A 57,224-nucleotide genomic window follows, 5' to 3' on the forward strand; every position below is an offset into this window, starting at 1 on the left:
TGTTCCTTGGGCGTGAACACGCTGGCCGGCAGGACATTGGTTGCCCAGTTGTGGTGGTCGCCCTTGATCTTCGGCACGAAGCGCGTGCGCTTCTTCGAGGTCAGGATCGAATCGAAAGGCGAGACCTCGGCATAATCAGGCTCGGGATCGGCGTAGGCGGTGGCGAGGCTGTCGGCGTCCTTGTTGGTCACAAGGCTCGCGATCATCTCCGGCACACCGTAATTTTCCTTCTTCGGCTTGAAGATGTGGAAGGCAAGCGCGATGTCGATTTCCTTGCCCGATATCTCCGGCTTTACGAAAGCGGTGCGCTTGTCCTCGAGCATCTCGGAGGAGATCAGGCTCGCCTCGCGGTCGAGAATGGTGCCGGCCGTAAAATCTTTCGGCGGGCGTATCTGCTCGATGGTGACAATGCGGCCTTTCTTGAGGTGGCGGGTAACGCGATCTTCATCCGGCGTCGCGGGTTCGAGCTTTTCGCTCGGTGAGAGCGCAACGAGAACGCCATCGGGCATGACCAAGCCGCGTGTCTTGGCCGTCAACTGTTCGTCCGGCTGGGCAAAGACCAGTTCTTCCTTGTGGATCGAACCGGCTGGCGCATCGACCATGAAGCTGCGCCAGCTCTCACCCTTGTTCAGGTTGGCAGACAGCAGGGACGCGATATCGGCTTCGGCGAGATCGGCCGGCAAGGAAAGCAGCCCGGCAAGAGCGACAAGGGATGGCGCAAGAAATTTCGACGACAAGAAGCCGGAACGCCGGGACGCGGATTTACGCTTCGACACAAGCACGCCACTCCACTCAGAAACAGGAACAAGTGGCACGGATAGTGATGTATTAACCTTGATGATTGGTTAACCCCTGAATTAGCCCGACCAAATATTCCCGCAGCGGCACATTTCGTGCCTTCCCGCCGAACGCAGGCTTCGCCGCGTTCATCCCGAACGCGGACTTGACCCAGCAAAATGGCGAAAATTCGTTCCGCACCCAACCGCTTCCAGATTGAGGTTAACGGCGGAGCCTTATGCGAGGCTTCTTATATAAGCAAAATCCTACCGAGACCCGTATCAGACCGATACATGCGCACCGAGTTCGACCACGCGATTGGCCGGTAGGCGGAAGTAGTCCGAGGGATCGGTGGCAGCGCCCGCAAGTGCGATGAACAGCCGGTCCTGCCAGCCCGGCATGCCGGAATTGGCATCCGCAATCAGCTTGCGGCGACCCAGATAAAACGACGTCGACATGATGTCGAACTTGAGCCCGGCCTTGCGCAGATGCGCGAGTGCTTGCGAGACGTTCTGCGTTTCCATGAAGCCGAAATTGAGCTCGAGCAGTTGGAAGTGCTCCGACATGCGTTCGATCTTGCCCCGCTCCTCGAGCGGAACGCGCGGCCGGTTCTGGGTTCGGATGGTGAGGATGATGTTCTGGCTGTGCAGAACGTGATTGTGCTTGAGATTGTGCAGCAGCGCGGCCGGCGTCGATTTCGGATCCGAGGTCAGGAAGATGGCTGTGCCGGGCACTTCGAGCGGTCCGTGATCGGACTTCTTTTCGATCGACTTCACGAAGGCATCGAGCGGGATATGCATCTTGCGCGACTTCTCGAAGAGAATGCGCGTGCCGCGGCGCCACGTCCACATGATGACGACGAAGCAGGCCGCGATCAGGACGGGAACATAGCCGCCATGATGCAGCTTGGTGAGGTTGGAGCCGAGGAAAATCGACTCGATGAGAAGCAAGGGCGCGACGATGAGCAGCGTGCGCAGCAGGCTCCATTTCCAGAAGAATCGTACGAAGTGATAAAACAGGATGGTCGAGACGACCATGTCGCCGGTTACCGCAATGCCATAGGCAACGGCGAGCGATTCCGAGCTCTTGAACATCAGCACCAGTGCCATGACTCCGAAGAGCAGGATGGTGTTGACGGCGGGCAAATAGATCTGGCCGGTATGCGACTCTGAGGTGAAGTAGATCTCCATACGCGGCAGGAAGCCGAGATGGATGGCCTGGCGGGCGAGCGAGAAGGCACCTGTAATCACTGCCTGGCTTGCGATGATCGTGGCCACCGTGGCGAGGATCACGACCGGCAGCCGAAACGCATCGGGAAACATGAGATAGAATGGATCCGATATCGCCGATGGGTCATGCAGAACAAGCGCCCCCTGCCCGAGATAGTTCAGTACCAGGGAAGGGAATATGAGACCAAACCAGGCGAGCCGGATGGGCGCGCGGCCGAAATGGCCGAGGTCGGCATAGAGCGCCTCTGCGCCAGTGACGGCGAGAAAGACCGAGCCGAGCACGATGAAGCCGACGAAGCCGCTATTGAACAGAAACCAGACGCCGTAATAGGGATTGAATGCGGCCAGAACGCTGAAATCGTCCTGAATATGATAGAGGCCGATGCCGGCGAGGACGAGGAACCAGAAGGCGGTGATCGGGCCGAAGAAGACTGATACCGCGCCTGTGCCGCGGCTCTGAACCGCGAAGAGCAGGACCAGAATAACCACGGCAATCGGCACGACGAATTCATGCATTCCCGGCGCCACGAATTTCAGACCTTCGACGGCCGAGAGAACCGAGAGCGCCGGCGTGATCATGGCATCGCCCAGGAAGAGCGCGGCGCCGATGATGCCGATGACGAAAAGCACGCCGGCGCGCTTTTCGGAAACGCCTTTCAGCACGAGAGACAGAAGCGACAGCGTGCCACCTTCGCCGTCATTGTCGGCCCTGAGCAGAAAGATCACGTATTTGACGGTGACGATGATGGTCAGCGCCCAGAAGAAGAGCGAAATCAGACCGATGATCTCGCCGCGTTCAACGCCGTCATGCGACACCGGTCGGAGCGCTTCGCGGAAGGCATAGAGCGGGCTGGTGCCGATATCGCCATAAACGACGCCAACGGAGCCGAGTGAAAGCGCGAGCAACTTCTTCGTCGACATCGGCCCCGCATGGGAAGCGAACTGTTCTGCCATGTTATGCCGCCTGGCTCACAGCCAGCCTTTCCAACGAAAGAATAGGAATGGAATGATCGCCGAGATCGCCATCAGCGCCAGCGACGATGGATAACCGAACGACCACTCGAGTTCGGGCATGAACTTGAAGTTCATGCCGTAGATTGATGCGACCAAAGTTGGCGGCAGGAGAACCACCGACGCGATCGAGAAAATCTTGATGATGGCGTTCTGTTCCACATTGATCAGGCCAAGCGACGCATCGAGCAGGAAAGTGATATTGCCCGACAGGAAGTTGGCATGCTCAGAGAGAGACTGAATGTCACGCGCGGTCGACTTGACGAGATCCTTGACCTCGCGATCCTGGCGCACCACTTCGACCGCTTGCAGGAAGGTCAGAACGCGCGCCAGAGTAGCCAGGCTGCCGCGTGCCTTGGAGACAAGGCGATGATGCGCACTGATCTCGACGAGCAGCTTTTCGAGATCCTTCGGCACGCGGTGCTCCGATTTTTCGCTGCTATCACCGAAGATTCGGACGAGCAGCGCGTCACCGCGCGTTTCGGCATTCTCGAGAATTTCCGCCGTGCGGTCGGCGATCGTCTCCAGCAGCCTTGCCAGCGTGACCACAGAGGATGTCGCTCCGCCTGTCAGCTTGCAAAGAGCCAAAGCAAACAGCTTGAAGGACTTGGGGTCGTCATAGCGCACGGTGACAAGGCAGGACTGCGTCAGCACGAAAGCCACATCCGTCAGAACCGGCGCCCGGCTATCGGCACGGCAAAGGATCGACGCCGTCAGATAGATCGCGTTCTCATCGGCATGCAGCCGGCTCGACGGCTCTATATCACGCAGATCGTCGCGCGTCGGCACATCGATCCGGGTTAGATGCTCGGCATAGTCTTCTTCATCCCGGGTGGGCTGGTTGAGGTCGAGCCAAACGATATCAGGCGAAAGCGCGACAGGCGGAGTCGCCGGCGACAGGTGCACCGCCTCGCCGTTAGACCGATAGGCGGTCATCATTTAAGTACGGCTCCGGAGGAATAGATCATGCGCCCCGTTCAATACGACCGCTTCCGCATCCAGGAATCTCATGCGCAACGCCTGCCGGCTTAATACCGGCGGTCGCGCGGGTATTGCCCATTCTCACGCGATAATCAAGAAAAGAATCTTGCAGTGCAGCGAGCGCGGGGTGCTTGACTTTCCCGTTGCCCACTCTGCAGCGAAAGCGGTAAATCCGGCGATCGGTCTTACTCGAAGACGATTGCCGGCGCCGCCCGCCCGGCCACCGCGGCTCCCGAAAGCTGCTGCCAGACCTTTTCGGCGATATCGCGATAGATACGGGCATGCGGACCTTCCGGCGCCGACACCGTCACCGGCGTACCCGCATCCGAATTCTCGCGGATCGTCATCGCGAGCGGTACTTCGCCGAGGAATGGCACACCGATCTTCTCGGCTTCCGCCCGCGCGCCGCCATGGCCAAAAATATCATGGCTGATGCCGCAGTTGGGGCAAATGAAATGGCTCATGTTTTCAACGACGCCGAGCAGCGGCACGTCGACCTTCTGGAACATCGCGATACCCTTCCGGGCATCGATGAGTGCCAGATCCTGCGGTGTCGATACGATCACGGCGCCTGACAGCGGCACCTGCTGCGCCATAGTGAGCTGGGCGTCGCCGGTGCCGGGCGGCATGTCCACGACGAGCACGTCGAGATCGCCCCAGGCGACCTCGCGCAGCATCTGCAGCAGCGCCGACTGGATCATCGGGCCACGCCAGATCATCGCCGTGCCCTCGTCGACAAGATAGCCCATCGACATGTTGCGCAGGCCAAAGTTTTCCATCGGCTTGATCAGCTTGCCGTCGATCTGCTGCGGCCGGCCGGAAATGCCCATGAGCCGTGGGATCGAAGGGCCATAGACATCGGCATCGAGGATGCCGATGGAGAGGCCGAGGTCCTTCAGCCCGAGAGCGATGTTAACCGCGGTCGTAGACTTGCCGACGCCGCCCTTGCCCGATGCGACCGCGATGATGTGTTTGACACCTGGGATGCCCGGCTTGCGTGGCGGCGGTGCAGCATGGCTGTGCCCGGCATGGCTATGGCCCTCGTGGCTGTGGCCCGCATGACCATGGCCGCCTGATTGCGGTGGAACCGGTCTGGCCGGCGCCTGTCCGGTGCCGGCACGCTTGTCTGCGGTCAGCGCGGCGAAGGCGCCTTTCATGCCGGGCATGTCCTTGACCACACGCTCAGCGGCCTGGCGCAGCGGCTCCAATTCCTTTGCCCGCTCAGCCGGCACGGTGATCGAGAAATAAGCCTTGCCGTCGGAGATGAAAACATCCGAGACCATGCCGAGATCGACGATATTGCCTTCCATCTCGGGCCCGCGCACGCTCCTGAGGCGCTCGAGCACATCCTTGCTAGTGATATCTGCCATGATTCAAATCCAACTCTTTGCGGGTTAGATAAGCCAGTGGAGCGCGCAAGCCAACGGTCGCGCCTAAAGAATCATGGCTTAGCAAAAGAAAGCGCCGCCTTCCGGGCCCATGGGAGGAGGTATGGGGGCGGAAGGCGGCGGCTCTTATGCGGTCTTTGCGGCCGCGTTTTCGGTCCCCTCTGGACCTGCGAGAATACATGCAGGAAGCGTGCCAGTTTCAATAAAGCCGGGAAATGCCGGGAATCTTGCAACTGCTCGAAGTCAGCATAAACATGGAGAGCGAATTCAGCCCAAAAATTGCACATTGCTCGAAGTTTGAGCAGACATATGGCAATCGGACATGAAACAGAGATGCGGTTCGAAAACCGTTCATCTGAGGTTCAGTACTGCAGCCTATTCTTCACCTTCATCAGGTCAGATAGGAGGTCCAGATGCAGAATGCATTGAGCCCTGTCGAGTACAATATGGTACGGGGCGTCTTCAGATCCCTGGCTCAGGCCGAGTGGTTTGACCGGAATGACGCCAACGAACGCGATTGCGCCAAGATGGTGCTTCTCATCCATTCCAGCGGCATCGGCGATGCCGACCGGCTTCACCAGGTATGCGAGCCTCACGCCCGCAAGCGTTTTTCCCGCTCGCACACATCGTGACATTGCTGCCGACGCAGCGTGAACCGGCCGCCTTTGGCGGCCGGTCTCGTCAGATTGTGTCCAGTCTCGGCGAGCGCTGCTGTCGATATCTCGGCAAGGCTCGCCCAACATTTCCCGAGGCCCGATACGAAAAACCCCGCCCGCTTCCAATGCCTGAAGCGAGCGGGGTCTGGTGCCAGCCGTAACGACTGGCCTTTCAGCGACCGAGGTCGCTTACTCGTCAAAGGCATTATCGCGCCGCACAGACTGGGGCTGTGTCGGCGGGAACAGGGTTTCATGTTTACCAGCCCGAAGCTGAAGCTGCCCTGAATCAAGGCTTCAGCTTGTGTTCATAGTCGTTCCCATCCCGATTAGAGGCCGGGCCCGTGGAAGCTTGGAAATCGCGCCCAAAAGAAACAGTCCGCCGGCGGGCTGCGGGATAGCCGAGGGTAACTGGCGTTATCGACACAGGCCGCGCGTGGCGCATCGAGAGGATTGTCAGCAGCGACAGCCGGTGCGGCTGACTATTTTTGGTGGGAGTATAACTATCACAAGCTGGCTGCCTGGATTTGCGTTAGATTTGCCTCGCAACAGACACACCGAGGTATCCATGAAGCGCTTTCTACTAGCGGCTGCGGCCACATTTTGCATGATAACTGCCGCATCGGCGGCCGAGATGCCGTTTCCGAGTGACGAGCCGGTTGCCGTCGTCGACTGGCCGGACGGCTGGAAGGCGCAGGAAACCGATACCGGCGTTGACGCCTCCTCGCCAGACGATTCGATCTATCTGGCCATCGACGTCAGCGAAACGAAGGATGCTGGCACTGCCGTTACCGAAGCGCTCAAGTATTTCGCCTCGAAGGGCGTTACCGTTGATGCCGCGACGGAAGCTCGTTCCCAGACAAAGCTAAACGGCCTTGACTACGCGACAATCACCTGGGCCGGCAAAGATGCGGATGGCCCGGTCACGATCAGCCTCGGCGTTCTGGTCCTCGGCGACAAGTCGCTGACCTTGAGCTATTGGGGCACTCAGGGTGCCCAGGACTCGCAGGGTGCAGATATCCAGAAGATCATCGGCTCGCTCAAGCCGGCGTCCTGAGGTTTGAAGCATGATCGCGGGACGGGCAATGCCATGACCCGAGCGGGGAAGCTTGCTGCTTGAACATCTTGGCGAGTGGCATGCAGCAAACCTCCTGAACCCTGACGATAGCGCTTGTTGAAGTCGTGGGTGGTGAGGATTCACCACCCACGACCAATTCCTGATCAACGGTATGCGCCAAGCCTTGTTGGAACTGGCGGGAGCGCGAGGCGACTCGCCATCCACATTTCGGGATTTCGAATCCGAAAGGCACGTGCGGATCGCCAGAGATCTAACGGTTATCCTCGCCGCCCTTCAGTCCGCCGACCTGATCTTCATCAGCCGGAAGGACAACAGCGCTGGTGTCGGGCTACGAGATCGAGCTTAGGCTCCCTCCACTCAACACCGCAAATCTTGCGTCCACATCGGCCGCGGTGTGGCCGAAGGGAGGAGCAACATTCCCATATAGTAGACGCCATAGATGAAAGGCAGGATCGATTTGCCGACGCCTATAGTCAGCAAATTGGAAATCGCGTTGTATCCGAGAATGCAGAGGAAGGCTTTGGCTTTGGTGTCGACGCCGACGTCAAGGAGTCGCCGGATTCCGAAGGCGAGGCTGTAGGCCATTATCGCCACCGCGAACAGCAACGTCACGGCGCGGGGGAAGCCGACGAATGCATGGGCCCTCAGCACGACGATCCAGATCAGCAACGGGCTCACCGTGACCAATTGCGCGACGAAGTATTCGAGCCGGTTCAGCGGCGCGAGTGTAAAGAGAACAATGTCGACAACTCGCCAGATTCCCTGCACCTTGCTTCTCGTGAGTTGCTGGACGAAGAGCGGCCCGCCAACACGGCGACGGGCCATTTGTGCGGCGTCTTGATCGCCTACTTGACAAGAAACATAGAGCGAATTTTTTCCGCGCGCCGTTACGCGGGTCACAGGCTGTTCAAAGACCGCGGAGAAAGCCTGTCGTCATGACAATCGTCAAGAAACGGAATATATCGAACAAAATCAACGCTTTAAAAAAGTAACCCGCCCGGCAGGGCTGCGGGCGGGTTTTACCGGCGAACGACTCTAATTCTTGAAGGAACCAGAGTGGGGTTCGTCCGCCAGAATCTTAGGGGCCACGGAGCAAACTCCCGTGATCAATGTAAGGCTATCGGGGGGAAAACAAAAGACTATCCCCCGTTTGGGGTAGGTACGCGAAAAAAGACGCTATGTGCTTGGATAGATACAGAAACTGCAATCCATGATTGAGGCGGCCACGCCGCCTTCAGCTGATGATGCCGGTTCGCAGTGCTTTCGCAACCGCCTGGGTGCGGTTGACCGTGTCGAGCTTGCGCGTGGCGCGATTGAGGTAATGGTTGACGGTATGCTCGGACAGCCCAAGGATCTCGGAGATTTCCGCGCTCGTCTTGCCGGCGGCAGTCCAATTGAGACAATCGATCTCACGGTCCGTGAGCCCCTCACCCGGCTTGTGGCTGCTGCGGCCGATCTGGTAGAGCCGGTCGAAGACATGAATGGAGAGCATGCACAGTTCCATCATCTCCAGCTCGTTGAGAATCGGTCTGTCGCCATAAAAAGACACGACGCCGCGCTGACCTTCGACATCTGCGACGGGAAACACGGCGAGACGCTGCATCTTGTAAGCGCTCATGAGGGCGAGAACTTCGATACCGCGGTCCGCAGCGGCCGCTGCCTCGTCAAGGTCGACCGTAAAGGGAACGATGCTGGTGCGAAGACGGGCCAGGACCGGGCTGCCGGACATCAAATGCGCCTGATCGTAACGCGCCATCAATTCCGTCGGCCAGGACGATATGACCGATATGGATTGCAACGTATGGCTCGTGGTGGCGGGCATGCGGGTAACAAGAAAGGTACGCATACCATAGGTTTCGGCGACCTTTCTGAGAAAGCGCACGATGTCATACTGCGTCGCAAGCGTGGGGAGCGACTTAAACAGTGCCAGCTTCTCCACGGACAGGCCTTCTTCTTGGTTTTTCATTGCCTTTGTCGCAAAATGGATCCGCGATCCCCGCGTGACCCGCTACTTGGCTCGCAACTATAAATGAATAAAACTTCGACGTAACTTTTCAAGCTGGACTTTGGGTCCGCCTCAGGAAACATTTGCCAAACCGCGCCTTCCGAATTGAATGCCGGCGCCTTTGTGCACCAACTACGTCCGAATAATTGATGAACTCCCAGGAAGGTTCTGTCAGATAGGCTATCGATTCGCTAGCGCGTTGATTTGACGAAAATTCTGCGCGCCAGCATATGTCGCCGACCACGAAAAATGCGAGACAATCGAGGCCACCCAAGCGTTGTCGGCGACCCCGATTAAAAAGTATGATTTTATTGTCTGAAGGGCTTTCCTGCCCCTGGTATCCAGACTATAGAGCGGCAGTTGGGAGGAGTTACGTCCGGCATGTCCTTGCCCAGTGCAATGTTTCCAGACCTAGAAGATAGAGGCGTGCTGATCACCGGCGGCGCCTCCGGAATTGGTGCAGCCCTGGTCAAGGGTTTTTCTGCCCAGAAGGCAAAGGTCGCCTTCATCGATATCGATAAATCCGCTGGTGACGCGCTTGTCGACAAACTCGCCGGCGCTCGGCACAAGCCGCTCTTCCTCTCCGCCGACCTCGCCGACGTCAAGGCGACCCAGAAGGCCGTCTCGGCCGCTGGCGAAGCTTTTGGCAGCATCAAGGTGCTGATCAACAACGCCGGCTGGGACGACCGCAAGGATCTCGAGGATCTGACCGAGGAATATTGGCAGAAGAGTCACGACATCAATCTCCGGCCCGTGGTCTTCGTCGTCCAGGCCGCCCTGCCCTTCATGCGCAAGGCCGACGGCGGATCGATCATCAATTTCTCGTCGATCGCCTTTCTTCTCAACATGGGAGAGTTCCCGGCCTATACCACGGCAAAAGCCGCCATTGTCGGCCTGACGAAGAGCCTGGCCGGGCGGCTCGGCCGAGAGAATATCCGGGTCAACACGGTCATGCCCGGCATGGTGCTGACCGAGCGGCAGAAGCAGCTCTGGGTGAGCGACCAGGCCGCGACGGCGTTTCTCGACCGGCAGGCGCTGAAATTCTCGCTTTATGCCGAAGACATGATCGGACCCTGCCTCTACCTGGCGTCCGACTGTTCGCGCGCGGTGTCTGCGCAGACGATGATCGTTGACGGGGGATGCATGTAGATGGCCCACTATGTTGCCGTCGATTGGGGTACGACGAGTTTCCGGCTCTGGCTGATCGGGGATGACGGGACGATTCTGGGCGAGAGCCGTTCACGTGAAGGCATGACGACCGCACGGGACATCGGCTTTGCCAATGTGCTCGACAAGCATCTTGCGGAGGTCGGTGCGCCTGCCGATTCACCTGTGATCATGTGCGGCATGGTCGGCGCCAAGCAGGGCTGGATCGAGGCCGGTTATATCGATGTGCCGGCGAAACTCTCCGATATTTCGGGCAAAGCGGTCAGCGTCCCCGGTGTTTCGCGCGATGTCCGCATCCTGCCGGGGCTTGCCCAGCGCGATGTCAATTCCGCCGACGTGATGCGTGGCGAAGAGACCCAGTTGCTCGGCTGCGCTGAGAGCATGAAGAGCAGCGACTGCCTGATCGCCATGCCCGGAACGCATTCCAAGTGGGTGCGGATCGTCCGGCAGGAGGTGCTTGGATTCTCGACCTTCATGACCGGCGAGCTGTTCGACGTCATCTCCAAGCAGTCGATCCTCCAGCATGCGGTGAAGGATTCGGCCGGCTTCGATGGCGGCCATCCCGCTTTTCTTGCCGCGCTCCACGCCGCCTATAAGGAACCCGAGTTGGCGACCAACCGCCTTTTTTCCATCCGTGCCCGTGGCCTGCTGTTCTCGCTTGCCCCAACTGATGCCGAGGCAACGCTGTCCGGCATGATGATCGGCCTCGAACTCGCCGGAGCGCTTAAGCAGGCGCCGAAGGACACACCGGTCATTCTCGTCGCCTCCGGAAAATTGCGTGGCCTGTATGAAGCCGCCTTCCACCGGCTGGGGCTCAAATCCACCACCATCGACGCAGACGACGCCGTCCGTCGCGGTCTCTCGCATGCCGCGCAAAATATCTGGCAAATCGACGAAGGATCCCGCGCGTGACCACCCGCATTCCATTTCCATCCATGAAATATCCGCTTGTCGCGATCCTGCGTGGCCTGAAGCCCGAGGAGACCCCGGCGACCATCGAGGCGTTGCTCGAGGCCGGCCTGCGAGCGATCGAGATTCCGCTGAACTCGCCCGAACCGTTCAAGTCGATCGAAATCGCCGCGAAGATGGCGCCATCGGATGCGCTGATCGGCGCCGGCACAGTGCTGACGGTCGAAGATGTCGATCGCCTCGACCAGGCGGGCGGACGGCTCTTCGTCAGTCCCAATGTCGATCAACCGGTTCTCGCGCATGCGGTCTCCAAAGGCATGGTCACGCTTCCCGGCGTGTTCACGCCGACCGAAGCGCTGCTCGCAGCCCGCACCGGTGCGACGGGCCTCAAATTCTTCCCGGCCAGCGCGCTCGGTGTCTCCGGCATCAATGCCATCCGCGCCGTGCTGCCGCCGGATCTGATGATCGCGGCCGTCGGCGGCGTGTCCGACGAAAATTTTGGCGACTACGCCAAGGGCGGCATCAAGGCTTTCGGTCTCGGCTCCAGCCTCTACAAACCCGGCATGTCGCCGGATGAAGTCGGTCGGCGTGCCCGGACGACCATCGCAGCCTATGACAAAGCCTTCGGAGCCTGAGACATGACTGAACTTGAGCCCTTCCGCGGCACCGTGCTCGACGCGTTCAACACCTATCATGGCGAAGGCCCGACCTATGACCCCGCCACGGATACGGCGTGGTGGTTCTCGATCGGCAATCGCGAACTGCATGAACTCAATCTCTCGACCGGCAAGAAGACCAGGCACGAACTGCCCTTCATGGCGAGCGTCCTGGCGAAAATCGACACGGAGCGGCAAATCATCGCTTCCGAGCATGGCCTTCATGTCCGAACGGTCAGCACCGGGGCGCTCGAGCTGGTGACGCCGATCGAGAACGACAGGCATCACATGCGCTCGAATGACGGCCGCTGCCATCCGTCGGGCGCGCTCTGGTTCGGCACCATGACCAAGTCCGGCGGCCCGGACCGCAAGGGCGCCGGCACGATCTACCATGTGCTGCGCGGCAAGGTGACGCCGGTATTCCCCGGCATCTCGATCCCGAACGGCATCTGCTTCTCGCCCGACGGGACGATTGGCTACTATGTCGATACGATGGAAAACCTCTATATGAAGGTCTCCGTCGATCCGGCCACCGGGCTCCCCACGGGCACGCCCGAGGTCTTCCACGACGGGCGCGGTGAGGACGGCGGCATCGACGGTTCGGTCTGCGCGGCCGATGGCACCATCTGGAACGCGCGCTGGGGCGTCGGCGAAGTCCACCACTACGACCTCAGCGGCAATATCGTCGAACGCTACAAGCTACCGCCGAAACAGGCCACCTGCCCCGCCTTCATCGGCCGGAACGCCGACCGATTGCTGGTGACCACGGCTGGCGAGGATCTCTCGCCCGAAGAGCTGAAGGCCGACCCCGAGGCAGGCTATATCTACGAACTCGGCGTGTCCGTGAAAGGTGTTTTCGATGCGGCTTACAGGATCTGAATTCGGGCTGGCGGCGACCGATCTTGCCTGCTTCGTCGGCAGCGCGGCGAGGTAGAAGGCGAGAGCCATTGATCAGAGGTTCGGCATGCGGCCGAGCCAATCCGTCGCGTCCTCATAGGCCATCGCCATTTCCAATACTCTGCGGTCGGCGCGCGGACGGCCGATGATCTGAATGCCAGTCGGCAGGCCTTGACTGCCGAAGCCGGCAGGCATCGCAGCAACTGGCAGCCCGGCCATGGTCGGGCCGATCACCACTTCCATCCAGCGATGATAGGTGTCCATCTTGCGGCCGGCGATCTCGGCCGGCCAGTGCAGGTCGGCATCGAAGGGAAAGACCTGGGCTGAGGGCAGGATGAGGAAATCGTAGCGTTCGAACAGCACGAGAACGTGGCGGTACCAGTCGCTGCGGATCATCGAAGTAGCGTGGACGTCCTGCGCCGAAAGCCCCTGCCCGTTCTTGATTTCCCAAGTAAGCTCGGGCTTCATAAGTAGCCGCTTCGCCGGATCACCATAATCGGCGGCATTGCCATTGGCGACGAGGAAATGACGAAGGGTCTTCCAGCCCTGCCAGAGGCGAGCCATGTCGAAGGTGGGGTCGACCTTCTCGACGATTGCTCCAATGGCTCGAAAGGTATCCAGCGCCCCCTCGCAAAGTCCGAGCACGCCGTGCTCACAGGGCAGGTAACCATCGAAATCGCCGAGCCAACCGATCCGGAGGCCGCGGCCATCAATGGGCCGGACGGCTGAGAAATCCTCTTTCGGCAGGCTCATCGGATCGCGCGCGTCATAGCCTGACTGGATGTCGAGAAGGGCCGCGACATCAGCCACCGTCCGGCCCATCGGGCCGTTGACGGCCAACTGGCCGAGATAGAGCTCGTTGTCGAGCGCCGGCACGCGGCCGAAACTCGGGCGAAAGCCGATGACATTGTTGAAGGCGGCCGGGTTGCGCAGCGAGCCCATCATGTCGCTGCCATCAGCCAGAGGTAGCAACCGGGCTGCGAGCGCTGCGGCCGCGCCACCGCTCGAACCACCCGCGCTCTTCGAGAGGTCGTAAGGATTGCGGGTGATGCCGAAGACGGGGTTGTAGGTATGCGAGCCGAGCCCCTTCTCCGGCGCATTGGTCTTGCCGATGATGACGGCGCCGGCAGCGCGAATCCGCTCGACATGGATGTCGTCGAAATCAGGCACGAAATCGCGGTAGATCGGCGAGCCATAGGTACAGCGGATGCCTTTCGCCTCGGAGAGATCCTTGATCGCGAAGGGCATACCGTGGAGAACACCTCGGGATCGGCCTTCGTCGAGTTCGCGGTCGGCGGCCACGGCCTCGGTCATCAACGCCTCCGCGTCACGCAGGCTGACGATCGCGTTGATCGCAGGATTGATCTCACCGGCACGGTCGAGGAATGCGCGCATGACAGCCGCGCACGTGATCTGGCGCGCATGAATTGCGGTGGACAATGCAGTCGCGGAGAGGCTGGTGATGTCCAACGAAAGCTCCCTCATATGGAAGACATGAGTAGCTGGTCTCAGAGCCTGCTCAACAACTCGGCCTTCTTCGCCTGGAACTCCTCGTCGCTGAGGATGCCCTTGGCGTGTAGGCCGGCAAGCCGCTCGATCTTGCTGAAGATATCGTCTTCTTGCATCGGCGTTAGCGGCGCCGGCGCCCGCTGAGGTTCCTCTTCCGCTGCCAAATACTGCTTAGGCAGGTGAGGTGTGGCGGCTTCCGGCTCGGCCCCGGTGATCTCAGCCAGCGAGGCAATATCCACGAGCCCGTATTGCGAGTTGAAGCTCAACGATTGGCCGCCGCCCTGCTGCTGTGAAAAGCCGCCGATCTGGTGATCCCCAGTGTCGTAGACCCTGATCCGCCCGCCAAGGTCGATTGCCAGCCTTCGGGTCTCGGGAAAGAAGGCATAACGGAGATTGTTCTGCGAGCCGACCGAGGCGGCGTGGCCCAGTTCGTCGGGCCACCAGTTGCCTGACGAGAAAGTGCCGGGCACGAACAGGCTAACGCCGCCGCCCTGGAACTGGCCCTGCGATTGCGGTGGCGGCTGAAAGACATCAAAGCCGCGCACGAGGTTTGCCAGTTCATTGCAAAGCGCATCGACGCGGGCCTTCAGGCCGTTGTTGAACATGTCGCCGACCATGATCATGCCGCCCTGCGACCACTGGCCCATGCCGCCGAGTTCGGGATGGTTGAACTGCGCCTGGGTCGAGCCACCGGCGGCGACCGCCATCAGCAGGTGCTGGACGGCATCCATGCTCACGCCATGGCGGGCGGCGATGTCATTCAGGGCGCGCTGGCCTTCGTCCGTCAATTGTCTCATCCGCAGGTCTCCGATCGCAATCGCCCAAGGCCTAGCATGCATCACAATCGAGGAATAGCAGGATGACCAAGTCCGACGCTAAGGGAATTGCTCGCTATCTAGTCAGCGCTTGGAGCTCCGTCTCTCGGCGCAATCATCATTAGCGCGCAGACGACACTGACCAGACTCAGCGCTGCCGCACTCCATAGGACGAGGCTGTAGGCGGCCTGCAATTGTTCAGGACTTACCGTCGCGAGATTGGTGCTGCCGAAGGCCAGACCGATGGAGGCGACGGCGACGAGACCGCCACCACGCGCGGCCGCGTTGTTGATGCCAGAGGCCGTGCCGCTCATGTCCTCGGGCGACGAGGAGAAGACGGTGGTCGTCAGAGGCGGAATGGCGACAGTCATGCCAGCACCGAGAAGGACAAGGCCGGGGAGATAGCCGGTCCAAAAATTCGAGAGGTGGCCTGTCATCGCCAGAACGGCATAGCCAGCGGCGGCAAGAAGCGCGCCGAACACCAGCGGCGGGCGCGGCCCCATACGGTCGGACAGGCCGCCGGTCCAGCGCGAGCCCAGGCCGATGAGGATCGAGAAGGGCAGCATGGCCGATCCGGCCTGCGTGGCGGTGTAGCCATGAACACGCATCAGCAGGAAGGGCAGGAAGAACAGTGCGGCGCTGAGGGCCGCGTAGAGCAGCACGGTCATGACATTGGCGCCGAGGAAGGAGCGGTCCTTGAAGAGCGAGAGCGGCAACATCGGCGCTGTCTTGCGGGCCTCAACTGCACCAAAGATGATTGCCGCCGGCACGGAAAGCGCGATGGCTGCGACACCCATGGTGGTAGCGCCTTCGCCCAGGGTGATCAGGCCATAGCTCAGGAGACCGAGCGCCAGTACGGCGAGCACGGAGCCCAGGATATCAAGTCTCGCGTGACTGCGGCTCATTTCGTCCGGCGGCAGCTGGACGGCGAGCACCAGCGTGATGGCTGCGATCGGCGGGTTGATGAAGAAAATGGCGCGCCAGCCGACGAAATCGACCAGCCATCCGCCGAGCGGCGGGCCGAGCACAGTCATGATTCCGGCGGCAGCGGCCCAGGTGCCGATCGCCCTGCCCCGCTCGCTCTTGGGATAGGCCGCGCCGATGATGGCGAGGCTGGCGGGAACAAGCAGTGCAGCGCCGACGCCCTGCAGCAAGCGGCCAGCGACCAGCCAGCCAGCGGTCGGCGCAAAGCCGCAGGCTGCCGACGCAATCGCGAAGATGACCAGGCCGATGATGAAGCCGCGGCGGCGGCCGTAGCGGTCGCTGATCGAGCCGCCGAGAAGGATCAAGCTCGCCAGCATCAGCATGTAGCCGTTGACGATCCACTGCATGGTCGTAAGCGTGCCCAACAGCGACGACTGCATTGACGGCAGCGCGACATTGACCACCGAGCCATCGATGAAGCCCATACTGGATCCGAGAATGGTAACCGGAAGCACCCATTTGCGCCGCGCATCGGGCACAGACGACGAGGTCGACGGCGAGTCGGAAGTGTTGGTCATGAAAGGGCCGATCAGGCTGGGCGGGACTGTCGAGAGCTAGCACGACGCAGGCAGGCGCGCGCCTCAGAAAACGACAGGAAAGCATGACGGCTTTCAGCTTGGTCGCCATCTTCCGGCAGCCCGACGATGACTCGAAACGACCTCGATATGTCGACATCCACCGCCTTCGCTACGCATGCATCTGCTCGATCCGACGTCCAACAACCATATCGAAACGCGCAAGACGATCCTGGTCAGCGGTATGGAAGACAGTTATGCACGGCCGGAGAGGATGATCTGCGCAATGTCACTGGCTCCCGTCCTATGACTTCGCAAACGGGACAGAACTCCCGGAGAGGATCCTTACGGTGTCATTTCTACGGGCCATTCCAGAGCCCAGCCGATCCGGCACCTTCTTCAACCGCAGCCCGGCCATGCCGGGCCAAACTTTGCGAGGAACCATGGACTATGCTGTAAAGCTCGCCGACCCGGCGTCATCCGAACCCGATACATCAGACCTGGATGGCTGGACCGTCGTCGAAGGCTCGCCCACCATGAAGACCTGGGTCCTGCACACGTCCGAGGACGGCAGCATGATCTCGGGCTATTGGGAAGCCACGCCGGGCACCTATCATGCGGTCTATACCGAATATGAATTCGTCCACATGATGCACGGTCGTGTGACGATCACGGCCGAGGGCGGCGGGCCTGTGGTGCTCGGACCGGGCGATGCATTCGTGATCGAGCCCGGCTTCAAGGGCACCTGGAAGATCGACGAGCCTATCCGCAAGCATTTTGCCATCAAGCTGAAATGATGAAATCGGGCGGCATCCGGTGACGGGTGCCGCCTTGGCCTTGCGACACTAGTTCCGCAGTGCTTCCAGTCCCACATAAAGCTCCAGCGCCTCAGGGTTGGCCAGCGCTTCCTTGTTCTTGACCGGCCGCCCATGGACGACCTCGCGGACGGCAAGTTCGACGATCTTGCCGGATTTTGTGCGCGGGATGTCGGCGACCTGGATCACCTTGGCCGGCACGTGGCGCGGCGAGGCGCCGACGCGGATCTTGGTCTTGATCTTCTTGTCGAGGTCGGCGTCCAGCGTCAGGCCAGGTGCGAGACGCACGAAGAGGATGACGCGGACATCGTCGTCCCAATCCTGGCCGATGCAGATGGCCTCTGCGACCTCGTCGAGCTGTTCGACCTGATTGTAGATCTCGGCGGTCCCGATGCGGACGCCGCCGGGATTGAGTGTGGCGTCAGAACGGCCATGGATGATCAGGCCGCCATGCTCGGTCCATTCGGCGAAATCGCCATGGCACCAGATATTGTCGAAGCGTTCGAAATAGGCAGTCCTGTACTTGGCGCCTTCAGGATCGTTCCAGAAACCTGATGGCATCGACGGGAAGGCTTTGGTACAGACCAGTTCGCCCTTCTCTCCACGCACCGGCTTGCCCTCATCGTCCCAGACATCGACAGCGAGGCCGAGGCCCGGCCCCTGAATCTCGCCACGCCACACCGGCTTGACCGGGTTGCCGAGCACGAAGCAGGAGACGATATCGGTGCCGCCGGAGATCGAGGCGAGCTGCACGTCCGGCTTGATACCCTCATAGACGAAGGAGAAGCCCTCAGGCGACAGCGGCGAGCCGGTGGATGTGATCAGGCGGAGTTCGGAGAGGTCATGCGTCTTGAGCGGCTCGATGCCGCCCTTGCGCACAGCGTCGATATATTTGGCCGAGGTGCCGAAGATCGCGAACTTCTCCTCCGCTGCATAGTCCCACAGCACGTTTCCGGTGGGTGCGAAGGGCGAGCCGTCGAACAGGCAGAGCGTTGCGCCGCTCGCCAGCCCCGAAGCCAGCCAGTTCCACATCATCCAGCCGCAGGTGGTGAAGTAGAACAGCTTGTCGCCATCGCTGACGCCGGAGTGGAAGCGGTGCTCCTTGAGGTGTTGGAGCAGGGTTCCGCCGGCCGAGTGGACGATGCATTTCGGCACACCGGTTGTGCCCGACGAGAAGAGGATGTAGAGCGGGTGGCTGAATGGCAGTTGCTCATATTCCACTGGCTTGGCCGCGTAAGGAATAGTCGCCGCATCGAAAGAACGGCCGTCCGTGAGCGAGGTCGCGAGTGCTTCGGCATCACCGGCATATTTGACCACCATGACCGGGCAGCCGAGCTTCGGCGCTACGGCGCGGACCTTGTCGCCGACATCCTGCAGTTTGCCATTGTACCAATAAGCGTCGCAAGTGATGAAAAGTTTGGGCTCGATCTGGCCGAAACGATCGAGTACGCCCTGTTCGCCGAAATCCGGCGAACAGGACGACCAGATGGCACCAATCGAAGCAGTTGCCAGCATGCAGGCGATGGTCTCCGGCATGTTCGGCATCATCGCCGAAATACGGTCGCCCTTGCCGATGCCCATGGCACGGAACGCCTGCTGCAGCTTCGAGACGGTGGAATGAAGCTGGTCCCAGCTCCAGTGGTAGCTGACCTTGTCCTCGCCGCGAAAGACCAATGCGTCGTTGGGGCCGTGCTTGATGAGCAGGTTCTCGGCGAAGTTCAGCGTCGCATCCGGGAAGAAACGGGCATCGAGCATGACGTCGCCGTTGATCAGCTCGCGGCCGCCCTTTTGGCCGCGCACGCCGCAGAAGTCCCAGACCGCGGACCAGAAGGCCCCGCGTTCCTTGATCGACCACTCGTGGAAGGCGTCGTGATCGGGGAGGTCAATAACTTCTCGTACCGCGCAGAACTCGCGGAATTTCGTCATCGGACTCGATGCGACCTGGGCCTCGCCTGGCACCCAAAGTGGCGTTTGCTCTGACATCCATGCCTCCCCATTCGACAGGGGATTTCTAGAGAATGTTTCGCTGCACTGCAATACGCTCTACGTCGCGGGACGTTCGAGATGCGGCAGTGCGACTAACTCCATTCTCCAAAATCGCAAAAGGCACGGAAATTTTGAAATGGTTGCGCAAAGTTGCAAGAAGGCTGTAAAGCACGCGGAAAATACCTTTGATAAATATAGATAATTTTCATTGAAGACGGAGAAAAAACGGATATCGGTGAAAAAAATCTTAGGCGAATACACGCAGCAGCGGTTGCAACAACCAGGATCGAAGCGTAATCTTAAGGAGTGGAGGCCGAACTTTCGCTCGGTCTCCTTCGCTCAGGCCTCGAAGATAAATCGGACGGTTACATTCCAAGTGGTCCGATTTCTTTTTAGCTCGAACGTGATGCCGATGAGTTTCAACCTCATAGCAATCACTCCTAAGGGCAGCGAGGGCTGCTCGCCTATAGCCGGGGGAGCCCGTCTTCCCCGGTTGTGCACCTGGCCACAAATCAGCATCCACCACCCTGAATTACTATAAGTTGCAGTTGATGGTTTTGTCTACCAAGCGACAAAATCCTTTATTTACCAAGTTTCGCTAAATTCTTCGGAACTGATCCGGGGAAGACCGTGAGTCCATTCTTCAAAGGCCTGTTCAAACTGCTGCTCGCCTCGCTGATTGCGGGCGCATTGATGAACCTATTCGGGCTTTCGGCAGAGCGCATCCTTGCCTCGATCGGGCTTACGCCGGTCGAGGCCTGGGAGCATGCGGCGCGGTTCATCGCCTGGGCGATCCCCAACGTGCTGTTGGGCGCGATCGTGATCCTGCCGGTATGGTTCTGCGCCTATCTCTTCATCCCGCCACGTTCGACCGACGAATAGCTACCCCTGAGCCATAGCCGCCCGCTCGTCACGCTGGCGCTGCACTTCCGAGCGCTTGGTCATGATCGAGGCGATGATCACGGCGATAGTGACGAAGCCGATCAGGATGGTGCAGGCCGCGTTGATCTCGGGCGTCACGCCGAGACGTACCTGGCTGTAAATCTTGATCGGCAGCGTCGTGGCGCCGGGACCGGTGTTGAAATTCGCGATCACGAGATCGTCGAGCGAGAGCGTGAACGCAAGCATCCAGCCAGCGATCACAGCGGGCAGGATGAGCGGCAGCGTGATCTTGAAGAAGGTCTTGACCGGCGGGCAACCTAGATCCAGCGCAGCCTCCTCAAGGCTCCGGTCGAAGGTCACCAGACGGGATTGCACGACGATCGCGGCGTAACACATGGTGAAGGTGGTGTGGGCGATCATTACCGTCCAGAAGCCTCGGTCGACGCCGATGGCGACAAAGAGCAGCAGCATCGAGAGACCGGTTATCACTTCCGGCATGACGATCGGCGCATAAATCATGCCCGAAAACAGCATGCGGCCGGGAAACCGCATGAAACGGGTCAGTGCCAGCGCGGCGAGCGTCCCGAGCGCAGTGGCGATGGTGGCGCTCAGCAGCGCCACACGAATGGTGATCCAGGCCGCATCCATGAGCCCCTGGTTCTGCCACATCTGCACATACCAGTGTGTCGAGAACCCGCCCCAGACCGTGACCAGCTTGGACGCGTTGAAGGAGAAAATCATCAGAAGCAGGATCGGAATATAGAGGAAGGCAAAGCCGAGTGTCAGGACGACAGGATCGAAGCGTGAAGTTTTCATGGCTTTCTCCTCACGCCTTCTGCTGCTGATTCTGGAAGATCATGATCGGTACTACAAGCACGAGCAGCAGCACCACCGCCACGGCCGAGGCCAGCGGCCAGTCTCGATTGCCGGAATATTCGGTCCACAGCGTCTTTCCGATCATCAGCGTATCGGCACCGCCGAGCAGATCGGGAATGACGAATTCGCCGGTAATCGGGATGAAGCAGATCATCGAGCCGGCAATGACGCCCGGAAGCGACAGCGGGAATGTGATCTTCCAAAAGGCCTTCCGGGGCGGGCAGCCGAGGTCGCTCGCGGCTTCGAGCAGCGTGCCGTCCATCTTCTCCAGCGCGGCATAGAGGGGCAGGATCATGAAGGGCAGGTAAGAGTAGACCATGCCGATGAAGACGGCGTAGTCGGTGCGGAAGATATTGACCTGCTCGTCCGGGCCGAAAATGCCGAGCGACTGCAGCAGCACCGTCAGCAGACCTTCGGGTTTCAGGATGCCGATCCAGGCATAGACGCGGATCAGGAACGAGGTCCAGAAAGGCAAGATCACGAGCATAAGCAGCATAGGTCGGATCGTGGTCGGTGCGCGCGCCATGGCAAGCGCCATCGGATAGCCGATCAGAAGAAGCAGCAAGGTCGAGATCAGCGCAATCCGCAGCGAATTGAAATAGCTGCTGATGTAGAGCGAGTCCGATCCCAGGAAGGTATAGTTCTCGAAATCGAGCTGGGAAAAGAAATTGCCGAGATCGGAGAAGCCCTTGAACTCGGGGGTGTAGGGCGGCATCGAAATCGCAAGGTCGGAAAGCGAGATCTTGAAGACGATGAAGAAGGGAACGAGGAAGAAGAAGCCGAGCCAGAGATAGGGAATGATGACAATCAGCCATCTGACGGGGTTCTGATGATTTTCTGCGGTATGAGCCATGGCCGGTCCCTCAGCGCGTCAGTACGAGGCCGGCGTCGGCGGGCCAGGTCAGCCAGACCTGGTCGCCGAAGGTGATCGGCCGGTCGACGAGGCGCGAGACATTGGCCTGCGCCGCCCGCATGATGCGACCATCCTTGAGCTTGGTGATGAAGACCGAGAAGTCGCCGAGATAGCCGATATCCATCACCTCGCCCTGGGCGGCATTGGCATCTGGCGTCACCGGCGCATCGAGCGAGATGCGCACCTTCTCAGGTCGGACTGCGAAAGCGACGGCATTGCCCGCAATTGCCGGGCAGTCCGGCTGCTCGACCTTGACCGGCAGGCCATCGGAATCGAGCGTGACCAGGCTGCCATCCTTGGCACTGACCTTGGCCTCGTAAATGTTGATGTCGCCGATGAAGTCGGCCACGTAGCGCGAATTCGGCGCCTCATAGATCTCGGCCGGCGTCGCGACCTGCACGAGGTTGCCCTTGTCCATGACCGCGATGCGGTCGGAGACCGTCATCGCCTCTTCCTGGTCATGAGTGACGATGAGGAAGGTCAGGCCCAGCGTGTGCTGGATGTCCATGAGTTCGAACTGGGTCTCCTCGCGGAGCTTGCGGTCGAGCGCGCCGAGCGGCTCGTCGAGCAGCAGCACCTTCGGGCGCTTGGCGAGCGACCGGGCGAGCGCGACACGCTGGCGCTGGCCGCCGGAAAGCTGGCTCGGCTTGCGCTTGGCGAATTGTTCGAGCTTGACCAGCTTCAGCATTTCCTGGACGCGGGTGTCGATCTCGGCCTTGGGCAGATTGTCCTGTTCGAGGCCGAAGGCGATATTCTTTTCCACCGTCATGTGCGGGAAGAGCGCGTAGGACTGGAACATCATATTGGTCGGCCGCTTGTAGGGCGGCACCCCCGAAATATCCTTGCCCTGCAGCAGGATGCGGCCTTCGGTGGGCTCCTCGAAGCCGGCCAGCATGCGCATCAGCGTGGTCTTGCCGCAACCAGAGGGGCCGAGCAGCGAGAAGAACTCCTTCTCGTAGATGTCGAGCGACAGGTTCTTGACCGCGACGAAATCGCCGAAGCGCTTGGTGATGTTCTCGAAGCGTATGAAAGGCACCGCGGCCGGATCGGTCCAGGGTGAGAATTTACGTTTGACCGGTCCGAGAGTCTTCGCCATTTCGCCAGCGCCCCATTCGCAAATCTTGTGTGATCGTTGGTTGATTATTCCGACGGCGAAGACCTTCAAGGGCTAATCCGCGACCGGAAAAAGAAAGGGCGGCTTGCGCCGCCCTCTAAGTCATTCCGCCATCAGCTGCCGGTCTTGATCGTGGTCCAGAGCCGGTTCAGAACGCGCGATTCACGCGGCCCGTAAGGCGAGATCGTGAAGAGTTTCTTGGTGGTTTCCGCGGTGGGATACACCGACGGATTCTTGAACACCGCCTCGTCGAGGAACTTCTGCGAGGCAAGGTTGCCGTTGGCATACTGGACGTAATTCGATGCCTTGGCGATGACCTCGGGCTTCATCAGGTAGTTGATGAAGGCATGGGCCTCCTCGACATTCTTCGCATCCGCCGGGATCGCGAGGTTGTCGAACCACATATAGGTGCCTTCCTTCGGGATCACGTAATTGACATTGACCCCGTTCTTGGCTTCCTCGGCGCGGCTCTTGGCCTGCAGGACGTCACCGGACCAGCCGATGGTGATGCAGGCATCGCCATTCGCCAATTCATCGATATAGGCGGAGGAATTGAAGGTACGCACGAACGGCCTGATCTTCATATAGACGTCGCCGCCGGCCTCAAGGTCGGCCGTTTCCTTGCTGTCAGGATTCTTGCCGATGTAATTCATGGCAATCGCGAAAGTCTCGTCCGGCGAGTCGAGAATGTTGATGCCGCAGCTCTTCAGCTTCTCCGCGTTGGCGGGATCGAAGAGGACAGCCCAGCTGTCGATCGGCACGTCGCCGAGCGCGGTTTTCACCTTATCGACATTGTAGCCGATACCGGTGGTGCCCCACATGTAATTGACGGCATATTCGTTGCCCGGGTCGTATTTGCCGAGACGCTGCATGACATCGGGCCACATGTTTGCGAGGTTCGGCAGCTTCGATTTGTCGAGCTTCTGGAACACACCGGCCTGAATCTGGCGCGCCAGGAACGGACCGGTCGGCACCACGACGTCATAGCCCGAGCCACCCGCAAGCAGCTTGGTTTCAAGGATTTCATTGGAATCGAAGACGTCATAGACGACCTTGATACCGGTTTCCTTGGTGAAGTCTTCGAGGATGGAATTATCGATATAGTCGGACCAGTTGTAGACATTGACCACCCGCTCCTGCGCGGTCGCAACGCCGGCCAAGGCAAGCGCGGCGGCCACGCCTGCAGCCAGCCCAAATAGCTGTTTTCGCATAATTTTCTCCTGTTTGCCGGTAAGGAACTGCTTCTTATTGATGTCCCGGTGTCCCACTCGCATGGAGAGATTAGGAAGGTTTGCGGCGGGCGACAACAAAAAAATCTGCGAATTTTTACAAAGCATCCGGAGTTGCAGCGGCTACTGGAAGTCAAAGACACTCATGCCTGCCACCATTTCGTCAAGACCGAGCGGCCGCGTGACCGGCGGTTCGGCGCGCGCCAGGCAGCCGGGACGCTCACAGAGCCGGCATCCGGTGCCCGCGAGAACCGGCGCCGCGGTCGTTGCCCCATAAACCGTCTCGGCGGCATGCGCGGCATCGCATCCGATGAGCAACGCGGTGCGCCGGACGCGTTCGCCGAAACCAGAGATCGGCCCTTCCAGCGTGCGCGCGAGCGTGAGGTAACGGCCACCGCCCAACATCTCGACCGTATCGACCAGCACCTGGCCCGGCATGGCGAAGGCTTGATAGACATTGAGCTTGGGACACTGCCCGCCAAATGCGGCGAGCGGAAATCCTTCTGCCCCGCATCGGCGGATGCGGTTTCCGGCGATGTCGATCTCCATCAGGAAGAACGGAATGCCGGAAACACCCGGGCGTACCAAACTGGCAAGCCGCGTCGCTGCCTGTTCGAACGAAACCTTGAATCGCGCGCAGAGGATCGAGAGGTCGTAGCGCGTCCGCTTCGCCGCGGCCAGGAACTCGCCGTAGGGAATCATCACCGCAAGCGCTGCATAGCGGGCGAGTTCGAAGCGGGCGATGCGACGCGCCTCGACCGACGACAGGGCGAGCGCATCCACCGTGGCCAATATCTCCTCGCGCAGCGCGATCTGGCAGGCTTCCTGCGCCATCTCGCGCAACTGGTCGTGCGGATAGAGCCGCTCGGAGAGGAAAAGTCGCATCGAGTGCCGGTCATAGCGACGGCGCAGATTTGGCATGGCGTGGACAGGCAGCGTGCGGACGACGATGCCGTGCTGGTTCTTCAGCCATTCCCTGAGCGCCCCCGCCACATCCTCGCCTGAGCCAATGCGAACATGGAAGGCCTCTGCCGCCTCGTCGATCGCAGCAAAATGGTTGGGTCGGTTTTCCAGCCGGTCGCGGACTTCGTCCATCGGCAAGCGTGCGCCTGATAGAGCCGGGTCATGTCCCGCCTGGGCGAGCAGGCCCGCAAGATCGGAGAGCCGTTCGGTCTGTTCGCGATAGGCGCGGTAGAGCTTGACCATCCCCTGCGCAGCATTGGGCGCCATTTCCGCTACCTCGGCCAGTTCCTCGCCGGCGGGGATTTCGCCCGAGAGCAAAGGGTCGGAGAAAACCTGCCGGAGTTCGCCCGCCATCGAACCGGTCTCGCCCTGGAGTTCCTCTATATCGATCTTGTAGGCCGAGGCCATCTTGAGGATAAGCTGCACTGTCAGCGGCCGCTGGTTGCGCTCGATCAAGTTGAGGTAGGAAGGTGAGATGCCGAGGCCGTCCGCCATCGTGGTCTGGGTGATGCCGAGCCGGTTGCGCACGCGCCGGACGCGGGGCCCTGCGAAGATCTTGGACTCGGCCATTGTCATTTCCTTTTACAAAATTCGCGGCCACGCGACTTTACAAGATTTACAAATTTACAGTGCCATCATGTAAACAATCGCACAGCCTAACTCGATTATGCCCGAGATTTTCACCTTGTCTATAGCGGCATCCCGCAGCGCAATGTAAATTCCGTCACATCGGATCAAGCAGATCATCATATCCCAAGCGGTGATCTGGGACGGAAGACTAGCACAAGGAGTTTGCTATGACTGATTTTTACAACCTCGTTTCCTCGGCACCCACGGGCCGCTTTGACGGCATCGAGCGCAGCTACACAGCCGAGGACGTCAAGCGCCTGCGAGGCTCGGTCGAAATCAAGTATTCGCTTGCCGAAATGGGCGCGAACCGCCTCTGGAAGCTCATTCAAGAGGAGGATTTCGTCAACGCACTCGGCGCGCTTTCGGGCAACCAGGCCATGCAGATGGTCCGGGCGGGCCTGAAGGCGATCTATCTCTCCGGCTGGCAGGTCGCGGCGGATGCCAATACCGCGTCGTCCATGTATCCCGACCAGTCGCTCTACCCCGCCAATGCCGCGCCGGAACTCGCCAAGCGCATCAACAAGACATTGCAGCGCGCCGACCAGATCGAGACGCAGGAGGGCAAGGGTCTCTCGGTCGACACCTGGTTCGCGCCGATCGTCGCCGACGCGGAGGCCGGCTTCGGCGGTCCGCTCAACGCCTTCGAGATCATGAAGGCTTTCATCGAAGCTGGTGCTGCCGGCGTCCACTACGAGGACCAGTTGGCCTCGGAGAAGAAATGCGGTCATCTCGGCGGCAAGGTGCTGATCCCGACGGCTGCGCATATCCGCAACCTCACCGCGGCCCGGCTTGCTGCCGACGTGATGGGTACGCCGACGCTGATCATAGCCCGTACCGACGCGGAAGCTGCAAAGCTACTGACCTCTGACATCGATGAGCGCGACCAGCCCTTCGTCGATTACGACGCCGGCCGTACCGTCGAGGGATTCTACCAGGTCAGGAACGGCATCGAGCCCTGCATCGCTCGCGCCATTGCTTACGCGCCCTATTGCGACATGATCTGGATGGAAACCTCCAAGCCGGATCTCGGTCAGGCGAAGAAATTCGCGGAAGCCGTGCACAAGGTGCATCCGGGCAAGAAGCTTGCCTACAACTGCTCGCCGTCGTTCAACTGGAAGAAGAACCTCGACGATGCGACGATTGCCATGTACCAGCGCGAGCTCGGCAAGATGGGCTACAAGTTCCAGTTCGTCACACTCGCGGGGTTCCATCAGTTGAACTACGGCATGTTCGAACTCGCCCGCGGCTACAAGGACCGGCAGATGGCCGCCTATTCGGAGCTGCAGGAGGCCGAATTCGCCGCCGAGGTCAACGGCTATACCGCGACCAAGCACCAGCGCGAAGTCGGCACCGGCTATTTCGACGCCGTGTCGGTGGCGATCTCGGGTGGCAAGTCCTCGACCACCGCAATGAAGGAATCGACAGAGCGCGATCAGTTCCGCCCGGCGGCGGAGTAGCAGGAATTCCCCTCCCGAACCCTCCCCACCACGGGCGGGGTTTGGGGCGGGGCCTTCTTCTTCAGGAAGCCAGACTTCAACAACCCCAATTCAAAAGAGGAGAAATGCCATGAGTGTCCAGACCCGCGTCAAGGAACGTGCCGAAGAACAGGCAACCGCCATGAGCGCCGAACAGCAGGCCGCGATCCGCATGGTCGCCAACGACCTGCACCGCCTCAACCATGCCGTGATGAAGGCCGTCGATGCCGGCGTGTCGGTCGAGTTGATCCGCTCCGCCCGCCATCACAATGAAGGCAACTGGGGTGATCTGATGATCCCGGTGATCGTAACGCAGGGGCGCTGAGACCTCGACAATTTCCCCCGCCGCGTTACCTGCGGCGCTGATGCCCGGGCTGGAGGAGGCCCGGGCTTTTTATCTGGTCGAAATCGCCGTCTTCAGTGCCCTCACCTTCATGACATCGGTGCGACGCGCGGCTTCGGACTGAAAGCCGAAATCAACCAGCCTTCCGCCTGTCGCTTCAATCGGCGTCGAACAAGAGGCGTGGATCTCCCTGACTTTGAGCCCAAGGAATTCGGAGGCATTCGCGGCCGACACGCCGGAACCCGGCATAATCGATATTCGCCCCTTGGCGGCATCGACCGCCTGCTTCAATCCGGGCAGGCCTTCAATGGCCGCCCTGGCTCCGCCCGAAGTCAGGATACGCGCGAAGCCAAGTTTCACGGCGATCTCGACGGCCTCGGCAATGTCGGGCACGAGATCGAAGGCGCGATGCAGGGTCATGTCGAGACCCTCAGCAGCCTCCGCCAGCGTCTGCAGGACAAGGCGATCGAGCCGACCATCCGGAAGGCTCGCGCCGAGCACGATACCCGCCAGGCCCGCTTTTCGGGCGGCCTCGATATCGGCCAGCATCACGTCGATCTCTTCTTCCAAATAGACAAAATCGCCGGCACGCGGACGGATTATCGCGTTGCAGGGGATATCGAAAGTGCCGGCGACCTCCATCAACCCGAAAGACGGCGTAAGGCCACCGAGCGCCAGCGCGCTGCAGAGCTCGATACGGTCAGCGCCGCCTTCGACCGCGGCTGCGAGGCCGGCAACGTCGTCAACGCAGACTTCCAGAAGAACGCCGCTCATCCCGCAGCCCCCAGACCGAGCAGCGCCGCACCTGCCAAGCCCGGCTCAATCGACAATGAGCCCGGAACGACGAGCGGCCTGGCGAACTTCCGGAGCGTCCTTGCACGAACGGCCTCATCGAGTCTTTCCATCAAAGGCCCCGACCGCGCCAGCCCTCCGCCGACCGGCACAATCGAGGCGCCTGATATGTTGACGGCGAGCGCGAGTGGCGAGGCGACGAGTTCGATATAGATGTCGATCGTGCGGCTCGCATCCGCATCGCCCGCCTGCCAGGCATCGACGATCTCGCGGCTCGTACGCTCGGCGCGATGAATCTCGAAATGCAGCCGTTCCATGCCCCGGGCGCCACCGACCGTGTTGAGGCAACGTTTCTGCCCGCAGGCGCAATCCCAGGCCGGAATGGCGACCGGCGGATCGCCGGCATAGTTGGGCAGGATCGGGCCATGGCCCCATTCGCCGGCAAAGCCGCCGGCCGCATTGACCAGCCGACCATCCGCCACCAGCCCGCCACCAACGCCGCTGCCGAGGATCACGCCCAGCACGATGGCATACCCCCTGCCCGCCCCAAGGCCTGCTTCGGCCAGCGCAAAACAATCGGCATCGTTGGCGATCAGCACATCGAGGCCGAGCATATCTTCGAGGTCGCGTTTAAGCGGGCGGCCATGGATGCAGGGGATGTTGGCAACGGTGGCCATGCCGGTGTCGGGGTCGATAATGCCGGTGATCGAAAGGGCAATGCGCGCGGGTCGGATGCCGCTATCGCTAATCACGCCAATCAGGGTCGCGACGAAGGCGTCGAAGTCGTCCAAGGGCGTCGGCTGCGGCGTGAGCGGCGTGATGTCCTTGGCCGTCTGCGCTACAGCGCCCTTGATGAAACTGCCGCCGATATCGAAGCAGATGATGGCCATGCGGGGATTTCCGATTTTCGATCAGTTGTTCCTCACGGGCCGCTTGCCCGCATAGAGATCCTGATGTGCCTTTAAGAGTTTTGTCAGCCGGTCCGCAAGGGTGCGGATCTCGCGGCGCGCGCGGTCGTCATTGTTGGTAACGACCCATTGCTTGTGGCGCAATTCGGGGATCTCGTCGCTGGCGCGCTCGATGCCGGGCTCCATGTCGCCGATGAAACACGGCAGGATGGCATTGCCTGTACCCGCCTTGACGAGATCGAGCAGCGAACGCGGTCGAGTCACCGTGACGACGATACCGACGGCGCGGTTTTCATGCGGCCAGCGCAGATAGTTCGAGATGGCATCGGCTTCGGTCACGGCAAGCCAGCGCTCGGGCAGATAGTGCGACGCGCTCTTGGCGCGATAGGCGGCATAGGCCACCTCACCGATCAGGCGGGATGCCAGATTCAATTCCTCGGGCGGATGAGCACGGAGGCCGACATCATGTTCGCGATGAGCGAGCGGCGCGCGGCTCTCGGTCACCGTCATCTCGACGCGGAAATTGTCCCGCTCGCTGCAGAGGTCGCGGAAATTCTCGGCAACCAGCCTCGCATTCCAGGTTCCGACAGCAAGCCGCAGCGTGACCGCGCCAGAGGATTCCATGCGCCAGCTCTCGACGCGGCGGACGGCGGACTCCATGTCCTTGAGCTGGTCGAAGAGCATCTGCCCTTCGGTGGTCATGGTATAGCCGGTCTGGCTACGGGCGAAGAGCGTGCGGCCGATCGATTGCTCGAGCTCGAGTACGCGACGGCCGATCGTGGCGGGGCTCAAGCCTGAAACCTGCGCGGCACCTGTCAGGCCGCCATTGCGCGCAACGGCGATGAAAATCTCGTAGGCATCCCATCCAATCTTTTTCATGGATGAAACATATGATGCATTCTCGCACGTAGATAAAGCAAATCTTGATGCATAGATTGGGGATGTTCCGGCGTGGCGGCGATGCCCGCGTCCACCCTCCCTGCCGTCGGAACACGCGCGCCACTTCGTGGCCGGCCTTCGGACGCATCCCGCTGTCCGAGACAGATCCTGACACCATTAATGTTCGAGGAAACGACCATGTACGACATATTCACGGCGATCCTGCTCGCCGATCACCTGTCCCGACGTCATTTCGAACAGATGCGTCGGCCCGAACCGCAACTCGAGACGGAGTCACCCTGGGCCCGGGTTTTCGCCTGGCATCGCCGGAAGACCGATCGCCGGACATAACAGGAAGGTCCAGATTGCTCCAACCCCTCTTATTTCACCGTCATTTACCTCCCGAGCAGAGACATCCCGTAGGCGCTATCGACAAACCAGGTAGAAGCGCCTCCTGTGGGCAGTATGGTCATTTTCCCATTTGCCAAATAATGCGTCTTGTCGCTGATCGAAACAAACCCGCATTTACCCTCAATATAAATCTCGCTTGTACTTAATCGTCGCTCGTCGATCTTCAGTGGGTAATATTTGCAGCAATCCGGATAGTAATTCAAATATTCTCCCGGACCGGAAAATTGGTAGAGCGGGAAGTCCTTGTACTGGCCGGACTCGTCCGCCATGAGAACATTGGATTCACGCATTCCCGCCAGGCGCCTCAGAACCGCATTTTCTACTATCGTCTTTTCGTCCAGAGCATCGCATTTGCCATTGATATCCACCACGCGGTACGCGCCGGCAACTATCGCCGTTAGGACGACAACGGCCGTGAATGTCAAACCGAGCACCTTCACGCCCGCACGAAGCCGGGCCCAGTCAATCCTGCTCATTGCAAATCAAATCGATGAATGCCGTCATTCAGCGATTGCTCCTCATTCGCTCACACATTGAGCAGCAGATATTCTCGTTCCCAGGGGCTGATCACCTGCATGAAGGTCTCGAATTCGCCGCGCTTGACGCCGGCATACATGCCGATGAATTCGTTGCCGAAGATTTCGCGGAGCGCCGGCTCGCTTTCGAGCAGCGACACGCCTTCCAGCAGGCCGCGCGGCAGCTCGACTGAGCCTTCATTTGCGGTGCCATCCGAAGGCGGCGTCGGCTCGATGTTTTTCATGATGCCGAGCAGACCGCAGGCGAGCGAGGCCGCGAGCGCGAGATAGGGGTTCGCGTCCGAACTCGGAAGGCGGTTTTCGACGCGGCGCGCGGCGGCGTCGGAGACGGGAACGCGGAATGCCGTCGTGCGGTTGTCGTGACCCCAGGCATTGTTGACAGGGGCGGACATGCTCGGCGTCAGGCGGCGATAGGAGTTCACATAGGGCGCCATCATCACCAGCGTCTTCGGTACGAAGGCCTGCATGCCGCCGATGAAATTGTAGAACTCCTTCGACGCGGACCCATCCGCGTTCGAGAAGACGTTCTTGCCGGTCTTGATGTCGACCACCGACTGGTGGATGTGCATGGCCGAACCTGCCTGGCCCTGCATCGGCTTGGCCATGAAGGTGGCATAGATGCCATGGCCCATCGCGGCTTCGCGGATGGTGCGCTTGAACATGAAGACCTGGTCGGCGAGTTCGACCGGATCGCCGTGGCGCAGGTTGATCTCGAGCTGCGCCGGACCCTCTTCATGGATCAGCGTATCGATCTCCAGCCCTTGCGCGGCGGAGAAGTGATAGATGTCGTCGATCAGTTCGTCGAATTCGTTGATACCGGCGATGGAATACCCTTGTCCGCCCTGGATCGATCGGCCCGAACGGCCTGTCGGCGGCTTCAGCGGATAATCGGGATCGTCATTCTTGGCGACGAGGTAGAACTCGATTTCCGGCGCGACGACCGGCTTCCAGCCGCGTGCCTTGTAGAGGCTCATGACGTGCTTGAGCACGTTGCGTGGCGTATAGCTCACGGCCTTGCCGTCGGTGTCGACGATATCGCAGATCACCTGCGCCGTCGGATCCGTCTCCCAGGGGACGACCGAAAGAGTGGAAAGATCAGGGACCAGCTTGATGTCGCTATCGCGAGAATCGTAGCGGAATTCCTCGGTCTCGTCGGGATATTCACCTGAGATTGTGTGGCGATAGATCGCCGACGGCAGAGCCAGAGACGTGTTGGAGGTAAACTTCGAGGACGGCATCATCTTGCCGCGCGGCACGCCGGCCAAGTCGGGCGTGATGCATTCGATATCCTCAATGCCGCGAGCGCGCAGCCATTCGGCAGCTTCTTTCCAGTTGGCGACGCCACGTGTGTTCAAAGTTACAGGAGAGGGTTTGGGTGGAGTCGCGGGCGTCTTGTGGATGATCTTGCTGCGGACTTTTTTGGCTGCCATGATGGACCTGGTTGTTGTTGCTCCCGCGCCAATCATAGCTTTTCCATGGCAAATGGCGAGGGGGCGTCCGCAAAATTAACGCCTCTCGCGCCTCCCGACTGTTCGTCACGGGCAATTCAGCCTTTGTTAAAATATTGCGCTCATCGTGGTCGATGTGAGCGCAGAGGAATATTCAATGCAGCAGAATAATGCCCGCAGAGCCCGAGCCAAGGCCGCCCGTATCGACCGGCGCCCGGCCATCGCCGCAACGGCGATCTCCATTCTCGCTTCGCTCTTTGCCGCCTATCAGCTGTTCTTCTAAGCGCCGCTTCAGACAACGTTGCCGTCAAAGTTGACGGATCATGAACGTTGTAAGGCAAAATTAAGACGAGCAATCAATAATCAGTCAACCTGCGGCCTCCGACTCGCTTGACGGACGGGGTGCAATGATTGCTTCGCTGCTGGATTTTCCGCCATTTTGATGCGTTCCGGAGGAGAGCTGCTCCCATGAATATCGACAGGATTCTATCCCGCTTCAGGATCCAGACGAAAGTTCTCATATTCATCCTGCCCTTCGTGGTGAGCATCACGGCGGTCGGCGTCACCGGCCTCTATGCTTCCGGTCTACTGCAGGGGCGAATGGAAATCTCCAACAGCGTCCTGAAGTCGCTCTCCGGCTTCCGCGATGTCGGCGCAGCGATGAAGAGCTTCCTCGAAAACGCGACGCCGGAGAAGCGCGACGAGCTCGCGCAGCTTCTCAAGGACCAGGGCGCGACGCTCAACACCACGTTCGAGCAGCTCTCGCCGTCGGCCGAAGGGCGCGCGGATCTCGAAAGCGCCGCCCAGTCGGTGGACGGCATCATCACCCGCATCGGTGATCTCTGGGCGCTGCATGAGAAGGAAGCGACACTCGACAAGGAGATCCGCAACAATCTCAACATCGTCACTGCCGCACAGATGCTGTTGGTCGAGGAATCGATCAAGATGCAAAAGCAGATGCGCAACGACGAAAGCGCGGCCAAGAGCATGCTGCGCGAGGCGGACCGCATCAGCGTTTCGGCCAAGTTCCTCACCGACCTCTCAAATGCTTTCATGAAGGCCAAGACGCCGGACGAAAAGTTCGCCGTCGTCAAGACGAACCTGGCCGAACTGAAGAAGCGCCTCCGCATCCTCACGCCGGCACTGCCCGAGGGCAACAAGGCTGTCGCCAAGTCGCTCGGCGCTGCCATTGGTGAACTCGACAAAATGGTCGCGAGCAACGACAAGACGACCGACGGCATCCAGAAAATGTCGAGCAAGCTATCGAGCTTTCGCCAGACTTCGGTCTATCTCGGCGTCGCCGCTGCGCTGAAGATGAAGAACGCCACCCAGAAATTCGCCGAACTCGATGCCCCGCTGGTAAAGGCAGAGGGCATTCTTGCCGACAGCCGTAAGGTCGTGACGTCAGGCTACTCGATCCAGATCGAACTCGCGCGTTTCCTTGAGGATCCCTCGGAAGTCAACCGCAAGCGCCTCTTCGGCGAATTCGAGATCGTGCGCAAGGATATAGTGATGCTCGAAGGATCGGCTGGCGATCAGCCCTTCTTCAAGGAAGTCAGGAGCAAGCTGCTTCCCTCTGTCGATGCCTTGGACAAGGCGTCGGTCGAAATGGTGAAGGCCAGCGAAGAGCGGCACAAGCAGTTCAATGACGCCGCAGCCCAGATCGACGTGATCTGGAAGCAGCTCACCTCCTTCGCCGAGTTGCAGAAGCAGAGTGCCGGCCTGGAGCGCGAGAATGCCAACGGCATCTCGATCGGCGCGACCGTACTTGGCATCGTCATCGCGATCTTCGCCGGCATCGGCCTGGTCATGACTTTCAAGGGCCCGATCGGCCAGATCACCGCAGCGATGCGTCGCCTTGCCGACGGTGCACTCGACACGGCGATCAATGGTGAAGGTCGCGTCGACGAAATCGGCGAAATGGCCCGCGCGCTCGGCGTCTTCAAGCAGAACGCAGTCGCCAAGATCGAGATCGAACAGCAGAGCGAGGCAGAACGCGCTGCCGCCGAGGAAGCGCGTCTTCGCAACGATGCGGAAAAGCTCGACGTCGACCGGCAGATCGACTTCGCCGTCAACACGCTGGCCGCCGGCCTCGGCCGCCTCTCGCGTGGCGACATTTCGCAGACGATCGAGACCCCCTTCTTCGGCAAGCTCGAAACGCTGCGCAACGACTTCAACGGCTCGCTCATGCGCCTGCAGGACACGCTCTCGCAGATCCGCAACAATGCCCAGATGATCCAGCACAACACCAACGAACTCTCGGGCTCCGCCGACGAACTGTCCAAGCGCACCGAGCAGCAGGCAGCATCGCTCGAACAGACGGCCGCGGCCGTCGAAGAGATCACCGTTACGGTGAAGTCCTCGGCCGAACGCGCCCAGGAAGCCAACCAGATCGTCGCCGAGACCAAGAATGCGGCCGACGCCTCCTCCAAGGTGGTTTCGAACGCGATCGACGCGATGGGCCGGATCGAAGACGCTTCGAGCAAGATCGTCCAGATCATCGACGTCATCGACGAGATCGCCTTCCAGACCAACCTGCTCGCACTCAATGCCGGTATCGAAGCGGCTCGCGCGGGCGAAGCCGGCAAGGGCTTCGCGGTCGTGGCGCAGGAAGTTCGTGAGCTCGCCCAGCGCTCGGCAAGTGCCGCCAAGGAGATCAAGGATCTGATCGACAAGTCGACGACCGAGGTCACCTCCGGTTCGCGCCTCGTCCAGCAGACGGGCCAGGTGCTGTCGGATATTTCCAGCAAGATCCTGACGGTGTCGGAGCGGGTGGAGATGATCGCCATGGCAAGCCGCGACCAGTCGACCGGCCTTGCCGAGGTCAACGCATCCGTCAACGGCATGGATCATATGACCCAGAAGAACGCTGCGATGGTCGAGGAAACCACCGCTGCAACCCGCCAGCTCGCCCAGGAAGCCGATACGCTGATGATGTTGGTCGACCAGTTCAAGCTCAACACCAGCATTAGCCAGGCCGAACATCACGAGCGCCGAGTCGCGTAATTCTGTGACTTCACGAAGACCGAAAAGGCACGGAACTCCAATTCCGTGCCTTTTCCATTTCTCTCGTCATTTCTCGCTGATTTTACGCGGCTTTTCCACGAGCGCCATATTCAATTTTAGTTAATCTTAAGCAATCAGCCGGAATAGTCGATTTCAGAATTCTCACGAAATTGGCAGGTCCGATACATGCTTCGTTTCTTCCGCTCCTCGGTTGCCCGGCAATATGTGGCGATCACCGTTACGCTGATCATCCTTTCGGCGGCACTCATCGCCGGCACCATGAACTATAGCCTTCGGCAGTTTGTCATGAACGACGCCTTGAGCGATGCCCGCAGCGCATCGCGCAGCTTCGGCGTGCTGTTCGGCGCCAAGACGGACGAGGCCAAAGTCGTGGTGGACAAGGACGTGTTGAAGTCGGTGACCCTCGATCAGCTTCCGAAACTCGATGGCCATATCATGGTCGATCAGACCGCGCAGGCGATCGCCGGTGTGGCGACGCTGTTCGAAAAGCAGGGCAACGACTATGTCCGCATTTCGACCAACCTGAAGAAGGAAGATGGAAGTCGCTCGGTCGGCACCAAGCTCGCTGCAGATCACCCCGCGCAGAGCGCGCTGGCAAAGGGCGACGCCTATTTCGGCCCTGCCATGCTCTTCGGCAAGAGCTTCATGACCGGCTATTTCCCTATCAAGACAACAGCGGGGCAGAATCTCGGCCTTCTCTTCATCGGCATCCCGATGGAGGTCTATGATGCGCGCAACAGCTATCTCACCTGGCTCGCCATCGCGGTCTCGGCGGGCGCCACAATCGTTTTCGGCGTGCTCGGCTATTTCGCCGTACGCAAGGGCATCGGCCCTCTTGCCGCCCTCTCGAAGGCGATCGAGACGGTCTCGACCGGTAAGACCGATGTCGATGTGCCCTATCAACAGCGTTCAGATGAGCTCGGCCAGATCGCACGAGCACTGGAAGTGTTCCGTTCAAATGTCGAGGCAAAGGCGGCACTCGAGGAAAATGCCCGCGAGAGCGAGAAGCGCGCAGCCGTTGAGCGCAGGCGCCACGACGACGAGAAGTACGCGGCGGAGGCCGAGATCGATCAGGCCGTGGCGCGGCTTGCGGAAGGCCTCGGCCGGCTCGTCCAGGGTGATCTCACCTGCCGCATCGACGACGCCTTCTCCGGCCGACTCGAGACGCTGCGTGTCGATTTCAACACCTCGATCGAGCGCATGGCAGTGACACTGAACGGCATCCGCGCCACGACCGGCACGATCAACCAGGGCGCGCGGATGATGACGGAAGCTGTCGACGAACTGGCCAAGCGCACCGAACAGCAGGCGGCATCGCTCGAAGAGACCGCGGCCGCAATCGAGCAGATCACTGCAACCGTCAAGTCGACCTCCGCACGAGTCGACCAGACCTCAGGCATTGTCGGCCTTGCCAAGAAGAACGCCGACAGCTCCTCGACGGTCGTACAGAATGCCATTTCCGCAATGAGTCGCATCCGCGAAGCCTCCAACAAGATCAGCCAGATCATCGACGTGATCGACGGGATTGCGTTTCAGACCAACCTCCTGGCGCTCAATGCTGGCGTCGAGGCGGCGCGGGCCGGCGAAGCCGGCAAGGGTTTCGCAGTCGTGGCGCAGGAAGTGCGCGAACTGGCCCAGCGCTCCGCCAAGGCCGCCAAGGAGATCGGTGATCTGATCGCCAATTCGGCGCAGGAAGTGTCGACGGGTTCGCAGTTTGTCGAACAGACCGGCAATGCGCTGATCGATATTTCCGGGCAAATCGTCGAGATCGCCGATCACGTCCAGACGATCGCGGGCGCCGCGCGCGAGCAGTCGACCGCGCTCCAGGAAATCAACTCCTCGGTCAATTCGATGGATCAGATGACCCAGCGCAACGCCGCCATGGTCGAAGAGACCCATGCCGCTACCCGCCAATTGGCGGAGGAGGCAGATACGCTCAGGGATCTCGTCGGCCGCTTCCGCCTTTCCGGCCCTGCCGAAGGCACACGTCATCAGGCACGCGCGGCCTGAAAGCCAATAGTATTTGGGTGATATGGAGCGGGCGCATGCGTCCGCTTCATTTTTTTGGCGAACACACTCGAGATTTTGAGTGTTCGACGCCTCCCGGCGCCATGTTTTTAGCGGCTCGTTAAGAGCAAAATGCGAGGCTACGCAGTCAGTTCGCAGGAAGCCGGTCCACTGGGGCATCAGGATCGTCCGGGCGCGTTGGGGGATGCTGCAATGATCGATGGGTTCATGTCACGGGTGAAGATCCAGACGAAGGTTATCGTCCTGCTTCTACCCTTTGTCGTTAGTATTACGGCTGTCGGTTTGACCGGCCTCTATGCATCGGGGCTGCTACAGGGCCGGATCGAGATTTCGAACAGCGTGCTGCAGTCGCTCTCCGGCTTCAAGCAGGTCTTCTCCTCGATGAGCGGCTTCCTGATGAAGCCTTCGACCGAGACCCATGACCAGGCGGCGCGCGACGTCACGACCCAGCTCGATCTTCTCAAGAGCACAACAGAGGGCCTGCGCAGCCAGACCGATGTCAGCCTGCTCGAACAGTCGGCGACCGAGTCTGCCACCATCTCTGGCAATATCGAGACGCTCTGGGCCCTGCAGAAGGATCAGGAAGCAACGCTCGCCAGTGTCGGCACGCTCTCGGAGGAACTGCTGGCCGTACAGGGCCAGGTCGGCAAGCGCGCGTTCAAGCTGGTCTCGGAAGCCAAGAAGAAGGAAAAGGCGGAGAAGACGGGCCTGACCAAGGGCCTTGAACTCGATCGCGCCGCCGTACTGCTTGACGAAATGGTCGTCAACTATGGCAAGGTATTGACGCCGGAAGACAAGTTCAAAGTCTTTGAAAAGTACACGCCGGAACTTGAAAAGGCCGTGAGCAAGGTCCTGACCGCCTTGCCGAAGGCGAAGGTGCCCTATGGCAAGAAGTTCCAGAAGCAGGTCGAGGGGCTGAGCGCCCAAATCAAGGCCAAGGATCTGAGCGAGCCGGCCATGAACAAGGCCAATGGCACGCTCAATGGTTTCCGCAGCCTGGCCGCGATGTTCAAGCAGATCGCAGGCGACCTGATGCGGCAGTCGATTCTCAACCTCGCCGCTGCCGATAAGGAAATTTCCAAGGCTGATACCGTCAACAACAAGTTGCGCGCCATTGTCGGCTCGAACAACGAGATTCGTGTCGTCTTTGCCGAACTCGTCGCGGTGCCGAACGAAGAGCGGGTCAAGAAAGTCCATCAGTCGCTCTACATGTATTCGACCGAGATCAGCCGGCTGTCGGGCGTGGTGAAGGACGATCCGTTCTTTGCCGACCTCCCCTCGATGTCGCAACCGATCCTCGACAAGCTCGCCGAGAGCGCGACCAAGCTGAAGGACATCAGCGCCAGGAAGGATGCCGAATTCGCGGCTGCAGCCACGCAGATCGACGGCACCTGGAACCTGCTTGTGCAATTTGCCGAGACCCAGAAGCAAAGCGCCGGTGCCGAGCGCCAGCAGGCCAATACGATCTCCGTCGGCGCCATGCTGGTCGGCATCCTGATCGCCATGGCTGCGGGCGCCGCTCTGGTCATGACGCTCAAGGGCCCGATCGGCCAGATCACGGCCGCTATGCGCCGGCTGGCCGACGGCAAGCTTGACACGTCGATATCAGGCGAGATGCGCCGCGACGAGATCGGCGACATGGCCCGCGCGCTCTCCGTCTTCAAGGGCAATGCCATCGCCAAGGTCGAGATGGAGGCAGAAGCCGATCGCAATCGCGAGGCCACCGAAGCCGAGCGGCAGCGCAACGAACGGGAACGCATGGACGCTGCCCATCAGCTGGAAACCGCAGTAGAGGCACTCGCAGCCGGCCTCTCGCAGCTTACCCGTGGGGAACTCGATACCGAAATCGCCCAGCCTTTCGCCGGCAATCTCGATCGCCTGCGGCAGGATTTCAATCAGTCCGTTGCCGGGCTCCGTGACACGCTTTCTGGCATCCGCAACGCCTCTGCCGAAATCCAGGACAACTGCCAGCAGATGGCCTCGGCGGCGGACGATCTCGCACGCCGTACGGAACAGCAGGCCGCAGCGCTTGAACAGACCGCAGCAGCTGTCGACGAAATCACTGCGACGGTGCGGAACTCGACAGAGCGCACCGGCAATGCCCAGAAGATCGTGCTCAACGCCAAACAGCGGGCCGACAATTCGGCCGAGGTGGTGCAGAACGCAGTCTCGGCCATGGCAAGAATCAAGGAATCCTCCGACAAGATCGGCCAGATCATCGGCGTGATCGACTCCATCGCGTTCCAGACCAACCTTCTCGCACTCAATGCCGGCGTCGAGGCTGCGCGGGCAGGCGAAGCGGGCAAGGGCTTTGCCGTCGTAGCCCAGGAAGTGCGCGAACTGGCTCAACGCTCCGCAGCGGCGGCCAAGGAAATCGGCAGCCTGATCGCCACATCGGCGGCGGAAGTCCAGACCGGCACCCGTTTCGTCGACGAGACCGGCGATGCGTTGATGGAGATTTCCCGCCACATCGTCTCCCTCTCCGGCGAAGTGGAATTGATCGCCACGGCTGCGCGGGAGCAGGCGACATCGCTCCAAGAAGTCAATGCCTCGGTCAACTCGATGGATCAGATGACCCAACGCAACGCGGCTATGGTAGAAGAGACCAATGCCGCAACACGCCAGCTCGCGGATGAAGCTGATCTGTTGATGGAACTCGTTGGGCGCTTCCGTCTCGGTGACGACGTCACGGCTGGCTCGTTAAGAGCCGCTTGAGGGCGATGACCGGAAGCCTCGATGGAAGGGCACGGCGATTGCCGTGCCCTTTCTATTTCGGCCACCGTGGCTTGTTTCTGCACGGGCTTTCACGCTAGACATCGGCTCCCGAAAACAATCCCAGAGTCCATATGATGGCATGGCAGAGCCCGATTTCCCCCGGCATTTCCTGGTATGAAGATTCGATCGACGATCGGCCCGAATACCCGCCGCTGGATGGATCGGTCACCGCCAGCGTGGCGATCGTCGGTGGTGGTTATACCGGCCTGCAGGCGGCCTACAATCTCGCCAAATCAGGCGTCGACGTCGTGCTGGTCGAAGCCCATCGCTTCGGGGACGGCGCATCAGGCCGCAATGGCGGCCAGTTCGGTACGGGCCAGCGCTGGTGGCCGGAGGAATATGAAGAGGAGTTCGGCCTGCCGCTCTCGAAGTCGCTCTTCGACATGGCGGAGAATGCCAAGCACTATGTGCTGAATTTCGCGGCCGAGCACGACATCGAGATCGACTACGTCCAGGGCCACATGCTCGTCGGGCACAAGCAGCGGTTCGAGAAATATTTCCGCGCCAATCCCGACATTGCCGCCGAGCGCTACAACTACCCTCACCTCCATTTCATGGAGAAGGACGAGACCGCGACTCGGCTCGGTTCGGCGCGCTACCATTTCGGCGTCTATGACAAGAATACCGGCCATATCCATCCGATGAAACTGGTGGTCGGGCTCGCCCGCGCGGCGCGGGCTGCCGGCGCCAGGATCCACGAGAAAACGGCGGCGACGAAAATCATAGCGGAAAACGGCAAGGTCCGGATCGAGACCGAGCGCGGGACGATCGTCGCCGACAAGGCGTTGGTTGCGACCGATGCCTATACAGAGACGCTCGAACCGGTGACATCGACGCATGTCATGCCGATTGGCTCGTTCATCGGCGCAACCCCACCGCTCGACAATTTCCCGCCGATCCTGCCCGGCAAGGAATCGGTTGCCGACAGCCGCTTCGTCGTGCGTTATTTCCGCAAGACCAAGGACAATCGCCTCTTGTTTGGGGGCCGCGAAATCTATTCGTCGGAGAAGCCAAACGAGATTGCCGATCATATCCGGAATCAGGTGTCGGAGATCTATCCGGCGCTTGCAGACATACCCTTCACTCACGCCTGGGGCGGCTATGTCGGCATTACCATGCCGCGCTTCCCCTTTGTACGCCAGGTCGCACCCAATATCACCACGATCGGCGGCTATTCCGGTCACGGCGTGATGCTGGCGAACTATTGCGGCAAGCTCTATGCGGACCTGTTGAGCGGTAAGGAAACCGAGCTCGAATTGTTCCGCGGGTTGAAAGTTCCGGCCTTCCCGGGCGGACGCGCTTTCCGCGCGCCGCTCCTCTTCCTGGCGCTGAACTGGTATGCCTTGATGGACAAAATCTAGCATCGACGTCGAGCCCAGAGTAGTTTTTGTTGCAGTGCACCTTGCGTCGCATGGCATTGGCCCGCTATTTTTCGCGTCGGGCCACTGGCTTTTTTAAATCGATTAGATTAAACCGCCCTCGGGGGGCTAAAGAGAGAGTGTCATGAGCAGCCAGTTCATTCCTGTCGAGCCATTTGACTATGTCGTCTTCGGCGGCACGGGCGACCTCGCCGAGCGGAAACTCCTGCCGGCGCTCTATCACCGTTTTGTCGCAGGACAGTTCACCGAGCCGACCCGGATCATCGGCGCTTCCCGCGCCGAAATGTCTCATGAGCAGTACCGGGCGTTCGCAACCGAGGCCCTCAACACCTTCCTCAAGCCGGGCGAGGCCTCGCCGGAACAGATCGAGAAGTTCTGCGCGCTGCTCTATTACGTCGCCGTCGACGCATCGTCGGACAAGGGGTGGGACAAGCTCCATGAGATCCTCGGCGAAGGGAAAGATCGCGTGCGCGCCTTCTATCTCGCAGTGGGCCCGCAGATTTTCGGACCGATCAGCCAGAAGATTCGCGACCACAAGCTGATCACCAAGAACACCCGCATTGTCGTCGAAAAGCCGATCGGCCGCGACCTCGCCTCGGCACTGTCGCTCAACGACACGATCGGCAACGCCTTCCGTGAAGAGCAGATCTTCCGCATCGACCACTATCTCGGCAAGGAGACGGTGCAGAACCTGATGGCTTTGCGCTTCGCCAATGCGCTCTACGAACCGCTGTGGAACTCGTCGCATATCGACCATGTGCAGATCACCGTCGCCGAGGCCGTCGGCCTTGAAGGGCGCGCGGGTTACTATGACAAGGCTGGCGCGCTGCGCGACATGGTGCAGAACCACATCCTGCAGCTGCTCTGCCTTGTGGCGATGGAAGCCCCCTCCTCGATGCAGGCCGAAGCGGTCCGCGACGAGAAGCTCAAGGTTCTCCGCTCGCTCAAGCCGATCAATGCCTCGAATGTCGAGAAGATGACCGTGCGCGGCCAGTATCGCGCCGGCGCCTCCGACAGCGGCGCGGTGAAGGGCTACCTGGACGAGCTCGAGGGTGGCGTGTCCAACACCGAGACCTATGTCGCCATCAAGGCCGAAATTGCCAACTGGCGCTGGGCCGGCGTGCCCTTTTACATCCGCACCGGCAAGCGGCTCGCCAAGCGCGTCTCCGAGATCGTCATCACCTTCAAGCCGATCCCGCATTCAATCTTCGATTCGACCGCCGGCCGCATCAACCAGAACCAGCTCATCCTGCGCCTGCAGCCCGACGAGGGCGTCAAGCAGTCGCTGATGATCAAGGATCCCGGCCCGGGCGGCATGCGGCTTCGCGAAGTGTCGCTCGACATGATGTTTGCCCAGACCTTCGACGCCCGCAATCCTGATGCCTACGAACGGCTGCTGTTGGATGTCGTGCGCCAGAACGCAACGCTCTTCATGCGCCGCGACGAAGTCGAGGCCGCATGGCGCTGGGTCGACCCGATCCTCAAGGGCTGGGAAGAAGCCCGCCAGCAGGTTCAAGGTTATACCGCCGGCACCTGGGGCCCAAGCCAGTCGATCGCGCTGATTGAGCGCGACGGCCGAACCTGGCACGAATAGACAGACACGAGGCGGACCATGGCACATCGTTTCAATACCTTCGCCAATGGCGCCGAACTCGCCGAAGCGCTTGCCACACAGGTGGCTGCTGCCCTCGCCGAGGCCGTTTCGGCGCGCGGCGAGGCGGCCATTGCCGTCTCCGGCGGCTCGACGCCGAAGGCCTTCTTCAAGGCGCTGTCAGCCAAGGACATCGACTGGAAGAAAATAGTGATCACATTGGTGGACGAACGTTTCGTGCCGCCGGAAAACGATCGCTCCAACCATTCGCTGGTCTCCGCGAACCTGCTGCAGGACAAGGCGGCGGTCGCGAAATTCCTGCCGCTCTATCATGCGGTCGCGGATGCCGAGGATGCGGCCTTCGCGGCTACCAGCGACGCCAAGCGCCTGCCGCGTCCTTTCGATGTCGTGATCCTCGGCATGGGCGGCGACGGCCATACGGCCTCCTTCTTCCCCGGCGGCGACCATCTGGCACAGGCGCTCAATCCAAGGACGCCGCGCAGTGTCCTCACCATGCGCGCTGATGGCGCCGGCGAGCCGCGGCTGACCTTTACCTTCTCTGCGCTTCAGGATGCGCGCCTGCTGGTGCTGCATATCGAGGGCGAGGCGAAGAAGCCTGTCATCGACAAGGCGCTCGCCGAAGGGGCCGAGAGCACGCTGCCGATCGGCCGCGTCATCGCGGCTGCCGGGTCCGATACCGAGATTTTCTGGGCGCCCTGAGCGCGCCTGTTGCGGAGTGCTCCCAACGCTCCGCCATAGAAGCCGAAAGGAATGACCATGGCAGCCGATGCACGGATAGCAGCGATTACCGCACGCATTGTCGAGCGGTCGAAGCCGACACGGGAGGTCTATCTCGGACGTCTCAAGGAGGCGGCGAGCCGTGGCGCACACCGCGCCGTTCTCTCCTGCGGCAATCTCGCCCATGGCTTCGCCGTCTGTTCCCCCGCCGATAAGGACCTGCTCGCGGGCGACCGGGTCCCCAACCTCGGCATCATCACCGCCTATAACGACATGCTCTCGGCGCATCAGCCCTATGAGACCTATCCGGCGTTGATCCGCGAAGCGGCCCGCGAGGCGGGCGGCGTGGCGCAGGTTGCGGGCGGTGTGCCGGCCATGTGCGACGGCGTCACCCAAGGCCAACCGGGCATGGAACTGTCGCTGTTCTCGCGCGACGTGATTGCGATGTCCGCCGGCATCGGCCTGTCGCACAACATGTTCGACGCAGCCGTCTATCTCGGCGTCTGCGACAAGATCGTGCCGGGCCTTGTCATCGCGGCGCTCACCTTCGGCCACCTGCCCGCCGTCTTCATTCCGGCCGGCCCGATGACCTCGGGTCTGCCGAACGATGAGAAGTCGCGCGTGCGCCAGCTTTTCGCAGAGGGCAAGGTCGGCCGCGCCGAGCTGCTCGAGGCGGAATCGAAGTCCTATCACGGCCCCGGAACCTGCACCTTCTACGGCACCGCCAACTCCAACCAGATGCTGATGGAGATCATGGGCTTCCATATGCCCGGCTCCTCCTTCATCAATCCCGGCACGCCGCTGCGTGACGCCCTGACAAGGGAAGCCGCCAAGCGCGCGCTCGCCATCACCGCCATGGGCAACGAATTCACGCCGGCCGGCGAAATGATCGACGAACGCTCGATCGTCAACGGCGTCATCGGCCTGCACGCCACAGGTGGTTCGACGAACCACACGCTGCATCTCGTCGCCATGGCGCGTGCTGCCGGCATCAAGCTGACCTGGCAGGACATTTCGGACCTCTCCGACGTCGTCCCCCTGCTCGCACGCGTCTATCCGAACGGCCTCGCCGACGTGAACCATTTCAATGCGGCAGGCGGCATGGGCTTCCTGATCCGGGAACTGCTCAAGCAGGGCATGCTGCATGACGACGTCCGCACCGTGTTCGGCCAGGGCCTCGCCGCCTACACGGTCGAGGCAAAGCTCGGCGACACCGGCGGCGTCATTCGCATGCCGGTCCCCGAAGTCAGCGGCGACCCCAAGGTGTTGGCCAAGATTGAAGAGCCTTTCCAGAAAACCGGCGGTCTCAAGATGCTGGCCGGCAATATCGGCACGGGTGTCATCAAGATCTCGGCCGTGAAAGCGGAACGTCACATTATCGAGGCACCGGCCAAGGTGTTCCATAGCCAGCTGGCTCTGAACAACGCTTTCAAGAATGGCGAACTGGAGGGTGATTTCGTTGCGGTGGTACGCTTTCAGGGGCCGAAAGCAAATGGCATGCCGGAGCTTCACAAGCTCACGACCATTCTCGGCATCCTGCAGGATCGCGGCCAGCGCGTGGCGCTGCTGACCGACGGCCGGATGTCCGGCGCCTCGGGCAAGGTTCCCGCGGCAATGCATGTCACCCCCGAAGCCTGCGCCGGTGGCCCGATTGCCAAGATCCGCGATGGCGACATGGTGCGGCTGGATGCAGTCAAGGGGACTATAGACGTGATCGACCAGGCCGACTACGAGGCCCGCACGCCGATCAGCATCGATCTCGAAGCGAACGAATACGGCATGGGCCGCGAACTGTTCTCGATCTTCCGCCAGATGGCCGGCCCAGCGGACCAGGGCGCGGGCGTGCTTGGCTGAAATGGAGCTTCGGCGCGCCACCGGCGACGATATCCCTGATATCATGGCGATCGAGCGGCAGCCGGGATATGAAACGTTGGTGGGCCAATGGAGCGCCGAAGAGCATGCGGCGCATCTCAAGGATCCGACCTTTCATTACTTCGTCATCGATGACGGCAGCGGCGAGGCGCTTGCATTCGCCGTGCTGCATGTGCAGCCAGATGGCCTGCTTCTCAACCGGATCATCGTCAGGGCCCCCGGGCACGGCCTGGGCCGAACCTTGCTCAGCGAGATTATCGGGCTCGCACCGTCGCTAAGCTCCTCGCCCCGGCTCTGGCTCCGCGTCGCAGCACACAATCAGCGTGCCATTCACCTCTATACCGATCTTGGATTTCTGCACGAAGCCACACTGGCCGCAGCCGGGAAGTTGCCGAATGGCTTGGCCGTCGACCTCATGGTCATGGGCAGGCCAATCGTTCTGGAGTAGATGCAGACATGAGCCTTCGCCGTGCCACGCTCAACGACATTTCCACGATCATGGAGATCGAGCGGCAGCCCGGCTACGAGCAATTCGTCGGCCGCTCATCCACCGAACTCCACGCGCAGGCACTCGATGACGTTGACTATGCCTATCTCGTCGGCCTGAATGCGGATGGCGCAATCGGCGGCTTCGGCATCCTCCGCGGCCTGTCAGACACGATGGGCAACGTTACCCTCAAACGCTTCGTCGTCGCCGCACCCGGCAAGGGCTTCGGCACTGCCCTGCTACGCGAGATCATCGATTGGGTGTTTACGAATACCGCGGCACATCGCTTCTGGCTCGACCATATCATCACCAATGACCGGGCTCGGCATGTCTATGAACTGTGTGGTTTCAAGCACGAGGGTGTTATGCGCGAGGCGTATGTAATGCCGGTGGATGGCACCCGGGTCGATCTGGCGCTGATGTCGATACTGCGGCCGGAATGGGAAGGACTAAGGAACTAACCCTGCAGATCGGGGATAGAATTCCATAAACGCAAGTATCGTGACGCGGCACCGCGGGCGCCGACATCCCCATTCAGAGGGTGTTCGACGGCCGCAGAGACTGGCAGTAGATATTTCGTCGCCTGCAAATCTTAGAAGCTCGGCGCCTTCTTGCCGGCCTTGCGATAGGCTGCGATCACCGTGTTGGCCATCAGCATGGCGATGGTCATCGGGCCGACGCCGCCGGGGACCGGTGTGATGGCGCCGGCGACAGGTTCGCACGCGGCGTAGTCGCAATCGCCCACAAGCTTGGTCTTGCCTTCGCCCTTCTCCGGTGCGGGGACGCGGTTGATGCCGACGTCGATGACGGTGGCGCCGGGCTTGACCCAATCGGCCTTGACCATTTCCGGGCGGCCGACGGCAGCGACCAGGATGTCGGCTTTGGCGCAGATTCCGGGCAGGTCCCTGGAGCGGGAATGGGCCATGGTGACCGTGGCGTTCTTGGACAACAGCAACTGGCCCATCGGCTTGCCGAACAGGTTCGAGCGGCCGATCACCACGGCGTTGAGGCCGGAGAGATCGTCGCCGCGGATCGTACGGACGAGGATGAGCGAACCGGCAGGGGTGCAGGAGATGAGGCCCGTTTCGCTGTCGCCGGTGGCGAGCTTGCCGGCATTGACAACATGCAGGCCGTCGACATCCTTTTCCGGCAGGATCGACTGGATGACCGGCTCGGAATCGAGATGCTTCGGCAGTGGCAACTGGACGAGGATGCCGTGGATCGAGGGATCCGCATTGAGTTCGGCGACGAGCGTCATCAGCGCTTCCTGCGTCGTGTCTTCAGGCAGCGAATGCTGGACCGACTTGAAGCCGCATTCCTTGGCCATCTTGGACTTCGAGCCGACATAGGCCTGGCTGGCCGGATCGCTTCCGACGAGGACGACGGCGAGACCAGGCTGGATGCCGGCGGAACCCTGAAGCTCGCCCGTGGCGGACTTGATCTGGTCGATAACGGACGCGGCAACATCCTTGCCGTTGATGATGGTAGCCAAGGGGAACTCCTCACCCAATCGAATTAGTTTGGCCGCGATCCTAGTGACGGACCGCGAAAGGCAGCCGTCATATAGCGCCTCCGGACGGCGCACTTTCACTATTGGGAGGAGCGGAAAAGATCAATAGCGGCCGCGGCGGCGCGCGTGAAGGAGGTCGTCGAGCCGATCCTGCATATCGGCTATGCTTTCCCTCAGCTCGACGATTTCATCGTCGTCGCGATAGCGTACCGGTTGGAGCCGACGGCGCGGTGGCATACGCTCCTCGCGGGTCGCGTAATGGCGGATCTCGCCGGCCGATACGGCGAGATCATCGGCGACGGAGCGGAACGCCGAGACGGTCTCGCGCAGGACTGCGGAGAGCGCCTCGATCTCGATAGTCGAAGGCGCCGGGTGGCTGGCGAGGTGCTGAGGCGCCGGTTGGGGCTGGCCTTGGGGCTGAGGCGGGTGCCGGGGCGGAGCTTGCTCGGTGAAGCGCTTGGCGGCTTGCCCGATGAGATAGACGGCCTCGCTGAATTTGAGAAATTCCTGGTCCACGACGGGAGCGTCATTCGAGACAGGCACTGTCGGCGGTGGTTCGATCACGACTCGCGCCGGGCGAGCGGCCTGTTCGGCAAAATCAGCCTGAGCCGTAGGACGCGGCGTGGCGGCCGGCGACGCTTCCCTGCGCTTGAGGATGGCCTCGACCTGGGCCGACAGCGTGAGATCCTGCTTTGGCGTCTGCGCCACGACGTCATTGGCTCGGAGACGTGCCTCGAGGTCCTTGAGCCGGGCCTCGAGCGGATCGACAATTTGCCTCGCCGGCACTGGCGCGACGAACTCCGCCTCGGAGAATTCTTCGGGATAGGCGAGATAGTCGAGAAGCGGGCGGCTGTGCATGGCAAAACGGTTTCATGTTGGAAACTTGGCCAGGAACGCAGCCGTGCAAACAGGGATCGGCGAAAAAAATCACCGACCTTGAGACTATTCGGAGCATGGCTAACAAATGGTTAACAGAGGCCTTACGAGATCAGCTTTCCGGCAGGCTCTGCGGTCCACTGCGCAGTGCGCGGCGCAGGCTCGAAAGCTTCTCGCCCAGCACATAACCCATGATGCGTGCAGCAAAGATCGGGCCGCCGACGAAATAGCGCCGCCAGAGGCGCTTGGGCTCGAGCCTGAAGCGATGCAGCCACTCGACGCGCAGCGTGCGCGCCTTCGGCGATGCGCGAGACACCTCCCCCGCCATGAAATCAAACAGCGCGCCGACGCCGAAAACGAGGCGAGCATGCTCGGGTCGGATATGGCGGTCGATCCACATTTCCTGCTTCGGCGTGCCCATGGCAATGAGCAGAATATCCACCTTGTGACGGGCGATCTCGTCGGCAACTGACGATGACTCGGCTTCGGTGAAGAAGCCGTCATGGATCGCAACGAATTCATGCCAGGGCGCGTGATTGGCGAAGCCCTCGCGAGCGCGGTCCAGCACATCCTGGCGGGCACCAACGAGGCCGATCCTCTTCGGCGTCGTCATATAGGTCAGTAGCGCCGGCACGAAGTCGGTGCCATTGAGATTGGCGGGGAACATCCGGCCGTGCATAGCGAATGACGCGAGGTCGACGCCGACGCCATCGGGCAGAACGAGATGACGGCTCAGGACCTCGCGGTAGGCAGGGTCCTTCAACATCAGGTTGGCATTGTGCGCGTTGAGAAACGAGATCGCCGTCTGGCCGATCGGAACATCGGCAAGCGCGCTGACGAAGGTGAAGGCCTCAGACCAGTTCAAATCGCAAACCTGCAGACCGAAGATCGGTCGCCGCGAGCTGAACACAGCCATGTTGGAAACGACGTTCATTCCAGTCTCCCGTCAACATCCGGGCTCTACGGCCCGTTCGACGTCGGAAGACCAGCAATCGCCGTGCCAGCAAGCCTGGCCGTGCTCTCGATGTGTGGATCCGCGCCCTGTGACAAGTGATATCAAGGGCGCTTGAAATGCCGCTTAAGCCATTCATTCAAAACAGTTTCTGGCCGTTTTTAAGGTATTAACCAAGCTTGAGAATGTGCTTACATATCAGTGCTTTGAGCAACTGAAGAGCCCGAAAGATTTGGTTCGGGGGCGGAAGAAATCCGCCATAGGTCGCGACAGGGATGCGCGATATCCCATTCCGGCACGACGATCTCGTACCGGAATGGGAATATGGCTTAGACTTGCTGTTCGGGATTGCGACGTGCCGGCGGGGATATGACCCGGCACAGGCCGAAACGATAGGGCCGCGTTAACGATTTGGGCGTCAGTGCGACGTGCTTTCGCTGCTCTTGCTGTCTGCCACCGGGATATCCTCCGGGGCTTTCTCGCTCACGAGCTTTTCACCATGCTTGACCGACGCGCCAGGCTTGGAGATCGCGTCCTGGATTTCCTGCTTGGTGAGATAATCAATCTGTTCGACCACCACATCGAGCACGACCTCGGAGCCAAGCTTCTGGTTCAGCGCCTGCTTGACGCGGTCCTTGAAGGCCTTGAGGTCGAAATTTCTGTTATCGCCGACGCGGATGACCTTGTCGCCGACGAGTTCGGTATAGAGTTCGTCCGTCAGCAGCTCCGGAATAGGGAGCATGATCTCTGCGAGCTTGGTCTTGTCGACGATGAACGATGCTTTGGCGAGGAAATAGCCCTCGACGCGGCCCTGGGCGATCACCGGATAGGTGATGACCTCGCCGCGCACCAGCTCCTGGACGGCCTTCTTCGCTGCCTCGTCCGCATTCGGATCGGGCGCCTTCGACATCTGGATAGAGAAATAGACCGAGCCAAGCGTCACGGCCGCAACCCAGATGCCTGTGATGATCAGCTTAAGCATTGCCGCTCCGGTCTCGTCCGCTTAGAACTCGCCGTGGCGGAACTGTTCCTGGGTATAGGTGCCATCGGCCTCGTTTTCCTGCACGGCGCTGCGCAGGATGTCGGCAACGGTCCGCATCGCATAGATATGCGCCTCGAGCTTTCGGGCGTTGACCTGCAGCTTCTTCTTCATGCCCTTCATCTGGGTGGCGAAGCCCTGCGGAAAATCGCCCGGACCGACATCGCGGCACAGCACGGTCAGCTCATAAAGGCAGCGGCTTTTGTGAACGTTCGACGCCTTGATGTCGAACTTCATGTCGGTGCCGATGCGCGCATTCTCGTTGTCGATGATCATTTCCAGCCGGCCAAGCACCGTGCGGAGCCGGATGTCTTTCAGAGGTTCGTCAAATGCCGCCATTGTCATTTTCTTGTCCCCGTAAGGAATTGTGTGTTCAGCCGGTCAGCCGGCGTCAGTGCTTCTTGCTGGAATTGTCGCCCGGCAGGAGCTTGTCCAGCGCCTCGAGTTGCTTCTCATCGATCAACTGGGTCGCCATGTGCAGTCGATCCGCGCGGTTGGCGTCGGATTTTTCCTGCTTGTCCTTCAGCTTCATGCCCTCATTGTCGAACAGCTTGTCGGCAATGCCGATGCCGCCTTCCCTGGCGACCTCTTCAGCGATCTTTTCCGCCATCATGCCCTTCCAGATCTCGCCGGAAGTGCCCTTGCCGTAGACCTCGTCGCTGTCGGGGAGCATTGACTTGATGAAGTTCTGCAGCACCATGGCCTCGAACTTCCTGTAGGTCTCGGGAACGTCCTTCTTCTCAACACCGTCGAGACGATGCTTGAGCTTGTGGGCGTCTGACACCGCGTCCTTCATCAGCGTGGCGTTGAAAGAGGCGTCGGTACTGGCAAGGCGCTTCGCCTCGGCAGTCGCCTGGCCAGCCTTCAGCTGGGCCTGCGCCACTTCCAGTCGGGAAGGATCGGCGTTGTTCAGGACGTCGAGAACGATATCGCTGGGAGGTGAAATTGCCATCTATGAGTCGCCCTAGGGTGCTCTAATACTCGTTGGCCGGCATCCTCAACTCTTTACCTTGACCGTGGCTTACGGACACCAAGTAATTGGGAACAATCAGCTTTCTGACCCGCCGCGAAGCACGAGATGAATGTCCATCAGTTCCTGGATCGCCCGTTCCTGCGCCTCGCCGTCTTCCACATCGCGGGCGTCCTCCGCCCTCTCCGCCAGGCGGTCAGCCTTGGCCTTCTCGCGCAGAATCTTCTGCTCCTGGGCCTGCTGCACGTTCTGGAGATGCTGGTCCTTGGCGGTGAGCCGGCTGATCTGGCTGGAATAGATGCTGGCGAAAAGCTGATGGATCGAATCGACCGAGCCGATAGCGTCAACGACCACCTGGAGGTCGTCGGCGAGATCGGCGCGAGCCCGCGTCGTTGCCGCGAGTTCGTTCTCGGCCATATGCTCGAGATGGCGCTGGACCTTGACCAGGCGCCCGAGCTTCGCGGATTTCGAGAGATCAGCCACCACTCACCTGAAAATTGGCCCGAAGGCATCGGCGTAAAGCGACAACATGGACGCGATGCCGAGGTAGAAGAGAATCATGCCCCCCATGACCATGTAGGGCGCTGAGATGAAGTAGACCGGTACGATCGGCGCGAGCTTGTTGATGAAGCCGATGGCAAGGTTGAAGAGCACGTTGAACAGGATGAACGGGCTCGCCAGTCTCAGCATCACGTAGAATGTCTGGGCGAGCGTATCCGTCATCGAGACGAGCGCCCTTTGCGGATCGAACGCCGATCCCGGTGGCAGCGCCTGGTAGGTGTCGGCGATGGCGATGAACACCTGGTGATGAAAGTCGAGCATGAAGAGGACCACCAGCCCGGCGAAGGTCAGGACGTTTGTGATCTGACCTTCGGCCGTGTCTTCAAGGATATCTGGCGCCGGCGGACTGTTGAGACCGATCATCATCGTGACGACGGTGCCGAGAAACTGGAGGCCGAGCGCGTAAAGGCGCGCGATCATGCCGAGCACCACACCGATCAGGGACTCGAAGATGCAAAGCAAAAGATAGTCAGGCGTCGTGCCTCTGATCTTGGGGTAGATCTGGTCCCACATGATCGGCAGGAGCGCCATCGTTACCGTGAGTGCGACGAGTACGCGGATGACGGTGGGGAGGCGCGCAGTCGAGAAGCCAGGCAGGACAAGGATGCAGCCGCCGATCCGGCAAAACGCCGCAAACAGCGCCAGAACCACGCCCTCCGGATCCTGGATCATGAAATCGTTCCGAGGATCTTGATTTCTATGCCCTTGGCCAGCTCGACATGCGAGAGCACGGGCAGTGTTGCGAAGAGCCGCTCGACGATCATGCGGACATAGGATCGGGTCTCGGGCGATGTGACAAGGACGAAGGGCAGGCCGCGGTCGAGATATTCGCGTACGACCTTGGTCGCCTGCTCCGAGAACTCTTCGAGGTGGCGCGGATCGATATCGAATTCGATGATCTCGCCCTTGGTGTCGCGCTTGATCGCCTGGTGGAATACCATGTCCCACTTGTTGCCGAGCCGGAGCACGCGCAGCGCACCATTGTCCGATAGGTCGCCGCAAATCTGCTGGGCCATTCGAACGCGGACATGCTCGACGATCTGCTCGGTCTTGCGGACATGCGGTGCAAGTTCCGCCACCGCTTCGAGAATGAGATGCAGGTTGCGGATCGAGACGCGCTCGGCCAGAAGGAGCTTGAGCACCGCCTGCAGACCCGAATAGGACATGTGCGTGGTGCAAATCTCGTCCGCCAGCTTCTTGTATTCCGGATCGAGGCGATCGATCAGGATCTTCACGTCCTTATAGGACAGGAGCTGAGGCAGATTGTTGCGGATTACTTCCGAGAGATGGGTCAGCACCACCGAGACGTTGTCGATCGGGTGGAAGCCTTCGCGCTTCAGATCTTCCGTGAAGGTTTCGATGATCGAGACCGCAGGCATGCCGAAAGCGGGTTCGCGAACCTCGTCGCCCGGCGCCGACGGTTTGCGGCCGCCGCCTGTGATGACAAGCACTTCGCCCACCCGCAGCATGTTGGACGCGACGGTCGTGCCGTGGATGCGGATCTGGTAGGCCTTGTCCGGGATCGAGATATCGTCCCCGACGCGGATTTCCGGAACCACGAAGCCGTATTGGGTGGCAAATTTCTTGCGCATCTTGCCGACACGGAAGGCGAGTTCCTGGTGGGCGCCGAGCAGGCGTGTCGAGACCTGCTTGCCGAGGAGCAGCTCGATCTCGGGCGTCTTGAGCGCCTGCTTGACCGAGTCCTTGTCGTCGGGCTTTATCTCGGCTGCCTTGCGTTGATCCTCGACCTGCTGCTCCGCAAAGGCTTCCTCTGCGCGGCGCTTTGGGATCGCCCAGCTTGCAAAAGCCAGTATGCCGCCAAGCGTGGCAAAAGGCAGGAATGGAAGACCGGGCATGACGGCCAGAAAGGTGACCAGACCGGCCGACATGCCGAGCGCACGGGGATAGCCTGCAAGTTGGTCGACGACCGCCTTGTCGGTGGTGCCTGTCTGGCCGCCGCGCGACACCAGCAAGCCTGCCGCGAGAGAGATGATGAGCGCCGGGATCTGCGATACGATACCGTCGCCAACCGACAGGCGAACGAAGACGTCGGCCGCTTCCCCGATTTCCATGCCATGGCGGAAATAGCCGATGATGATGCCGCCAAAAATGTTGATGGCGGTGATGAGAATGCCCGCAACCGCATCGCCACGAACGAATTTCGACGCACCGTCCATGGCACCGAAGAACGAGCTCTCGTCCTCGAGCTCCTTGCGCCGGCGACGCGCTTCCTTCTCGTCGATCATGCCGGCCGACAGGTCGGCGTCGATCGACATCTGCTTGCCCGGAATGGCGTCCAAGGTGAAACGCGCGCCGACTTCCGCGATGCGGGTCGCACCCTTGGTGATGACGATGAAGTTCACCACGATCAGGATCATGAAGACGATGAGACCAATGACGAAATCGCCCGACATGACCAGGTTTGCGAAGCCGGCGATGACCTGGCCGGCCGCATCATGGCCCTCATTGCCATGAGACAGGATCACGCGCGTCGTCGCGATGTTGAGCGACAGGCGCAACATTGTGGCGATGAGGAGAATCGTCGGGAAGGACGAGAAATCGAGCGGTCGCTGAATCCACAGCGAGACCATGAGGATGAGGACCGAGGAGGCGATCGAGATGGCAAGACCGAAGTCGATCAGGAACGCCGGGATCGGCAGGAACAGGACCGAGAGGATGACCATGATGCCGATGGCGAAGCCGATGTCGCGGCCCTTCGGCGCCACCTTCGGGATCGTCAACGACGTCAACGGAGACTGTACATCAGCCATATATCGCGCGCCTCATCATGAGTCGGATTCGTGGTAGGCTCATGGATAGCGGCTGAAACTTGCGCGAAGGGTGCAGGGCCGCAGGCGAAATTTCGCCGCCGTTCGGGGCGACGCTCCGGCATCATGCTCCCTTCAAGACCCCGGAGATGCCTGATGTTCGCTCCGCCAAGACGCCTCGTCATCGCCCTCGCCCTCGTCGCCTATCCGCTCGGCGCCGGTGTTTGCGTGGCTGAGGATGCGGGTGAGGTCAAATGGGATGTGACAACAGACCTCAACGGAGATGGCGTGCTGGACCGCGCATCGATTGTCGAAGCGCCCGATGGCGAGACGAGTGATCTCCATGTCTTCCTGGGTTCCAAGAGCGAGAAAGCCGGAAATGATACGAAGCCCGATATCATCAAGAGGGCTATCATCCGGGGGACGGTTCTTGCGTTCGAAAGCCGGGAGAAGGCGACGCTAACGCTGACGAACTGTACCGGCTGCAGGTCGATGTGGGCACTCGAAGAGACGCTGACCGTCGTCTACCGGGACGGGACGCTTGTGATCGGCGGCTTCACACGGGTTTGGGAATTGTCCACGCGTCTCGCCGATCTCAACGTCGAAGTCACCATGGGCAGTTGTTCCATCGACTTTCTGACTGGCGAGGGTCGAGTCAGCGAGGGCCTGGAGGATGAGACGAAGGTCAGGGAGCGCTTCAGGCCGATTGCGCTCGCCGACTGGTCGGACGAAACCCGCCCGCAAATCTGCAAATACAAAGGCGAGCAATGAGGATGTCAGAAACCGCTCTGGACGCGCGAGAAGATCATCGTCGTAAAGATCGAAATCTGAGATCCGATGAAGGGTGCCGAAATGGCGACGGCAGCAAGAACCGCAAGGATCTTCGGCACGAAGGTCAGCGTGATTTCCTGCACCTGGGTCAGCGCCTGAAGCAACGCCACCGCGACGCCGATGACCATGGCCGAGAGCACGGCCGGCCCCGACGCAGCCAGTACGGTCCAGATGGCCGCCTGGCAGATATCGAGCGCATCGGCCTCATTCATGTGACGTCCTTACGCAGCAGTCTGGCTATTCACCCGAAACGCTGTCGGTCTCGCCGTCATCGGGCGTGTCGGTATCTGGATCTGTATCAGGATCGCTGTCCGTCGTCGATGCTGCATAAACTGTTACGCCGGTCGTTACGAGGACTTCCTTGCCGTTTTCGAGTATGGCGTTCAGGCCATCGGAATTGATTTCGACCGCCTTGACGATGCCCTTGGTCGCGCCGTCGGCGCTGGAAATATGCTTGCCGATCAGGCTGGTGGCCTGCGACATTGAGGTTTCCTGGATCAGGCTCTCGAGATGCTTGTTGGTCTTGATCGCTTGCTCGACAGAGGAGAACGATGCGAGCTGTGACATCTGTTCGCCGGCATCCATCGGATCCGTCGGATCCTGGTTCTTCATCTGGGCAACCAGCAGCTTGAGGAAGCTGTCGTAGTTGAGGGTCGCTTCCTTCGTGTCGGTGCTCGCCGCCGACGTCGTGTTGGACACTGCCGTCGTCTGGACGTTGCTAACTGCGTCTACTGCCACGGTGCGATCTCCCGGCGGATCTGCTCGCGAACGGCGGGCGTGATTTCCTGCGTGCTGAGGATGCGTTCCTCGATCGTATAGAGACCGCGGATCGCCTTAAGTGCATCGAAAGGTCGACCGGAGGTCACCACCGCATCGATGCGCTTGAGTTCGGCAAGAATTTCGTCGTTCTGGAAGGTCGCCAGCAACATGGCGATCGACTTCTTGAACATGACCATCGACTGGCTTGCGCCCTCCGGATTGATCAGCATCATCTGGATGATGAAATAGAGCTGCCTGAGTGGCGTTGTCGCGCCCTCCGGCTGGAG

The 57,224-nt window shown here is 60.6% G+C and carries 54 protein-coding genes (2 of these 54 only partly in view); 22 read left to right on the top strand and 32 right to left on the bottom strand.

Annotated features, from left to right (window positions below; genetic code table 11):
- The 4 genes from AC2YI2_RS00585 to apbC form a co-directional block, all read right to left on the bottom strand.
- Window positions 1-737 carry the 5' portion of a cell wall hydrolase gene (locus tag AC2YI2_RS00585; RefSeq protein ID WP_487384472.1) on the bottom strand. 397 nt of this gene lie to the left of the window's left edge, so only the first 737 of its 1,134 coding nucleotides appear in the window; the start codon lies at window positions 735-737; its stop codon lies beyond the left edge, outside the window.
- Window positions 738-1,058: 321 nt separating this feature from the next.
- Window positions 1,059-2,960 carry a potassium transporter Kup gene (locus AC2YI2_RS00590; protein ID WP_487384473.1) on the bottom strand — a complete coding sequence of 634 codons (1,902 nt, stop codon included), beginning with the start codon at window positions 2,958-2,960 and terminating at the stop codon, window positions 1,059-1,061.
- 15 nt (window positions 2,961-2,975) lie between these two features.
- Window positions 2,976-3,956, bottom strand: coding sequence for a magnesium transporter CorA family protein (locus AC2YI2_RS00595; RefSeq protein ID WP_487384474.1), 981 nt, complete (start codon window positions 3,954-3,956; stop codon window positions 2,976-2,978).
- Between the two features lie 227 nt (window positions 3,957-4,183).
- The gene (gene apbC / locus AC2YI2_RS00600) at window positions 4,184-5,368 is read right to left on the bottom strand and encodes an iron-sulfur cluster carrier protein ApbC (protein WP_487384475.1); all 1,185 of its coding nucleotides are present in this window, start codon (window positions 5,366-5,368) and stop codon (window positions 4,184-4,186) included.
- A 431-nt stretch (window positions 5,369-5,799) separates the two neighbouring features.
- Between apbC and AC2YI2_RS00605 the strand changes: the two genes are divergently transcribed.
- Complete coding sequence (locus AC2YI2_RS00605) at window positions 5,800-6,018, top strand: hypothetical protein (protein ID WP_487384476.1); 219 nt, start codon at window positions 5,800-5,802, stop codon at window positions 6,016-6,018.
- Between the two features lie 589 nt (window positions 6,019-6,607).
- Window positions 6,608-7,096, top strand: coding sequence for a histidine kinase (locus AC2YI2_RS00610; RefSeq protein WP_487384477.1), 489 nt, complete (start codon window positions 6,608-6,610; stop codon window positions 7,094-7,096).
- A gap of 378 nt (window positions 7,097-7,474) precedes the next feature.
- Here AC2YI2_RS00610 and AC2YI2_RS00615 read toward each other — a convergent pair whose 3' ends face one another.
- Entirely contained in the window at window positions 7,475-8,017 is a 543-nt protein-coding gene (locus AC2YI2_RS00615) for a hypothetical protein (RefSeq protein WP_487384478.1), read from the bottom strand.
- A 334-nt stretch (window positions 8,018-8,351) separates the two neighbouring features.
- Complete coding sequence (locus tag AC2YI2_RS00620; RefSeq protein WP_487384479.1) at window positions 8,352-9,083, bottom strand: helix-turn-helix transcriptional regulator; 732 nt, start codon at window positions 9,081-9,083, stop codon at window positions 8,352-8,354.
- Window positions 9,084-9,503: 420 nt separating this feature from the next.
- On the opposite strand from AC2YI2_RS00620, the gene AC2YI2_RS00625 reads away from it, so the two are divergent.
- The 4 genes from AC2YI2_RS00625 to AC2YI2_RS00640 are packed head-to-tail and all read left to right on the top strand — an operon-like array spanning window position 9,504 to window position 12,733.
- Window positions 9,504-10,271, top strand: a complete 768-nt coding sequence (locus tag AC2YI2_RS00625; protein WP_487384480.1) for an SDR family NAD(P)-dependent oxidoreductase — start codon at window positions 9,504-9,506, stop codon at window positions 10,269-10,271.
- Window positions 10,272-11,201, top strand: coding sequence for a 2-dehydro-3-deoxygalactonokinase (locus AC2YI2_RS00630; RefSeq protein ID WP_487384481.1), 930 nt, complete (start codon window positions 10,272-10,274; stop codon window positions 11,199-11,201).
- Window positions 11,198-11,833: a 2-dehydro-3-deoxy-6-phosphogalactonate aldolase gene (locus AC2YI2_RS00635; protein ID WP_487384482.1), complete on the top strand. Its 636-nt coding sequence runs from the start codon at window positions 11,198-11,200 to the stop codon at window positions 11,831-11,833. Before AC2YI2_RS00630 ends, AC2YI2_RS00635 begins: the two co-directional genes overlap by 4 nt.
- Window positions 11,834-11,836: 3 nt before the next feature.
- On the top strand, window positions 11,837-12,733 hold the full coding sequence (locus AC2YI2_RS00640) for an SMP-30/gluconolactonase/LRE family protein (protein WP_487384483.1): 897 nt from the start codon (window positions 11,837-11,839) through the stop codon (window positions 12,731-12,733).
- A 72-nt stretch (window positions 12,734-12,805) separates the two neighbouring features.
- Here the strand turns inward: AC2YI2_RS00640 and AC2YI2_RS00645 are convergent, their stop codons facing one another.
- The 3 genes from AC2YI2_RS00645 to AC2YI2_RS00655 all read right to left on the bottom strand — a co-directional run bounded on the left by AC2YI2_RS00645 (window position 12,806) and on the right by AC2YI2_RS00655 (window position 16,577).
- The gene (locus AC2YI2_RS00645; RefSeq protein ID WP_487384484.1) at window positions 12,806-14,221 is read right to left on the bottom strand and encodes an amidase; all 1,416 of its coding nucleotides are present in this window, start codon (window positions 14,219-14,221) and stop codon (window positions 12,806-12,808) included.
- Between the two features lie 38 nt (window positions 14,222-14,259).
- Complete coding sequence (locus AC2YI2_RS00650; RefSeq protein WP_487384485.1) at window positions 14,260-15,057, bottom strand: SHOCT domain-containing protein; 798 nt, start codon at window positions 15,055-15,057, stop codon at window positions 14,260-14,262.
- Window positions 15,058-15,155: 98 nt separating this feature from the next.
- Entirely contained in the window at window positions 15,156-16,577 is a 1,422-nt protein-coding gene (locus AC2YI2_RS00655; RefSeq protein WP_487384486.1) for an MFS transporter, read from the bottom strand.
- A 440-nt stretch (window positions 16,578-17,017) separates the two neighbouring features.
- On the opposite strand from AC2YI2_RS00655, the gene AC2YI2_RS00660 reads away from it, so the two are divergent.
- Entirely contained in the window at window positions 17,018-17,371 is a 354-nt protein-coding gene (locus tag AC2YI2_RS00660) for a cupin domain-containing protein (RefSeq protein ID WP_487384487.1), read from the top strand.
- Between the two features lie 48 nt (window positions 17,372-17,419).
- On the opposite strand, the gene AC2YI2_RS00665 is transcribed toward AC2YI2_RS00660, so the two are convergent.
- Window positions 17,420-19,372 carry an acetoacetate--CoA ligase gene (locus tag AC2YI2_RS00665; protein WP_487384488.1) on the bottom strand — a complete coding sequence of 651 codons (1,953 nt, stop codon included), beginning with the start codon at window positions 19,370-19,372 and terminating at the stop codon, window positions 17,420-17,422.
- A 633-nt stretch (window positions 19,373-20,005) separates the two neighbouring features.
- On the opposite strand from AC2YI2_RS00665, the gene AC2YI2_RS00670 reads away from it, so the two are divergent.
- A complete protein-coding gene (locus tag AC2YI2_RS00670; RefSeq protein WP_487384489.1) occupies window positions 20,006-20,257 on the top strand; it encodes a DUF6460 domain-containing protein in 252 nt (83 codons plus the stop codon).
- Here the strand turns inward: AC2YI2_RS00670 and AC2YI2_RS00675 are convergent, their stop codons facing one another.
- The 5 genes from AC2YI2_RS00675 to AC2YI2_RS00695 form a co-directional block, all read right to left on the bottom strand.
- Window positions 20,258-21,073 carry an ABC transporter permease gene (locus tag AC2YI2_RS00675; protein WP_487384490.1) on the bottom strand — a complete coding sequence of 272 codons (816 nt, stop codon included), beginning with the start codon at window positions 21,071-21,073 and terminating at the stop codon, window positions 20,258-20,260.
- Between the two features lie 10 nt (window positions 21,074-21,083).
- Entirely contained in the window at window positions 21,084-21,986 is a 903-nt protein-coding gene (locus AC2YI2_RS00680) for an ABC transporter permease (protein WP_487384491.1), read from the bottom strand.
- Window positions 21,987-21,996: 10 nt separating this feature from the next.
- Entirely contained in the window at window positions 21,997-23,142 is a 1,146-nt protein-coding gene (locus AC2YI2_RS00685) for an ABC transporter ATP-binding protein (protein WP_487384492.1), read from the bottom strand.
- 131 nt (window positions 23,143-23,273) lie between these two features.
- Window positions 23,274-24,371 carry a polyamine ABC transporter substrate-binding protein gene (locus AC2YI2_RS00690; RefSeq protein ID WP_487384493.1) on the bottom strand — a complete coding sequence of 366 codons (1,098 nt, stop codon included), beginning with the start codon at window positions 24,369-24,371 and terminating at the stop codon, window positions 23,274-23,276.
- A gap of 141 nt (window positions 24,372-24,512) precedes the next feature.
- Window positions 24,513-25,922, bottom strand: coding sequence for a helix-turn-helix domain-containing protein (locus tag AC2YI2_RS00695; RefSeq protein WP_487384494.1), 1,410 nt, complete (start codon window positions 25,920-25,922; stop codon window positions 24,513-24,515).
- Between the two features lie 227 nt (window positions 25,923-26,149).
- Between AC2YI2_RS00695 and aceA the strand changes: the two genes are divergently transcribed.
- Window positions 26,150-27,439 (top strand): isocitrate lyase, encoded by a 1,290-nt coding sequence (gene aceA / locus AC2YI2_RS00700; protein ID WP_487384495.1) that lies wholly within the window; start codon window positions 26,150-26,152, stop codon window positions 27,437-27,439.
- Between the two features lie 109 nt (window positions 27,440-27,548).
- Window positions 27,549-27,782: an SMc00767 family acetate metabolism repressor gene (locus tag AC2YI2_RS00705; RefSeq protein WP_487384496.1), complete on the top strand. Its 234-nt coding sequence runs from the start codon at window positions 27,549-27,551 to the stop codon at window positions 27,780-27,782.
- A gap of 69 nt (window positions 27,783-27,851) precedes the next feature.
- Here the strand turns inward: AC2YI2_RS00705 and AC2YI2_RS00710 are convergent, their stop codons facing one another.
- Genes AC2YI2_RS00710 through AC2YI2_RS00720 form a run of 3 tightly spaced genes read right to left on the bottom strand, consistent with a single transcriptional unit; the run spans window position 27,852 to window position 30,379 of the window.
- A complete protein-coding gene (locus tag AC2YI2_RS00710; RefSeq protein WP_487384497.1) occupies window positions 27,852-28,574 on the bottom strand; it encodes a copper homeostasis protein CutC in 723 nt (240 codons plus the stop codon).
- A complete protein-coding gene (locus AC2YI2_RS00715) occupies window positions 28,571-29,482 on the bottom strand; it encodes an ROK family protein (protein WP_487384498.1) in 912 nt (303 codons plus the stop codon). The genes AC2YI2_RS00710 and AC2YI2_RS00715 overlap by 4 nt, the downstream gene beginning before the upstream one ends.
- Before the next feature lie 21 nt (window positions 29,483-29,503).
- Window positions 29,504-30,379 carry a LysR family transcriptional regulator gene (locus AC2YI2_RS00720; protein ID WP_487384499.1) on the bottom strand — a complete coding sequence of 292 codons (876 nt, stop codon included), beginning with the start codon at window positions 30,377-30,379 and terminating at the stop codon, window positions 29,504-29,506.
- Window positions 30,380-30,577: 198 nt separating this feature from the next.
- On the opposite strand from AC2YI2_RS00720, the gene AC2YI2_RS00725 reads away from it, so the two are divergent.
- Entirely contained in the window at window positions 30,578-30,730 is a 153-nt protein-coding gene (locus AC2YI2_RS00725) for a hypothetical protein (RefSeq protein ID WP_487384500.1), read from the top strand.
- Between the two features lie 44 nt (window positions 30,731-30,774).
- Here AC2YI2_RS00725 and AC2YI2_RS00730 read toward each other — a convergent pair whose 3' ends face one another.
- Both AC2YI2_RS00730 and AC2YI2_RS00735 read right to left on the bottom strand, forming a co-directional pair.
- Complete coding sequence (locus AC2YI2_RS00730) at window positions 30,775-31,266, bottom strand: hypothetical protein (RefSeq protein WP_487384501.1); 492 nt, start codon at window positions 31,264-31,266, stop codon at window positions 30,775-30,777.
- 50 nt (window positions 31,267-31,316) lie between these two features.
- Window positions 31,317-32,756, bottom strand: coding sequence for a glutamine synthetase family protein (locus AC2YI2_RS00735; RefSeq protein ID WP_487384502.1), 1,440 nt, complete (start codon window positions 32,754-32,756; stop codon window positions 31,317-31,319).
- A 175-nt stretch (window positions 32,757-32,931) separates the two neighbouring features.
- Between AC2YI2_RS00735 and AC2YI2_RS00740 the strand changes: the two genes are divergently transcribed.
- From AC2YI2_RS00740 to AC2YI2_RS00785, 10 genes are all read left to right on the top strand, one after another.
- Window positions 32,932-33,057, top strand: coding sequence for a hypothetical protein (locus tag AC2YI2_RS00740; protein WP_487384503.1), 126 nt, complete (start codon window positions 32,932-32,934; stop codon window positions 33,055-33,057).
- Between the two features lie 185 nt (window positions 33,058-33,242).
- Window positions 33,243-35,780, top strand: coding sequence for a methyl-accepting chemotaxis protein (locus AC2YI2_RS00745; protein WP_487384504.1), 2,538 nt, complete (start codon window positions 33,243-33,245; stop codon window positions 35,778-35,780).
- 186 nt (window positions 35,781-35,966) lie between these two features.
- Window positions 35,967-37,811 carry a methyl-accepting chemotaxis protein gene (locus tag AC2YI2_RS00750; protein ID WP_487384505.1) on the top strand — a complete coding sequence of 615 codons (1,845 nt, stop codon included), beginning with the start codon at window positions 35,967-35,969 and terminating at the stop codon, window positions 37,809-37,811.
- A 210-nt stretch (window positions 37,812-38,021) separates the two neighbouring features.
- Window positions 38,022-40,544, top strand: coding sequence for a methyl-accepting chemotaxis protein (locus AC2YI2_RS00755; RefSeq protein WP_487384506.1), 2,523 nt, complete (start codon window positions 38,022-38,024; stop codon window positions 40,542-40,544).
- Between the two features lie 134 nt (window positions 40,545-40,678).
- Window positions 40,679-41,965, top strand: a complete 1,287-nt coding sequence (locus AC2YI2_RS00760) for an NAD(P)/FAD-dependent oxidoreductase (RefSeq protein ID WP_487385267.1) — start codon at window positions 40,679-40,681, stop codon at window positions 41,963-41,965.
- Between the two features lie 142 nt (window positions 41,966-42,107).
- A complete protein-coding gene (gene zwf, locus AC2YI2_RS00765; protein WP_487384507.1) occupies window positions 42,108-43,577 on the top strand; it encodes a glucose-6-phosphate dehydrogenase in 1,470 nt (489 codons plus the stop codon).
- A gap of 18 nt (window positions 43,578-43,595) precedes the next feature.
- Entirely contained in the window at window positions 43,596-44,294 is a 699-nt protein-coding gene (gene pgl, locus AC2YI2_RS00770) for a 6-phosphogluconolactonase (protein ID WP_487384508.1), read from the top strand.
- 57 nt (window positions 44,295-44,351) lie between these two features.
- Window positions 44,352-46,166, top strand: a complete 1,815-nt coding sequence (edd, locus tag AC2YI2_RS00775) for a phosphogluconate dehydratase (RefSeq protein WP_487384509.1) — start codon at window positions 44,352-44,354, stop codon at window positions 46,164-46,166.
- Between the two features lies 1 nt (window position 46,167).
- Entirely contained in the window at window positions 46,168-46,632 is a 465-nt protein-coding gene (locus tag AC2YI2_RS00780) for an N-acetyltransferase family protein (RefSeq protein ID WP_487385268.1), read from the top strand.
- A gap of 8 nt (window positions 46,633-46,640) precedes the next feature.
- Window positions 46,641-47,132 (top strand): GNAT family N-acetyltransferase, encoded by a 492-nt coding sequence (locus AC2YI2_RS00785; RefSeq protein WP_487384510.1) that lies wholly within the window; start codon window positions 46,641-46,643, stop codon window positions 47,130-47,132.
- A gap of 131 nt (window positions 47,133-47,263) precedes the next feature.
- On the opposite strand, the gene folD is transcribed toward AC2YI2_RS00785, so the two are convergent.
- From folD to flhA, 9 genes are all read right to left on the bottom strand, one after another.
- Entirely contained in the window at window positions 47,264-48,163 is a 900-nt protein-coding gene (gene folD / locus AC2YI2_RS00790; protein WP_487384511.1) for a bifunctional methylenetetrahydrofolate dehydrogenase/methenyltetrahydrofolate cyclohydrolase FolD, read from the bottom strand.
- Window positions 48,164-48,283: 120 nt separating this feature from the next.
- On the bottom strand, window positions 48,284-49,039 hold the full coding sequence (locus AC2YI2_RS00795) for a hypothetical protein (RefSeq protein WP_487384512.1): 756 nt from the start codon (window positions 49,037-49,039) through the stop codon (window positions 48,284-48,286).
- 130 nt (window positions 49,040-49,169) lie between these two features.
- The gene (locus AC2YI2_RS00800; protein WP_487384513.1) at window positions 49,170-49,991 is read right to left on the bottom strand and encodes a WecB/TagA/CpsF family glycosyltransferase; all 822 of its coding nucleotides are present in this window, start codon (window positions 49,989-49,991) and stop codon (window positions 49,170-49,172) included.
- Between the two features lie 436 nt (window positions 49,992-50,427).
- Window positions 50,428-50,991 (bottom strand): hypothetical protein, encoded by a 564-nt coding sequence (locus AC2YI2_RS00805; RefSeq protein WP_487384514.1) that lies wholly within the window; start codon window positions 50,989-50,991, stop codon window positions 50,428-50,430.
- Window positions 50,992-51,012: 21 nt separating this feature from the next.
- Entirely contained in the window at window positions 51,013-51,387 is a 375-nt protein-coding gene (locus AC2YI2_RS00810; protein ID WP_487384515.1) for a hypothetical protein, read from the bottom strand.
- 52 nt (window positions 51,388-51,439) lie between these two features.
- Window positions 51,440-52,000, bottom strand: a complete 561-nt coding sequence (locus AC2YI2_RS00815; RefSeq protein ID WP_487384516.1) for a rod-binding protein — start codon at window positions 51,998-52,000, stop codon at window positions 51,440-51,442.
- A 96-nt stretch (window positions 52,001-52,096) separates the two neighbouring features.
- Window positions 52,097-52,501, bottom strand: coding sequence for a hypothetical protein (locus AC2YI2_RS00820; RefSeq protein ID WP_487384517.1), 405 nt, complete (start codon window positions 52,499-52,501; stop codon window positions 52,097-52,099).
- A 3-nt stretch (window positions 52,502-52,504) separates the two neighbouring features.
- The gene (locus AC2YI2_RS00825; protein WP_487384518.1) at window positions 52,505-53,251 is read right to left on the bottom strand and encodes a flagellar biosynthetic protein FliR; all 747 of its coding nucleotides are present in this window, start codon (window positions 53,249-53,251) and stop codon (window positions 52,505-52,507) included.
- A complete protein-coding gene (flhA, locus tag AC2YI2_RS00830) occupies window positions 53,248-55,350 on the bottom strand; it encodes a flagellar biosynthesis protein FlhA (RefSeq protein WP_487384519.1) in 2,103 nt (700 codons plus the stop codon). Before flhA ends, AC2YI2_RS00825 begins: the two co-directional genes overlap by 4 nt.
- 153 nt (window positions 55,351-55,503) lie before the next feature.
- On the opposite strand from flhA, the gene AC2YI2_RS00835 reads away from it, so the two are divergent.
- Window positions 55,504-56,118 (top strand): hypothetical protein, encoded by a 615-nt coding sequence (locus tag AC2YI2_RS00835; protein ID WP_487384520.1) that lies wholly within the window; start codon window positions 55,504-55,506, stop codon window positions 56,116-56,118.
- Window positions 56,119-56,123: 5 nt separating this feature from the next.
- On the opposite strand, the gene fliQ is transcribed toward AC2YI2_RS00835, so the two are convergent.
- The 3 genes in view from fliQ to flbT are tightly spaced (at most 25 nt apart) and all read right to left on the bottom strand, a layout consistent with a single transcriptional unit that may run on beyond the window.
- Window positions 56,124-56,390 (bottom strand): flagellar biosynthesis protein FliQ, encoded by a 267-nt coding sequence (gene fliQ, locus AC2YI2_RS00840; RefSeq protein WP_487384521.1) that lies wholly within the window; start codon window positions 56,388-56,390, stop codon window positions 56,124-56,126.
- A 25-nt stretch (window positions 56,391-56,415) separates the two neighbouring features.
- Window positions 56,416-56,916 carry a flagellar hook assembly protein FlgD gene (gene flgD / locus AC2YI2_RS00845; RefSeq protein ID WP_487384522.1) on the bottom strand — a complete coding sequence of 167 codons (501 nt, stop codon included), beginning with the start codon at window positions 56,914-56,916 and terminating at the stop codon, window positions 56,416-56,418.
- Window positions 56,907-57,224, bottom strand: partial view of a flagellar biosynthesis repressor FlbT gene (gene flbT, locus AC2YI2_RS00850; RefSeq protein ID WP_487384523.1) — the 3' portion only. 132 nt of this gene lie beyond the right edge of the window; 318 of the gene's 450 nt are visible here — the last part of the coding sequence; its start codon lies off the right edge, out of view; it ends in the stop codon at window positions 56,907-56,909. Before flbT ends, flgD begins: the two co-directional genes overlap by 10 nt.

The organism is Rhizobium sp. SRI_017, assembly GCF_057586295.1.

Coding starts and splice junctions, on each gene's coding strand:
- AC2YI2_RS00590 (WP_487384473.1), bottom strand. CDS start 2,960: ATGGCAGAACAGTTCGCTTCCCATGCGGGGCCGATGTCGACGAAGAAG.
- AC2YI2_RS00595 (WP_487384474.1), bottom strand. CDS start 3,956: ATGATGACCGCCTATCGGTCTAACGGCGAGGCGGTGCACCTGTCGCCG.
- apbC (WP_487384475.1), bottom strand. CDS start 5,368: ATGGCAGATATCACTAGCAAGGATGTGCTCGAGCGCCTCAGGAGCGTG.
- AC2YI2_RS00605 (WP_487384476.1), top strand. CDS start 5,800: ATGCAGAATGCATTGAGCCCTGTCGAGTACAATATGGTACGGGGCGTC.
- AC2YI2_RS00610 (WP_487384477.1), top strand. CDS start 6,608: ATGAAGCGCTTTCTACTAGCGGCTGCGGCCACATTTTGCATGATAACT.
- AC2YI2_RS00620 (WP_487384479.1), bottom strand. CDS start 9,083: ATGAAAAACCAAGAAGAAGGCCTGTCCGTGGAGAAGCTGGCACTGTTT.
- AC2YI2_RS00625 (WP_487384480.1), top strand. CDS start 9,504: ATGTCCTTGCCCAGTGCAATGTTTCCAGACCTAGAAGATAGAGGCGTG.
- AC2YI2_RS00630 (WP_487384481.1), top strand. CDS start 10,272: ATGGCCCACTATGTTGCCGTCGATTGGGGTACGACGAGTTTCCGGCTC.
- AC2YI2_RS00640 (WP_487384483.1), top strand. CDS start 11,837: ATGACTGAACTTGAGCCCTTCCGCGGCACCGTGCTCGACGCGTTCAAC.
- AC2YI2_RS00650 (WP_487384485.1), bottom strand. CDS start 15,057: ATGAGACAATTGACGGACGAAGGCCAGCGCGCCCTGAATGACATCGCC.
- AC2YI2_RS00655 (WP_487384486.1), bottom strand. CDS start 16,577: ATGACCAACACTTCCGACTCGCCGTCGACCTCGTCGTCTGTGCCCGAT.
- AC2YI2_RS00660 (WP_487384487.1), top strand. CDS start 17,018: ATGGACTATGCTGTAAAGCTCGCCGACCCGGCGTCATCCGAACCCGAT.
- AC2YI2_RS00665 (WP_487384488.1), bottom strand. CDS start 19,372: ATGTCAGAGCAAACGCCACTTTGGGTGCCAGGCGAGGCCCAGGTCGCA.
- AC2YI2_RS00675 (WP_487384490.1), bottom strand. CDS start 21,073: ATGAAAACTTCACGCTTCGATCCTGTCGTCCTGACACTCGGCTTTGCC.
- AC2YI2_RS00680 (WP_487384491.1), bottom strand. CDS start 21,986: ATGGCTCATACCGCAGAAAATCATCAGAACCCCGTCAGATGGCTGATT.
- AC2YI2_RS00685 (WP_487384492.1), bottom strand. CDS start 23,142: ATGGCGAAGACTCTCGGACCGGTCAAACGTAAATTCTCACCCTGGACC.
- AC2YI2_RS00690 (WP_487384493.1), bottom strand. CDS start 24,371: ATGCGAAAACAGCTATTTGGGCTGGCTGCAGGCGTGGCCGCCGCGCTT.
- AC2YI2_RS00695 (WP_487384494.1), bottom strand. CDS start 25,922: ATGGCCGAGTCCAAGATCTTCGCAGGGCCCCGCGTCCGGCGCGTGCGC.
- aceA (WP_487384495.1), top strand. CDS start 26,150: ATGACTGATTTTTACAACCTCGTTTCCTCGGCACCCACGGGCCGCTTT.
- AC2YI2_RS00705 (WP_487384496.1), top strand. CDS start 27,549: ATGAGTGTCCAGACCCGCGTCAAGGAACGTGCCGAAGAACAGGCAACC.
- AC2YI2_RS00710 (WP_487384497.1), bottom strand. CDS start 28,574: ATGAGCGGCGTTCTTCTGGAAGTCTGCGTTGACGACGTTGCCGGCCTC.
- AC2YI2_RS00715 (WP_487384498.1), bottom strand. CDS start 29,482: ATGGCCATCATCTGCTTCGATATCGGCGGCAGTTTCATCAAGGGCGCT.
- AC2YI2_RS00720 (WP_487384499.1), bottom strand. CDS start 30,379: ATGAAAAAGATTGGATGGGATGCCTACGAGATTTTCATCGCCGTTGCG.
- AC2YI2_RS00725 (WP_487384500.1), top strand. CDS start 30,578: ATGTACGACATATTCACGGCGATCCTGCTCGCCGATCACCTGTCCCGA.
- AC2YI2_RS00730 (WP_487384501.1), bottom strand. CDS start 31,266: ATGAGCAGGATTGACTGGGCCCGGCTTCGTGCGGGCGTGAAGGTGCTC.
- AC2YI2_RS00735 (WP_487384502.1), bottom strand. CDS start 32,756: ATGGCAGCCAAAAAAGTCCGCAGCAAGATCATCCACAAGACGCCCGCG.
- AC2YI2_RS00740 (WP_487384503.1), top strand. CDS start 32,932: ATGCAGCAGAATAATGCCCGCAGAGCCCGAGCCAAGGCCGCCCGTATC.
- AC2YI2_RS00745 (WP_487384504.1), top strand. CDS start 33,243: ATGAATATCGACAGGATTCTATCCCGCTTCAGGATCCAGACGAAAGTT.
- AC2YI2_RS00750 (WP_487384505.1), top strand. CDS start 35,967: ATGCTTCGTTTCTTCCGCTCCTCGGTTGCCCGGCAATATGTGGCGATC.
- AC2YI2_RS00755 (WP_487384506.1), top strand. CDS start 38,022: ATGATCGATGGGTTCATGTCACGGGTGAAGATCCAGACGAAGGTTATC.
- AC2YI2_RS00760 (WP_487385267.1), top strand. CDS start 40,679: ATGGCATGGCAGAGCCCGATTTCCCCCGGCATTTCCTGGTATGAAGAT.
- zwf (WP_487384507.1), top strand. CDS start 42,108: ATGAGCAGCCAGTTCATTCCTGTCGAGCCATTTGACTATGTCGTCTTC.
- pgl (WP_487384508.1), top strand. CDS start 43,596: ATGGCACATCGTTTCAATACCTTCGCCAATGGCGCCGAACTCGCCGAA.
- edd (WP_487384509.1), top strand. CDS start 44,352: ATGGCAGCCGATGCACGGATAGCAGCGATTACCGCACGCATTGTCGAG.
- AC2YI2_RS00780 (WP_487385268.1), top strand. CDS start 46,168: ATGGAGCTTCGGCGCGCCACCGGCGACGATATCCCTGATATCATGGCG.
- AC2YI2_RS00785 (WP_487384510.1), top strand. CDS start 46,641: ATGAGCCTTCGCCGTGCCACGCTCAACGACATTTCCACGATCATGGAG.
- AC2YI2_RS00795 (WP_487384512.1), bottom strand. CDS start 49,039: ATGCACAGCCGCCCGCTTCTCGACTATCTCGCCTATCCCGAAGAATTC.
- AC2YI2_RS00800 (WP_487384513.1), bottom strand. CDS start 49,991: ATGAACGTCGTTTCCAACATGGCTGTGTTCAGCTCGCGGCGACCGATC.
- AC2YI2_RS00805 (WP_487384514.1), bottom strand. CDS start 50,991: ATGCTTAAGCTGATCATCACAGGCATCTGGGTTGCGGCCGTGACGCTT.
- AC2YI2_RS00810 (WP_487384515.1), bottom strand. CDS start 51,387: ATGGCGGCATTTGACGAACCTCTGAAAGACATCCGGCTCCGCACGGTG.
- AC2YI2_RS00815 (WP_487384516.1), bottom strand. CDS start 52,000: ATGGCAATTTCACCTCCCAGCGATATCGTTCTCGACGTCCTGAACAAC.
- AC2YI2_RS00825 (WP_487384518.1), bottom strand. CDS start 53,251: ATGATCCAGGATCCGGAGGGCGTGGTTCTGGCGCTGTTTGCGGCGTTT.
- flhA (WP_487384519.1), bottom strand. CDS start 55,350: ATGGCTGATGTACAGTCTCCGTTGACGTCGTTGACGATCCCGAAGGTG.
- AC2YI2_RS00835 (WP_487384520.1), top strand. CDS start 55,504: ATGTTCGCTCCGCCAAGACGCCTCGTCATCGCCCTCGCCCTCGTCGCC.
- fliQ (WP_487384521.1), bottom strand. CDS start 56,390: ATGAATGAGGCCGATGCGCTCGATATCTGCCAGGCGGCCATCTGGACC.